Origin of the sequence: Pseudomonas sp. NFACC37-1 (assembly GCF_900101575.1) — a bacterium.
In the GTDB taxonomy this organism is placed as follows: Bacteria; Pseudomonadota; Gammaproteobacteria; order Pseudomonadales; family Pseudomonadaceae; genus Aquipseudomonas; species Aquipseudomonas fluorescens_AA.
In genome coordinates this window covers 1-42,783 of sequence record NZ_FMUZ01000043.1, presented here as the reverse complement: position 1 = coordinate 42,783, position 42,783 = coordinate 1, and the positions used below count along the sequence as shown (strand labels likewise).

The window sequence follows — 42,783 nt, the reverse complement described above, 5'->3', positions numbered from 1 at the left end:
CGAGCAGTTCACATGGGAAGTCGTGGCCGGGGAGGGCAGTATCAATGGGCAAACCGGGTTATTCACCGCGCCCTCGACGATTACGCTGCCTTACAGCGTGGTGAAAATCAGTGTTTCCGAAGAGTTTTTCGATCACTTTGGCTACAGCATCATTCACTTGTCCGAGCATGCCCGACAGTCGCAATGGCACGCCCTGGATACCTTCGATTTCGAAGTCAGCACCTATCCTCCAACGGTGTATGCCAATGGCTTGCAACAGGCCAAGGTGATGGTGCGGGTTCAGCCTGCTGGCGATGGAGAGTTGTCGGAGAGTGAAATCGAGAGCATCAAGCTGGTTTCGGCAGAACAGAAAATCCCGTTGCCGGAAGTCGGTGAAGACGGAGTGCCCGAAGGTAATAAATGGTATTACACCGAGTCCGAGAATATCTATGAGCGGTACCCTCATCCCACACTGATTCAGGATGATCCTCCAAAAAGACCGAAGGGTATGGTGGTCAAGGAATTCTTTGTCCAATGCCACAAGGTTGAAGACCTGCGTATTGCCGCGATGTTGCGCAGCGACAACTATGAAACGTTCTATTCCAACCCGGGATCGGAAGGCGATGCGGACCATAGGGTCATCAATCTGCACGCTGTTGAACCGCCGATAGGCGGCACCATCGGAGGGGTGGTCTTAACATTTGGTGAGCCCGGGGGGGATTGGCCGATGCGTGTCGTTGGTGATAAGGACGATGAAAAAGATCTGACCACCCTGGACTACTACTATTTGAAACTACTGATTAACCAAAGACAGGTGCCTATAAAGAACATTCAGTTTGTCGGTAACTCGAGCATGGTGAGATGGGAAACTGACACCACGCTTGAGGATATCCATAGCATTACCGGATATGCCATCGCCGATGACCTGAACGATCAAGGAAAGATAATTCTGCATACCGATGAAATTCTCAAGAGACGCTTGGTCGGTCAACTCAATGCACCAGAGGAAACGGTCAGAGGTAATTTACTGCCAGGTGAAGTGTTGTTCAGTCTGCAGCGGCGTGAATATTGGCGGTATGACGGCTATGCCAAGTCCGATTTTGATAAAGCACTGGATGTTATCGTATTTGACAAATATGGCAACAGACACAGTGTGAAAATCGACTTCGATGGAACTAATCGAAACAAGCTCGCAATAGTTGGGCAACCCTAGATGGGTTACGGTGCGACCTATTAAAGGTCGCCCCGTTTAAATATTCCGCAGCTTCCGGAGAAGCACCATGTCAACCTCAACAACTATCCACTCCAACGCCTTCAACTTCCTGAGCTTCATCCTGAACCAAGTAGACCCGCGAACCGGGCAATACACGTGCGCTATCTCTCTGCCCGAACTCAAGGCCAATGATCTCAACGGCCCGGTCGTACCGCTGCAATTGAACTTCAATCCGCTCAACGCCACCGACAGTGGTTTTGGCAAGGGCTGGAACCTGCAACTTTCGCAATACGATCCGAACCGGCGGATCCTCTCGTTGTACACCGGGGAAACCTTCAAGGCCTACCCCGGGCCCGATGGCATGGAGATCCCGGAGAAGAAGCTCGACTCCTTTCATTTCCACGACCTGGGCAACCAACGCTACCGGGTCGAGCATAAATCCGGGTTGGTGGAGATCCTCCAGGTGGGGCAGGGGCAGTTCGCCATGCCGGTGGAAATGCGCTCGCCCCAAGGCCATGGCGTGACCCTGGAATACACCGCCTTCGGTACCGACCCGTTGCTGAGCAAGGTCCGCAACGCCGACCTCACCGAGTTGATGAGCCTGGAGCGCAGTGGCAACACCCTGAAGGTCAAGCTGCACCCCGGCAGCAAGTACGAGGCGTTGTTCGTACTGAATATCCTGGGTGGCGAGACAAAAAGCATCGTCCTGCCTACCGAGGACCAGGCGTCCTGGCGTTTCGAGTACATCCCGCTGAGCGGTCTGACCTTGCTCAAGGAGGTCCATACCCCCACCGGCGGCCATGAAACGGTCAGCTATTCCGGCTCGCCGCATGCGTTTCCCGGCCTGGGTGACCGGACATTGCCCCGGGTGCATTCGCACACCCGTGATCCGGGATTCGACCAGCCGCCCATCGAAACCCATTACGAGTACGACCGCACCGGCAATAACTTTCTCGGTTACGGCAGCGGCGTGATCTGGAGCGATGATGGCCTGGACAACCTTTATCACGACAACGTGATCAGAAACTACCAGTACGAAACCCGGGAAATTCTTTGGGACGCGGTCGCCGAGAAACCGATACGGACCACCCGCCGGGTATTCAACCGGTTTCATCTGTTGGTGCTCGAAGAAGTCCTGCAAAAGGCCGGTAGCGCCAACGGGGATGACACCTTGCTGGTGACCGAGAACGAATACCACGTCAATCCGCTGGACGACTTCAAGGATCAACCGAACTTTTTCCAACTGCCCAAGCGCGTCACCCAGACCTGGCGCCATGCCGCTGCCACCGTGCCGCGGCGCGAAGAGGTGGTCACCACCACCTATGACGATTTCGGCAACCTGCTGGAGCAGGTCAATGCCAATGGCGTGACTGAAACCAGCAGTTGGTACCTCGCCGGCGGCGAGGATGGCTGTCCGGCCGATCCGCAGGGTTTCGTGCGCAATATCAAAAGCAAGACCATTACCCCGGCGCCCTCGGGTTACGGTGCCGCACCGACTTTGCAGACCCGTTATCGCTACGCCGAATACCCCGGCCTCACGGGCACGCCGCCCTGGTTGGCCTTGAGCGAGGAAAACCTGTTCGAGGGTGATCAGGTTCGGCAACAGAGCGCCTTCACCTACATCAATGCGCCGGACGATGCCTTCGAACACGGGCGCAAGTTGCAGGATAAGGTGACCCTCAACGGCCTGGCGACTACCACCGACTACGTCTACAGCAAGACCCGCAACGCCCGCGCCGATGAAACCGTACTGCACACCGTCAACACCGTGCGGGGTTTTGACGGCGAGGAAAAGACGATTCGCCTGGAGCATTCACTGCTCAATGGCGAGCCGCTGCTCAGCCGCGATGACAACGACGTGGCGATTGCCACCGAATATGACCTGCTCGGTCGGGCGACCAAAGAAACCGTGGCCCCGGACACCCCCTACGAGGCCAGTCGTACCTACAGCTACACCCTGGTCAACGCGGTGGGCCAGCAGGCCCAGCAAAGCGCCATCGACGTCAAGGGGGTCGAGACCATCAGTTGGCTCGACGGGCACAACCGGGTGCTCAAGGAAACCCGTCGCGATGCCGATGGGCTGGGCGGCAATCCGCTGGCGTTCCGCGAGATATACCGGGCGAGCTACAACCAGCTCGAACAAATGACCAGCGAAACCGTGATCGACTGGGAGCGCGGCAAGGACGTCCCGCTCACCAGCCTCTTCAACTATGACGATTGGGGCGAACAGCGCAGTGTGATCCGCCCCGATGGGGTCGAGGAACACGAGGTCACCGACCCCATTCACCGCACCACCACGCAATGGCTCGAGGGCCAGGGCAAGACCGTCACCACCAACAACCTGTTCGACAAGCCCGACAGCGTCAAGCGCATCGACTGCAATGAGCAGCAGATCAGCGAGCATGTGTACCATTACGACGGGCTGGGGCGCACCGCCGAGGAATACGACGCGGCCGGCAACTGGACCCGTTATGAATATGATGCGTTCGACCGGATGACCAAGACGCTGTTGCCGGACAGCACCGAGGTCGAGCGCAAGTATGCGCTCCACAGCAGCGAAGACCTGCCGGTGGAGATCAATGTCAATGGAACGGTGCTCGGTGAGCAGGTCTTCGATGGCCTGGACCGGATGATCAAGTCGATTACCGGCGGGCGCGTAAGCGTCTATACCTTCGATCCGGGGCAACGCCAGCCGAAAAGCGTCAAGCGCCCCAGCGGTTTGGAAACTGCCTATGTCTACCGGCCGGAACTCGGCGAAGACCCGGAGCAGCGGATCGCCGTGGAAAGCACCGCGAACTACAGCTATGACGCGCAAAATGCCCGGCTGCTGAGCACTGAGGAGCAGGATCCGCAAGGCAACACCCATCGGTTGGTCCGCTCATACTTCAGCACCGGCGAAATAAAAAGCGAAAGCCGCGAACAGACCGGCCAGCCAACGCGGGTCATGCACTACGAGTACAGCCGCCAGGCGCGCCTGGTCAGCTACACCGATGTGCTCGAACAGACCCAGTCCTATGAGTACGACGACCATGCCCGGCTGATCGCCACCGAGCTGGGCACCACCCGTTCGACCTTTACCTACGACGATTGGGGGCAGCTCCAGGACATCGAGACCGTCGATGGCGGGCAGACATTGAACACTCATCTGGAGTACGACGATTTTGGTCGGGAGGTGCTGCGCCGTTTCGACTTGGGCGGTGGCGTGGTCCAGACCCTGACCCAGGTGTACGACGAGGTCGACCGGCTGACGCAGCGAACCCTGGTGCAGGGCAGCGAGACCTTGCGCGATGAAACCTACAGCTACGATATGCGTGGACGATTGGTGGAGTACGCCTGCACCGGTAGCCAGGCGCCGGAAGATCCTTACGGCAAGATCATCCGCAGCCAGATGTTCGGCTTTGACGCCCAGGACAACCTGGACTTTGTCGAAACCACGTTCGACGGCGGGAGCAACGCCAGTTACTACGAGTACGGCAATCCGGATGATCCCTGCCAACTGACGGCGATTACCAATACCTTCCAACCGGATTACCCAGCGCGACTGGAGTTCACTTATGACGCCGATGGCAACCTGCTGCAGGATGAAGCTGGGCGCATCCTTGAATACGACAGCCTGGGGCGGCTGATCAGTGTCAGCGCGTTGTCTGGCGAGCCGGCCAGTAGCTATCGCTACGATTCGCTGGATACCTTGAGCGAAAACAGCTCAGCAGGCGCCAATGAGTCACGGTTTTATCGGGACGGGGAACTGGCCAATCAGTTGGTTGGGGTCGAGGGCAGTACGTTTGTACGTGCCGCTGGCATGGTGCTCGCCGAGCAGGCTGAAAGCGGGGGAAAGCCGTTACTGTTGGTCGTGGATGACAAGAACAGCGTACTGCGCGAAGTGAGTGGAGCAGCGGTCAACGATATTGCCTACAGCGCATATGGCCAGGAAAGCGCCGGGCACGCGATGGACACTTCGCTGGGGTTCAATGGCGAGCGGCGCGAGAAACATACTGGGCGTTATTTGCTGGGGAACGGCTATCGGGCTTATAGCCCGGTATTGAGGCGCTTCAATAGTCCGGATAACTTGAGCCCGTTTGAGGAGGGAGGGGTTAATGCGTATGCCTATTGTGAGGGGGATCCGGTTAATAATACTGATCCGAATGGGCACTTCGCGGGATTTGGTGCTCTGTTAGTCATCGCAGGAGGAGGTGCGATGATTTCTTCCTTTTTCGTGAAAGATAAAACCGCTAAAACTGTTTTGCTTGTGGGAGGGGCCGTTCTACTGGCTTTCGGGGCGGTAGGTGTGGGTGTGGGTTTTATTCAAAAAAATAGGGGTGGAACTTCGGGAAGGGAAATTACACGAAAGACGACTAAAAATGATTATCGGCGTGGAGCTATAGAAAGAGACGAAAAGAGCATCGCTCTTGGGAAAGAGTATAGACGGGTTGAAGCTGCCGAAGCTGCCAAGGCTGCCGAAGCTGCCACAGCTGCCAAAGTTGACAGAGCGATGGAAACAGTCTTCAGCACCCCTGCGGCCAGAATTAAAAACCCAGACAGAGCGCTCTCATTTTCTGAATACGGGGCTCAGACCGGTGCAGCGGCACCACGAGGGAGCAGTGCTTCTAACATTTCCACTCGATCAAGTACCGGAGGCGAAATGGGTGACATTCGGCGAGCAGGCAGCGCACCACAACTGAGTGGGGACAATGCGTCGTTGCCGGGTCTATTCGCTCATGTGAAGTTTCGGTTAACACGCAATATGCGCAGGGTGAGATTCGACGCTTGAAGTCACACCAATGAAACCGGAGAACTACGGTACTCCGGTTTCATTGGCGTCTTATTTCCAGCTCGCATACCCAGCTTGAAACGTCATTCCCAATCCTCTGCGAAATATCATCCCTCTCCCGCACCGCTGAAATTTCCCACAACAAATGCCTCCCTCTCCGACATCGACCTGTAAGAGAAATCCTTAAAGTCCGCCCCGCAATTCATCGTGGCTTCAAGCGATACCCGCAAGTCCCGAGTTTGCCCGTTAACGCCTGCTCAAGCCGAATCCAAGGCACAGGGCCGGTCTACGAAATACTTGCGCGCACCGCCGTCCGCACGGGGTTGTGGCGCGAGAAAACTCTACTTTTTCCCTACAGGTTCGATCCTCCATGAAGCAATCCTTTTTGGCACTCCCCCTTGGCCTGATGCTCGGCATGGCCGCCAGTTCGGCCTTTGCCACCACCGGCACCATCAATTTCGAGGGGATGATCACCGACATCACCTGCCCGATCGAGATCATCAACCCGGAAACCGGTGCGCCGGGCAACCTGGTACGTCTGGGCCGGGTTGCCAGCAGCCAGTTCGCGGCCATCGGCGATGAAGCCGGGCACCGTGATTTCGCCATGCGCGTCACCCCAGGCGCCGGTTGCACGGCGCCGACCAACGCCACCGTCAAGTTCACCGGCGTGCACGGTGCCACTGGCGCCGGCAACACCTTGCACGCCCTGCGTTCGGGCACCGGTTATGCCCGTGGTATCGGCCTTGCGATCATGGACAACAAGGGTGCGCTGATCAGCTATGGCGCCGACTCCACCGACTACCCGCTGGATGACACTTCCCCTACCGATATGCGCTTCACCGCGGCTTACAAATCCACCGCAGCGTCGGTGAGCACTGGTGCCGCCCAGGTTGAAGTTGCCTTTATCGTCAACATCACCTGATCTGCATCCCCCGGCGCCAGCCGGGGGACCTCGGTAAGCGCCTGGGTACTCTTGGAGTGCCCAGGCCCAAGGTATCCGTTTTATGTACAGCCTGAGCATCCCCACAGTTTTTTCCAAAGCGATCCGAGCCTGCCTGCTGGTTCTCGCACTGATCGTCCAGATTCCCGCCAGCCAGGCGGCCTTGAGCATCAACGGCACACGCCTGGTGTTCACCAGTGAACAGCGCAGTGCCGCATTGATCGTCAGCAACCCCAGCCAGCAGACCTATGCCGTGCAGACCTGGGTCAATACCGAGAGTGACGACACCACCACCGCCGTGCCGCTTATCGCTTCGCCGCCGTTGTTCCGCCTGGATCCGGGTAAGGAACAGCAGGTGCAGATCAACCGCCTGCCCAACGATCTGCCCGAGGATCGCGAGTCGCTGTTCTTCTTCAATGTCCAGGAAATTCCCCAGGCTGAGAACACGCAATCCAATGTGTTGAATATCGCCCTACGTACGCGAATCAAGGTGTTCCATCGCCCCGCCGGGCTTACGCAGAACCCGACGCTGCGCCTCAAGGACTTGCAATGGTCGATCAGGCAGGTCGAGGGTAAAACGCATTTGTGGGTGGACAATCCGAGCCCGTTCCATGTGTCTTTCCTGCGCATCGAAGTCAAGGGCAATGGCCAGCAAAAGGCCTTCAGCAGCCCGGCCATGGCCTATCCGTTCTCCAGCCAGTCCTACCCGTTGGAAGGGATCAAGCCGGCCGCCGGACTGCAGGTGAGTTTCTCGACCGTGGACGACTATGGCGCGCATGTCAGCTCGGCGCCCATGGCGATCCAACTGCTTCCCTGACACGCCCCCGCACGACTATCGCTGGAAGACCACCATGACCCATGTACTTGCCCGCCGCCGGCCCTTGCGCCAGCGGCTCGCCCCTCTGTTTGTCCTTGGCGGAGCCGTTGGCGGGTTCGACGCCAAGCCCGCATCGGCGACCCAGGCGCTTGAATTCCAGTCCGGCTTCATGCATCAGGGCGGCACCGCCGGCACTCTGGCCCTTGAAGCCTTGACCCAGGGCCAGGCGCTCGTTCCGGGGCGCTATCGGGTGGCTGTCCAGATCAACCGCCATTACATCGGTGAGCGGGAACTGGATTTCAGTCTCGATCCCGACCAGCAAAGCCTCTCGCCTTGTCTGGATGCGGGGCTGCTGGAGCAGCTGGGTGTCAGGCTCGAGAGCCTGGTCTTGCCCCAGGACGCCAAATGTCTGGATCTACGGGCATTGATTGCCGATGCCCGCGTCGAGTTCGACGCCGGCAAGTTGTTGCTGTCGCTCTCGGTGCCGCAGATCGCCATGCGCCGTGACAGGATCGGACAGGTCGATCCCGAGCAGTGGGATGCCGGTATCAACGCGGCGTTCGTCAACTACCAGGTATCCGCCCAGCAAGGCACCAGTCGCTATCGCGGTTCTACCAGCAGCGATGACCTGTACCTCAACAGCGGCCTCAACCTGGGCGCCTGGCGATTGCGCAGCAATCATGCACTGCACCAGAACACCGACGGCCAGCGCGAATGGACCCAGGCTTATACCTATGCTCAGCGCGACCTGCCCGGTACCCGCGCCAACTTGACCCTGGGCAAGACCTTCACTGGCGGCGAGATTTTTCGCAGTGTGCCGATTACCGGGATGGTCGTTGCCTCCGACATGGGCATGCTGCCCGACCTGCAGCAGGGCTACGCGCCGATCATTCGCGGCGTGGCCCAGGCGCGCTCCAAGCTGGAAATCAAGCAGAACGGCTACCCGATCTACTCCACCTATGTCAGCGCCGGCCCCTATGAGATCGACGATCTGAGCACCGCTGGCGGCAGCGGCGAGCTGGAAGTGGTGTTGACCGCCGACGACGGGCAGGCCCAGCGTTTTATCCAACCCTATGCCACCTTGGGTAACTTGCTGCGCGAAGGGGTCTGGCGCTACAGCGCGACCCTGGGGCGTTACTCGGCCGCCAGCGGCCAGGACGATCCCTTGCTCTGGCAGGGCACCCTGGCCCTGGGCAGTGCCTGGAACACCACCTGGTATGGCGGGGTGATGGGCAGTGATTTCTACCGGGCCGGCAACCTGGGCCTGGCCCGGGACTGGGGCGGCCTTGGCGCCCTGGCCTTCGACCTCACCCATTCCAGCGCCGAGTCGGGACGTGGTGAGGGTGTGCAGGGCATGAGCTACGCGCTGAAATACAGCAAGGCCTTCCAGACCAGCACCAGCCTGCGTTTCGCCGGTTATCGCTACTCCACCGAAGGTTATCGGGATTTCGACGAAAGCGTGCGTGAGCGCAACCGCGACGGCAAGTTCGCCGGTAGCCGGCGTAGCCGCCTGGAAGCCGCGGTATTCCAGGACCTGGGGCGAACCAGCTCGGTCAACCTGACCCTCTCGCAAGATGATTACTGGGGCAATAACCCGCAACAGCGCCAGTTCCAGTTCAACCTCAGTACCCAGCACCGCAAGGTCAGCTACAACCTGTTCGCCTCGCAGTCCCTGAGCGATGAACACAACGGCAGTCGTCGACAGGCCGGTTTGAGTATTTCCTTTCCCTTGGACTTCGGTCATTCGAACACCGCGACCCTGGGCTTCCAGGACAATGCCGGTCGCTACAGCCAGACCGCGCGCCTGACCGGCAGCGCCGATCAGAACCGGCTCAGCTATAGCACTGCGCTGAGCAACAGCGACGACAACCAGCGCTCGGCGACCTTGGCCCTCGGTTATCAAGCGCCCTTCGGCAGCGTGGGCGGTGGCTACACCCAGGGCAATGGCTATCGCAGCCTCTCACTGAATGCCAGTGGTGCGCTCCTGCTGCATGGCGATGGCCTTGAATGGGGTCCCTACCTGGGCGAAACCATGGGCTTGGTGGTGGTGCCCGACACCCCGGGCGTCGGCGTACTGAATGCCACCGGCGTGCGCACCAACGCCCAGGGCTACGCCCTGGCCCCGCATCTGCGTCCTTACCGGCAGAACCAGGTGGTGCTGCAAACCGATCAGTTGGATCCGGAGGTAGAGATCGACAACGGCGTGACCCATGTGGTGCCCCGACGCGGCGCCGTGGTCAAGGCCGCCTTTACCGCGCGCAAGGTCAACCGCCTGGTCTTGACGGGCCGCACCCCGGGGGGGCAGCCCTTGCCGTTTGGCGCCCAGGTCAGCGATGCCCGCGGCGAGCGGCTCGGCGTGGTTGGGCAGGCCGGGCAAGTCCTGCTGACCACCACGGCCGAACCACAGACGCTGGATGTGCGCTGGGGCAAGGAGGCCGGACAGCATTGCCAGCTGCAGATCGCGCCGCAAAGCATGGAACAGGCGCAAGGCTATCGGCTTCAGACACTCACCTGCACCGAGCCTTTGGCGCATTAATTTCCTTGCCGGGCGCCGCAACGCTGCGCGCGCCCTGATTCTTCAGGATTCGACAGATGAAATCAGCATCACGAGGATTGGCCGGGGTCGTTGCCTTGATCGCCGCCTGCCAGATCGAGGTGGCTGCGGCTGCCAGTTTTTGCCGTTGGGTTACTTCGGCCAGCAGCATGACTTTCCGCCTCGACGCAGGCAACGTCTATGTGCCGAGGGATGCGGCGGCGGGGCATGTGATCGGCGAGTTCGACCGCAGCTTTTCCATGCCCAGTACCGAAGGCCAGATCATTCACTGCGAAAATGACCTGGGTTCGACGCTAACCTTCAACGCCGTCGCCAGCGCACCGCTATTTCCCGGCACCCTGCCACCGGTCAACGGTGAAGACGTCAACGGTAAGGTGTTCATGACCGGGATCGACGGCATCGGGGCGCGTATCAAGTTGCAGCATCCGTTCGATGGTGTCGCCGCCGATGCCTTCGTTCCGATTACCGAGCCGACCGTTCCCTTCAATGCCTTGCTCAGCGCCGCGGTGCCCAATACCGCACCGCTGCGTATCGACCAGCTTCGCGGCAAGCTCACGCTGATCAAGACCGGGCCCATTGCCCCTGGCCCGCATACCTTCGACAAGGCCTTGTTCGGCACGCGCTTTTCCAATATTGGCAACGGCTTCGACTTCCAGTTGAGCGGCACGGTGCTCCAGGCTCAGTGCGGCGTCTCCAGCGTCAGCGCCAACCCGGTGCCGTTGGGCGACTGGCGCACCTCGGACTTCGGCGCGCCCGACACGGCCACCCCGGCGGTGCCGTTCAATATCACCCTGGGCAACTGCGACGCCGATCCCGGCGACATCAATGTCGCCTGGGCCAATGTTCGCCTGGAAACCACCAACGGCTCGGTGCCGATCCCCGGCGTGGAAGGCGGGTTTACCTTGGGCACCGGTTCGACGGCCAGTGGCGTCGGCATCCAGGTTCTCAAGGCCGACGGGGTGACCCCGGTGGCCCTGCAGCAGGAGGTTCCGCTGGCGGCGATTTCACCGGGGACTACCGTTCTCGACTTGAGTGCGCGTCTCTATCAGACGGACCCACGGGTTGTTGCTGGGGTGGTGAAGGGGGCGTTGAATTTTACGATCAGTTTTCATTGAGGATGAAGCTTCCTGATGCAAGTGGGCTCCCGCAGGCTTGCGCCGTTCACCGAAGTTGGTTCGAAAGGCGCGGGCTTGCTGACGATAGGGCCTATGACCGCACTTGACGTTGTAGATGTTCATGTACGCATGTTGCCATTCTGACGTCGCAGTATCGGTCTACCTGTATGTCGTCTTATGCGTGCATTTTCCAGAGTAGTTATTCGAGCATGTTCGGCTTCAAGAGCTCGGATCTCTTGCTCTTGTTGTAACGCGCGTATGCGCTCCCTCTCCCGTGTTGCGCCAGGCCAATAGTCTTTGCGTTCCTTGGGAGCTGTGCCTGTGAGTTTATTTTGAGTCTTGCGCGGAAGGGCAGTAGGCGGGCTATGCGCGGTGATAGGAGCACTAACTTCAGGGTGGCTCTTAAAGAGTGAGCCATACGGCGATGCTTTTTCAGGATGAACGAAGCTCATCGTGTCACTATTAAAGGCTATTTTTTTCCTCGAATCTGTCAAGTGTGTGCTCGAGCGCCCACCAAACGACACGTATCCCGCACCAAGTCCTGATGCCGCGCTAATAACCAGAAGCGCCGTGCCGACAGCTGGATCCTTTTTCATCACCGCTAGAGCAGCAATGCCACTGATAATAGACGTTGCGGTCAATGCGCCCGTAGGTGTTGCCAAGCGGCCCAAGAGTGCCCCACCCAAGCTGAAGATCGCCAGATGCCCGGTTGGGTCCCGGTAATTAATCGGATCCCCCACGCAATAGGCATACGGATTCAAGCCACCCCGATCAAACGGGCTTGATCTGTCTGGGCTATGAAATCGTCTCAGCACCGGATTATAGGCTCTATAGCCGTTGCCTAGGATGTACCAGCCAGGTTCATACTCTCGAAGTTCTCCGTTGAAACCCAGATGAGTCGAGGGCGGTTCATTCATTGGCCGGTAACCGTAGGCGCAGTAGGCCACTTGCTTGATATCGATCGAGCTGACTTGAGCCAGAATCGATTGGTTCTGATCGGTCGCGAAAAGGATTGCTTGCGGTTTGTTTTCAATGGGCATGGACTGGCTTCCCCGGGGCGCGGCGTGACCGTGTCCAGTATCGGATCTGTGCTGCAAGAACGGTACTAGCAGAACAGATAGGGTGACTGACTTGTGGTTTTAGCTTTTTTTGGTTGCCAGACCTGTTACTTCTTACAGTAGGCAGATCGGCCGGGAAAACCGACACTGACGGTCAGGTTGTTTACCCTACAGGTATCAAGGTCATGTCCAGCCCACGGCTTATTCCGCTGGTCAGATACCACTACGACTCGCTGGATCGTTTGCTCGACTGCGCGCCCGTCGATCAGCCGGTCCAGCAGCGGTTCTATCAAAGAAATCGTTTGGCGAGTGAGATTCACGGGCAGGTCCGCCACTCGTATTTCCAGCAGCCCGATAGCGTGCTTGCGCAACGGCGGCATCACGGTGAAATCGACGAGACAACGTTACTCGCCAGCGATCTTCAGCGCTCAGTGTTGCATGCATTGAACCGCAGTCAGCACCAGGCCATGACCTATGCACCTTATGGGTACCGGCCGACATCGAGCGGGCAGCTCAGTTTGTTGGGGTTTGATGGCGAACGTGCCGATCCGATAACCGGCCACTATTTATTGGGCAACGGTTACAGGGCGTTCAATCCATGGCTAATGCGTTTTAACAGCCCGGATTCGATGAGTCCGTTTGCAAGCGGCGGGTTAAACGCTTATGCGTACTGTGGGGGGGATCCAGTCGGCCGAGTCGACCCCTCGGGGCATGTGTTCAAGATCGCGGCTTCATTGTTGGGGCTCGTGACGGTCGGCCTGTCCGTGGGCGCTGTTTTTACTGATGGGATGACACGTATGACATTGGTCATAGCTGCGTCATTGAACGGTGCTATGGGCGTAGGGTCGCTGTTTGCCGCAGTTCGGCCTCCTCGATATGTTGTTGGGCGCGGCAGGTCCACCGTGATAGGACAGAGGCCGGGTACTCCGATACCGCGTACTGCTTCGGTGGCGTCTCTCCCCCGTTATGATCAGATAGTTAACAACCAGCCCCGGGCCTCGGATGTCGTCAGCCTGAATGACGATGTTCCACTACCCAGTTATGCGGAGGCTATAGCGAAAGAGACGAGTAGAGGAGCACCACCAGAATATGCAGATATTGAAATGTCGGTTCTCCCCGGACGTCTCCCTGGCTCTGCGGCTTCGAACGACGTGCCACCGCCTCCGGAGAATGCGCGAAGGATCCGAAACAATTGATGGGTAACGCTTAAGCAGGGTTCGAGACTGCTACGAACACTGGACAGCTGGCTCGACTGCGCACCCGCCAGAGCGCTTCGATGAGTTTGAACACCCATGTTCGTGCGCCCTGCAGGCGAGCCGATCTTGTCAAATCAGGAAGTCTTTTCAGAATTTGCGTGGACGTAGGGTTTATCAATCAAACCCAGCTCCAACGCCTTGAAGGCCGCAGTCCAACGTGAGCTCACACCGAATTTCCGACGAATGTTGGAAAAGTGATAATTCACACCGGCTTCGCTGCAGTTGACGATCTGGCTGATCTCCCAGGAAGACTTGCCGGCGGCGCTCCACTGCAGGACCTCTGTTTCCTTGCGCGTGAGTTTTACTGCTGCCTGTTGTTGCGAAGGCTCAGGCTGGAAACCGCCTTGGGCAGATGAAGGATGGGGCGCGATGGGGTCGGAGCGATACATGACAAAACTCCCGTATACGATGAATGACGGCGTGGGGAGCGCCAAACCCTGTTTCATACGAACCGGGTGTCGCGAGCGCGTTCAAGTCCCTTGGCCAAAGCTGTCGGTACAGGCTCGTTATAGCGCGGTTTGGAGGCGTTGAAACCTGTAAGAAATAACAGGAGCGAGTGAATGGTTTCTTTGAATCGGCGCGCACTGCGGCGAAAATCTCGATTTAAAAATTGCATTCGCTCTATCCCGGGTATATACACGCACCATGCTTCCTTCCCAATGTCTGTGCATCAACCTGCGTCGTGCCGCCCGTGGCGTCAGCAGGTATTACGACGGCGCCCTCGATGGCTTCGGAATCAACGTTGCCCAGTATTCTTTGCTGAGCAACCTGGCGCGCCTGGACCAGCCGAGCATTTCTTCCCTGGCCGAGGCCATGGGCCTGGACCGCAGCACCCTGGGGCGTAATCTGCGGGTGCTGGAAGGCGAGGGTCTGGTGAGGCTGGCCGAAGGTGAAGACCTGCGTAACCGCATCGTCGAGCTGACCGAAACCGGGCGCGCCCGGTTGGCAGCGGCGTTGCCGGCCTGGGAAGCGGCGCAACAACGATTGATCGATAAGCTGGGCGCCGAGAAGCGCACGGCATTGCTGGCCTTGCTGGACGAACTGGCGTAGAGCCGGTTCGTTCGACTACAAGCGGGTATATACCCGCGAGCGGAGAATAAGAATGACATCGATGTGGCGTACCTGTGGTTGGGTCCTGGTGGGCAGCGCGCTGATCCTGGCGTTGTCCCTGGGCGTGCGACATGGCTTCGGCCTGTTCCTCGCGCCCATGAGTGCCGAGTTCGGCTGGGGCCGTGAGGTATTCGCCTTCGCCATTGCCTTGCAGAACCTGATCTGGGGCCTGGCGCAGCCTTTCACCGGCGCGCTGGCCGACCGCTTCGGTGCGGCGAAAGTGGTGCTGATCGGTGGCGTGCTCTACGCACTCGGCCTGGTGTTCATGGGCATGGCGGATTCGCCTTGGTCGCTGTCGTTGAGTGCGGGCCTGTTGATTGGCATCGGTCTGTCGGGCACGTCGTTCTCGGTGATCCTCGGCGTGGTCGGACGGGCCGTGCCGCCGGAAAAACGCAGCATGGGCATGGGCATCGCCAGTGCCGCCGGTTCCTTCGGCCAGTTCGCCATGCTGCCCGGTACGCTGGGGCTGATCGGCTGGCTCGGTTGGTCCGCGGCGTTGTTGGCGCTGGGGCTGCTGGTGGCGTTGATCGTGCCGCTGGTGAGCATGCTCAAGGATGCACCGTTGCCGGTGGCCGGCCACGAGCAGACCCTGGCCGAGGCCTTGCGCGAGGCGTGCAGCCATTCCGGGTTCTGGCTGCTGGCGGTTGGCTTTTTTGTCTGCGGTTTCCAGGTGGTGTTCATTGGCGTGCATTTGCCGGCGTACCTGGTGGACCAACACCTGCCCGCCAGCGTCGGCACCACCGTGCTGGCCCTGGTCGGGTTGTTCAATATCTTCGGCACCTACACCGCTGGTTGGCTGGGCGGACGCATGTCCAAGCCCCGCCTGTTGACCGGGTTGTACCTGCTGCGGGCCGTGGTGATCGGCTTGTTCCTGTGGCTGCCGGTGACCACCACTACGGCCTATCTGTTCGGCATGGCAATGGGCTTGCTGTGGCTGTCGACCGTGCCGTTGACCAACGGCACGGTAGCGACCCTGTTTGGTGTACGAAATCTGTCGATGCTGGGTGGGATCGTGTTCCTGTTCCACCAGTTGGGCTCGTTCCTCGGTGGTTGGTTGGGCGGGGTGGTGTATGACCGCACCGGCAGCTATGACTTGATCTGGCAGGTATCGATCCTGCTCAGCCTGCTGGCGGCGGCGTTGAACTGGCCGGTGCGTGAACGACCGGTGGCGCGCCTGCAAGTCCAGGTCGGTGCGACATGAGTCGCGTCGGCCCGTGGTTGATCGCTGTCGGCGCCGGCCTGCTGCTGGCGTTCGCCTGGTGGGGCTGGCAGCAGGGCGGGTTGGCCTTGATGCAGTTGGGCATGGGTGCGTGTTGAACAATGGACGGCGGTGGGCGTGGCAGAGTAACGTCGTGGTCTGACATGCTTTAAGGAAATACCGCCATGTTGATGCGTTGGTTTGCTGTTCCCGCCCTGTTGCTGGCTGTGACCGGGCAAGTCTGGGCCGCCGATTGCCCGCCGTTGCTGGAGGGGGCTTTGCCCAAGCTGCGGGCCAAGGAAACCATCGATTTGTGCCAGCGCTTTGCCGGCAAGCCTCTGGTGGTGGTGAACACCGCCAGCTTCTGTGGGTTCGCCCCGCAATTCAAGGGCCTCGAGGCGCTCAACCAGCGCTACAAGGACCAAGGCTTGCAAGTGCTGGGCGTACCCTCCAATGACTTCAAGCAGGAATCCAAGGACGGGGCCGAAACCGCCAAGGTCTGCTACGTCAATTACGGTGTGACCTTCACCATGACCGAACCGCAGCCGGTGCGGGGTGCGGATGCGATACCGCTGTTCAAGCACCTGGCTGAACAATCCGGCGCGCCGAAATGGAATTTCTACAAGTACGTGGTGGACCGACAGGGCAAGGTCGTTGGCAGTTTTTCCAGCCGGATCAAGCCTGACGATCCCGACTTCATCAAGGCGGTAGAGGCGGCCATCGCCTCCAAGCCCTGACGCCTGCCACGAAAAAGCCCCGCCTCTTTGCAGAGTGCGGGGCTTTTTTTCGCTTCAGCTGGCGAGGGGTTCAGGTTCGCCGTGAAACATCAGAAGCGGTAGGTTGCACCGACACCGAAGCCGTTGGCGCTGTTTTCGTATTTGGCGTCGTAGGACTGGCCGAGGGCATTGCTGCCGCTGACGTTGACTTTTTCTTCCTTGAGGTAGGAATAAGCCACGTCGATGGTCAGGTCGTCGGTCGGGCTCCAGCCGGCACCCAGGCTGAAGATGGTCCGGTCGCCTGTAGGAATACGCGGCGAGCGGTCAGCGTTGTTGGTCGGGGCCTGGTCGAAGGTCAGGCCGGTACGCAGTACCCACTGCTTGTTCAATTGGTAGGAGGTACCGATGGCGTAGGCCCAGGTGTCGTGCCAGTTCTGTTCTTCAGTAATGGAACTGAAGAAGCCAGGCGCGAAAGCACCGCCCGTTGCAGGCGTCACACCGTCATTGTTCACGGTGATTTCTTTCAGGCGGCTCCAACGCGTCCAGGTGCTGCCCGCGTAGACGGTCCAGGCATCATTGATTTGCTGGGTGACCGAAAAGTCCACCGATTCAGGCGTGGTGATATCCAGCGAAGCATCGTAGCGCGCGCCATTTAGCAGGCTGGGAGGTGTGCCAGCCCCAGGACTGATTTCGGTGTGGCCTTCGAGCTTGTACTTGACCTTGGAGTGATAGGTCAGGCCGACACGGGTGGTGTCGGTCGCCTGGACCAGCAGGCCGATGTTGTAGCCGTAGCCTATGTCGTCGCCCTTGATCTTCACGCTGCCGTCATTCGGCGACAGGGGAGAGGTCAGATCCGATTCCAGGGCGCCGGAAAGACGGTTGATGGTCGGGCCGAAACCGATCGATACCTTGTCGTTGAAGGCATAGCTGACGGTTGGCTGGAAAGTGACGACCTTCACTTCGCTCTTGCTGCCGAAGTTACGGCCCTGGAAGCCATTTTCGTAATCGGTGATCAAGCCAAACGGCGCGTAGACACCCAGGCCGAAAGCCCACTGATCATCGATAGGCTTGACGTAGTAGCCCATCGGAACGCCGGTGAGCGGAACCATGTCGCCCTTGTTGGTGCCGGACTGGGTACCGCTGGCATCGTCGATATCGGTGGAAGCGTCGATGGCGGCGAAGCCACCAGTGACTTGCTGGCGCTTGAGGCGCGACATGCCGGCAGGGTTGCCAAACACGGTGCTGGCGTCATCGGCAGAAGAGGAACGACCTGCGAAACCAGTGCCCATGCCACTGATGCTTTGTTCGTTCAAGGCAAAGCCACTGGCGAAAAGTTGCGTGGATGCCAAGGTAACGGCAAGGCCAAGGGTGGTTTTGAGCATCATTTTTTTCATTGTTAGAACTCCTGGTGATCACCGGGGCGAAAATTACCAACATTTTCCCTCAAGCGCTATAGCCTGTATGGCTTGATTTAGAGCGGTTTTGTAGGACAATCCGACCAGATTCGCGAACATTGTAGGAAGTTTCCAAATTTCCCATTCAGCAAGCGACCTGATTCAGCGGCGAAACACAGCGTTGCCAGGCGCAGGTGAAATCTCGCAGGCGCCCTTGGGGATGAAAGGTCTGGCGCCAGATGCGGGCCATGCCCAGCAGGTCGTCGGCGTCGGGAAGCGGGGTATTCTGTTCCTCCACCAGCAGCCAGGCGATGGCCGTGGCGTAGCGCAAATTGACGGTCAATTCCAGGTGCGGGCCGCTGAGAAAGGCATGCTGGCTGGCCAGGCCGCGCACCAGGCTGGCCCGTTCCGGATCTCGTGCCAGGTAATGGTCCCAAAGTGCCTGGTGGCGGGGCTCGGTAATGCGATACAGGCCATGTCCGCGTCGATCATGCAGGGCTGAACCCAGGGCGGACTGGCTGGCGGCAATGCCCAGCAACAAGGATTCCGCGGTTGCGCTATGACACTCAAGGTAGAGGAGCGTCGGGCGGATCACATATCGACACAGTTCGCTGGCAGCGATACCCATAAAACCCTCGAAGTGTGAAAAGGGCGGAGCCTGAAGAGTGTGGGCTTGGCAGCGGTGGATCGGTCCAGGCCCCGCCGGAAGCGGATCATGCCGCTTGACTTGAAGTGTAGTGTCATATTCCCGCTGTAAAGGACTGTTTTTAAAACATCTTCAGCGAACGGTTATAACTGTTATATCCCTTGGTGCTTACGCCGTTTCGCTTCATCGAGAAATTTCGGGCAACAAAAAGCCCCGCTTTCTGGGCGGGGCCTTTGGGGTTTCAGCCTTTCTGGCGTCTCAGGCAACCAGTGCCTGGCGAGTACGCTCGATCACGGCCTGCAGCGGTTCGGCGCTGGAGTACTGGTCGGGGTACAGGCGTTCGCTGTGACGGGCGATGCCGTGTTCGTTGACCAGCGTGAAGCTGAAGCAGCCTTTGCGAGCGGCCATGATCAGGCAGTTCATTGGTGCAAAAGCGTTGGTGAGGGTGCGGATAGCATCCTGTGCGTGGATTTGAGTAGACATGTTATGGGTGTTCCTGCAAATGACACGGTTAAGAACCGTGCAACGTTAAAACGTTCCAGTAACGTCGACCACCATTGGTCGAACGAAGAACCCGACTGGAACAAAGCAGCCAGTTTGAGCGCTGTATAAGTGCGCGCTTGGGCTGGCAGGTAGGTACTTAGGAGGGCAGGCAACACATCGAGGGCAAAGGTTCTGGGCCCGGGGTGAAGATCCTGATCAATTTTGCAGGTTGGTTCGGTCAGAGTAAGGAGCCTGGCAACACCCTTTGCATTCGATCAAAGGCTGTGTTTGTGCAAGATTTACCTGGAAACCATCGAGGGGGCCGGTCTCCTTTTTTCGGTGAGGCGTCCTTGGGAGGATGGCTGACCGTGGAGATGTGTTCGACCCGGAATTGACTTTCAGCTTGGTACTAACGCTGCGGATACTAACGGATCGAACCCGTGAAGGGAAGGGTGTTGGTTAAAAAATATTCAAGTAGGCACTCAATCGCTGTGGAGGGCATGCCGTAGCACAGGAGCCGATGCTTGCAAGTGCGTCCACGCCACCGCTGCTGCATGCACGGCCAGAGGTTATCCCCAGCTTTTACCGCTCGTTGTGCCAAAAAATCGCAGCGTTATAACCCGTTCAGCTGTTACTTGTGCACACTCGCGGCTGCACTTGTCACCGAACTGTCATGTCGAAACAATCCGGGGTAGGTGCCTGTATCCAAAATTTAAGTCAATGAAAAACATCGCTTTTTTTTACTGGTGAAAAAATCGTCAGTTTGAGCGCAGGCCCCGTTCCACAGGGCTTTGCGCGAGTTCAGGGGGGGTTGTCCACTGAGTTATCCACAGCTTCTGTGGATTGTCCCAAGCGCTTGCTCTAGCACGGGCGTGCCGGTTTTTTTCGGCTTTACCCGTACGAAAAAAGGAGTAGAGTGGCGCGCCTTCCGATCTGTCCCACAGTGTTTTATGAAGTTTCGCTCAGTATCAAATCCTGTTACCTCCACACCCTCTGGTGTTACCCCACCCAAACGTATGTCGATGCGGGTGGCTGAGTGGCTGCTCGACAGCCCGCGGCTGGGAGACAGCCCCAGCGTCAAGCACCTGGCGGGTCGTTTGCTCAAGCAACCGGCCCGTGAAGGCGTGGTGGCCGCGCAGAGTCGCCTCGGGCAGTTGATGTGCCGCGAATGCGGCAACGCCCGGGATCGACGCATCGGCCACGACCTGCTGCGCCAGGCCGCCCGGGCCGGCGATGATCGTGCCCGCCGGGCCCTCGGTGAAATCGAAGACTGAAAACGAAGACCGCGCTGGGCAACCCCAAGCCGCTTGGTTAACCTTCGGGCTTTATTAAATCGGCAGGAATTGTCATGGCTATGGATTTGACCAGCCTGTTGTTTGGCCTGGCAGGCACTGCGGTGCCGTTGCTGGCTCTGGCCTGGCACCTGCAACGCCAAGCCGCTGCCGCGCAGACTGAACTGGCCCTGCTGGAGGAGCGCCTGGCCACGGCCCACATGGCCCACGATGGCCTCAACGCCCAGCTCGACGCCTGCCGTGACGAAATCAGTGATCTGAGCCAGGCCAACGCCGCCAAGCAGGCCGAGCTTGCCGCGGCCTGCCGTGAGGTCGAATTGCTGCAGATCGAGCGTGACAATGCCCGGGATGCGTCCCACGCCTGGAACCTCGAACGTGCCAACAAGGAAGCCGAGCTGCGCCGTCTCGATGCCCAGGCGGCGTCGTTGCAGGCCGAACTGCGTGAGCAGCAGGAAAGCCATCAGCAACGCCTGGAAGACCTGCAAGGCTCGCGAGACGAGCTGCGGGCGCAGTTCGCCGAGCTTGCCGGGAAGATCTTCGACGAACGTGAACAGCGTTTCGCCGAAACCAGCCAGCAACGCCTGGGCCAGTTGCTCGACCCGCTGAAGGAGCGCATCCAGTCCTTCGAAAAACGCGTTGAAGAAAGTTATCAGGCCGAGGCCCGGGAACGTTTCTCCCTGGGCAAGGAACTGGAGCGTTTGCAACAACTGAACCTGCGCCTGAGCGACGAAGCCACCAACCTCACCCGGGCGCTCAAGGGTCAGAAGACCCAGGGTAACTGGGGCGAACTGATCCTGGAGCGGGTGCTTGAACATGCCGGCCTGGAGAAGGGCCGCGAGTATCAGACCCAGGTCAGCCTCAAGGGCCCGGACGGCGAGCGTTTCCAGCCGGACGTGTTGATTTATCTGCCGGGCGACAAACAAGTGGTGGTCGATTCCAAGGTCAGCCTCACGGCCTATCAGCAGTACGTGGCCGCTGAAGATGACGCCGTCGGCCAACTCGCCCTCAAGCAACATGTGGTGTCGTTGCGTGCCCACGTCAAAGGCTTGGCCGGCAAGGACTACAAGCGCCTGGACGGTTTGCACAGCCTGGATTTCGTGTTGCTGTTCGTACCAATCGAAGCGGCGTTTTCCGCCGCCCTGCAAGCCGAGCCGAACCTGTTCCAGGAAGCCTTCGACCGCAACATCGTGATCGTCAGCCCGACCACGCTGCTGGCGACGCTACGGGTGATAGACAGTTTGTGGAAACAGGAACGCCAGAGCCAGAACGCCCGGGAAATCGCCGAGCGGGCCGGGTGGCTGTATGACAAGTTCGTCCTGTTCATCCAGGACCTGGACGAGATCGGCAGTCGCTTGCAGCAGTTGGACAAAGCCTACAGTGCCGCGCGCAACAAACTGACAGAAGGGCGCGGCAACCTGATCAGCCGTAGCGAACAGCTCAAGCTGCTCGGCGCCCGGGCGAGCAAGAGCTTGCCTGCCGATTTGCTCGAGCGGGCGATGACCGATGCGGATGGGCTGCCTGAGTTGCCGGAAGAAACCGCAAAAACCCAGGATTGATGAAACCCTTGGGCTTGATGCAAAACCTGTGGCGAGGGGATTTATCCCCGCTCGGCTGCGCAGCAGTCGTAACCGGCTTGCATGGTTCATCAGTTGCCCGCGGTGCCCGGGACTGGGGTTGCTACGCAACCCAGCGGGGATAAATCCCCTCGCCACATGCTCAGTGCCCGGCTGGAGAACGCCTGCGCCTACAACGGCAAATGCCGACTCAACAACGCCCGCAACGCCGCCGGCTTCACCGGCTTGGCCAGGTAATCCAGGCCCGCCGCATGCACCAGGGCCACCGTCTCGGGGCGGCCATCGGCGCTGATCACCACCCCTGGCACCGGTTCCCCCATGCGCGTGCGCAACCAGGCCATCAGTTCGGTGCCGGTCTCGCCGTCGTCCAGATGAAAATCCACCAGCGCCAGTTGCGGTCGACCGCCCTGGGCCAGCCAACGCTCGCATTCCTCGCGGTTGCGCGCGGTCCACACCTGGCAACCCCAGCGCGTCAGCAGGCTGTTCATGCCGATCAGGATGCTGTCTTCGTTATCGACGCACAGCACTTGCGCGCCGCTTGGCAGATGACCGTTGGGTTCGGCCACGGGCCCCGGCATGACGGCCTGTGTCGGTGCCACGGGCACGCTGACGCTGAACACGCTGCCGCGCCCCGGCCAGGAGCGTACGCGCAAGGTATGGCCCAGCACGCGGCATAGGCCGTCGGCGATGGCCAGGCCCAGGCCCAAGCCTTTTTCGGCGCGGGTCTGGTGGCTGTCCAGGCGCTTGAACTCTTCGAAAATGACTTGCAGCTTGTCCTCGGCGATGCCCGGTCCGCGGTCCCAGACTTCCAGGCACAACTCGCCGTTGCGCCGGCGTACGCCCAGCAGCACCGGGCCCTTGGCGTAGCGGAAAGCGTTGGTCAGGAAGTTCTGCAAAATGCGCCGCAGCAGCTTGATGTCGCTGTCCACTCGCAACTTCGAGCCGCGAACCCGGAACTTCAAGCCTTGTTCCTGGGCCAGGGCCGTGAACTCCGCGCCGAGGGTATCGAGCAGCTCGTTGAGGGCGAAGGGCTTGCGGTCGGGGTTGATCTTGCCGTTTTCCAGGCGGGAAATATCCAGCAAGTCGGTGATCAGGTCTTCAGCCGAGCGCAGTGAACTGTCCAGGTGTTGCACCAGCTGCCGGGCTTCGCTCGGCAAACCGTCGTGCTGGTGGGACAGTGCGGCGGAGAACAGGCGCGCGGCATTGAGCGGTTGCATCAGGTCGTGGCTGACCGCCGCCAGGAACCGGGTCTTGGATTGATAGGCCGCTTCGGCGGTGCTCTTGGCTTCGGTCAGGGCCAGATTCAGTTGGGACAATTCCCGGGTGCGGTCGGCTACCCGTTGCTCCAGTCCTTCGTTGGCTTCGGTCAGCGCCTGTGCGGCCTCACGGAAGGCGGTGATATCGGTGAAGCTCATGACGAAACCACCACCGGGCATCGGGTTGCCGATCAGCTCGATGACCCGGCCGTTGGGGAACAGCCGTTCAGAGGTATGGGCTCGGCCCTGGCGCATCCAGTGCAGGCGCCTGGCGACATGGACTTCCGCCTCGCCCGGCCCGCAGAGGCCACGTTCGGCGTTGTAGCGGATGATGTCGGCAATGGGCCGGCCGACACTGATCAAGCCGTCCGGGTACTTGAACAGCTCCAGGTAGCGGCGGTTCCACGCCACCAGCCGGAGGGACTGGTCGACCACGCTGATGCCCTGGCTGATGTTCTCGATGGCGCCTTGCAACAGGGCGCGGTTGAACTGCAGCACTTCCGACGCTTCGTCCGCGATCCGGACCACGTCTTCGAGCTGCATCTCCCGGCCTTCGATGGCGGCTTTCACGACCGCACGTGTCGAAGAGGCGCCGAGTACACCGGCCAGCAGGCGTTCGGTGTGGGCGATCCATTCGCCGTCGGCATTCTGGTTCGGGTTGAAGCCTTTGCCCTGGCGGTAGGCGAAGCGAATGAAACTTTGCCGCGCCCGCTCTTCGCCGACGAAACGTGCGGCCAGTTGCAAGAGGTCTTCGATGTGCACCGCAAGCATCGAGCGGGGGTTGGGGCGGGCACTGATTTCCTGGCCGATGAAGCGCCCGGCCTGCCAGTGTTCCGAGACGCGTGTGCGCGACAGCACCGACACCCAGGCGAACAGTGTGAAGTTGCCGGCCAGGGACAGGACCACCCCTTGGGTCAGCGGCGTAATCGGCAGGTTCAAGGGATTGCCGTGCAGCCAGGCCAGCCCCGGAAAGCTGCTGAGCGACCAGCCCAGGCTGTGGGCGGCAATCGGCAACACCAGGGTGTAGAACCACAGGAAGATCCCCGTGGCGAGGCCGGCGAACACGCCGCGGCGGTTGGCCTGTTTCCAGTACAGGGCGCCGAGCATGGCCGGGGCCAGTTGGGTCACGGCGGCGAAGGCGATCTGGCCGATGGTCGCCAGGCTCGCCGTCGAGCCCAGCAACCGATAGCTGACATAGGCCAGCAACAGGATGACCACGATGCTGACCCGGCGCACCGACAGCATCCACTGGCGGAACACCTCGAAGGGGCGTTCGGCGTTGTTGCGGCGCAACAGCCAGGGCAACAACATGTCGTTGGAGACCATGGTCGACAGCGCCACGCTGGCCACGATCACCATGCCGGTGGCCGCCGAGGCGCCGCCGATGAACGCCAGTACCGCCAGGGCCGGATGGGCCTGGGCCAGCGGCAGGCTAATGACGAACGAGTCCGGCAGCACGGAACTGGGCAGCATCATTTGCCCGGCGAGGGCGATGGGCACCACGAACAGCGCGGCCAGGGCCAGGTAGGCGGGAAATACCCATTTGGCCAGGCGCAGGTCCTGGGGCTCGATGTTTTCCACCACGGTCACGTGGAACTGCCGCGGCAAGCAGATGATCGCCATCATCGCCACCCCGGTCTGCACCACCATGGACGGCCAATTGATGGTTTCTTTCCAGTATTGCTCCAGGCGTGGGGCGAGCATCGCCTGGTTGAACAGGTCGTCGAAACCGTCGTACAGGCCGTACGTCACGAACGCGCCGACCGCCAGGAAGGCGAACAGCTTGACCAGGGATTCGAAGGCAATCGCCAGCACCATGCCACGGTGGTGTTCGGTGGCGTCCAGGTTGCGGGTACCGAACACGATAGTGAACAGCGCCAGGATCAGCGAGACGATCAGCGCGGTGTCCTGGGCGCGGGTGCCCATGGCGTCGGCACCAGCGCCGATCAGCAGGTTCACCCCGAGCACGATGCCCTTGAGCTGCAAGGCAATGTACGGCAGCACGCCCACCAGGCAGATCAGTGCGACCACCACCGCCAGGGATTGGGACTTGCCGTAGCGGGCGGCGATGAAGTCGGCGATGGAGGTGATGTTCTCCTGTTTGCTGATCATCACCATTTTCTGCAGGACCCACGGCGCCAGCACCAGCAGCAGGATCGGCCCGAGGTAGATCGGCAGGAATGACCAGAGCTGCTCGGCGGCCTGGCCCACGGCGCCGAAGAACGTCCAACTGGTGCAATACACCGCCAGCGACAGGCTATAGACCCAGGCCCGCACCCGTGGCGGCAGCGGCGTGCTGCGCCGGTCGCCGTAGAAGGCGATGGCGAACATGATGGCCATATAGGCCAGGGCGACAACGGCGATCAGCCCGCTGGACAACGACATGGAAACTCCCGGACAAAGACACCGGGACTTGAGCCCGGCAGGACAGTCTCGCATGCCCGCTCGGGTTCGTCAGTGTCGACCAAGGTCGAGGCGTGGTGGGGTGTCGCAGGTGGGGGAAATGCTCAGATTACTTGGTGTTCTTTCGGGCCTCTTCGCGAGCAAGCCCGCTCCCACATTGGATCTCCAGTGGGAACAAGATTTGTGTTCACCACAGATCCAATGTGGGAGCGGGCTTGCTCGCGAATGCGGTGTTACTGACCCAACGCAATATCCACCAACCGATACAACTCCCCCACTTCCAACGGCGCGCTGGCAAAGAGAATGCGGAACACCGTCGGCGCCACCACCACATTGATCAGCCGCTCGACGCCCGGGTTGGGTTCATCGGGATAGCGGTCCAGGATGATCTGCAACTGACGGCTGATGATCCCTACGCAATACCCTGGGGTGGCGCAGGCCTGGATGTCGCGCATCATGTTACGACCGGGCTCGGAACTCATTTCGTCCAGGTACTGCTCGGCCCAGGCGCGCAGGTCGCCGCGCAAGCTGCCGGTGTCGGCCGGTTCGCCGTCGGGGCGCATGCGGGCGATGGCGACGTCGGCCAGCAGCGCCGGCAGATCGCCCCAGCGCCGGTAGATAGTGGACGGCGTGACCCCGGCGCGCGCAGCGATTTGCGGCACGGTCAGTGTCGCGCGGTCCTGCTCTTGCAGCAGGGCGCGGACCGCCGAATGAATCGATTCCTGGACCCGGGCGCTTCGGCCGCCGGGGCGTAAACCTTCTTTAATAGCCATGCGTCAGACCTTAACACAAAGAATTTGCTTTAAGCGCACACCGGTAGCACACTCCGCAAAAGCAAAAAATTAGCTTTTGCGAATGTTCTTGTGGAGCGTGCCCATGTCCCGTCCAGCTTCGACCCGCGCCAGCCTGATCTTCCTGGCGCTTACCTTGCTCGGTTTTCTCGCTGCGTCCAGCGCGCCGACGCCGTTGTATCACCTCTATCAGGAACAATTACAGTTTTCCCCGGCCGTTCTGACGCTGATTTTCGGCGTGTACGCCTTCAGTCTGCTGGCGGCCTTGCTGACCGTGGGGTCGCTGTCGGATTACCTGGGCCGCAAGCCGGTGATTTTCGTGGCGCTGTTGCTCAACATATTGGCGATGCTGCTGTTTATCAGCGCCGATAGCGTCGCCTGGTTGATCGGTGCCCGGTTGATCCAGGGGTTCGCTACCGGCATGGCCACCAGTGTATTGGGTGCTGCTTTGCTGGACTTCGACCGTCGCCAAGGCCCGTTGATCACCAGCGTTGCGCCGCTGTTGGGCATGGCCTGCGGGGCGTTGGGCTGTGGCCTGCTGGCCGAGTTCGCGCCGTTGCCGTTGCAACTGACCTACTGGCTGCTGCTGGGGTTGTTCCTGGCCCAGGCCGTTTACCTCTGGCGCCTGAAAGAAAGCGTCAGCCCGCAAGCGGGTGTCTGGCAATCCTTGCGTCCGACCTTGCACGTGCCACTCCAGGCGCGGCGAGCCTTGTGGCGGGTCCTGCCACTGGATCTGGCGGCCTGGGCCGTGGGTGGTTTCTACCTGTCACTGGCACCGTCGCTGGTGCGGGCGGCCACCGGATCGACCTCCAATCTGATCGGTGGCGCGCTGGTGGCGGTGTTGACCCTCAGTGGCGCATCAGCCATCTACCTGTTGCGCAACCAGGAGGCCGACACAATATTGCGCCCGTCCGCGAGCCTGTTGGTGATCGGCCTGGCATTGGTGCTGGTGGCGGTGCATGGCGCCAGCTTGCCGTTGTTCTTCGTCGGCACGCTGGTCACCGGTGGCGGTTTCGGTGCCGGGTTCCTGGGGGCGCTGCGCAGCCTCATGCCGCTGGCGTTGCCCCACGAACGGGCCGGCTTGATGTCGGCGTTCTATGTCCTCAGTTACCTGGCCTTCAGCCTGCCGTCGCTGCTGGCGGGGAACCTGACGCGGGTGTTCGGCTTGATCCCGACCACCGATGGGTATGGCGCCGTGTTGATTGTGTTGTGTGTCGCAGCACTGTTGGGGTTACGGCAGTCGATAAAACCGCTCAGCGATGGCGTTCGGCCTTGAAACCAGGCATGCAGGTGCCGTGGGCAGTGGGTTAGTCTTGGCACCTCAGTTTTCTTCCGGACGGATCTCTTGAAAATCATCCGCAGCAAATCCTTCACCGGTGACCGTGCCTGGGCGGCGCTGGATATCGCCAACATGAACGGCATCACCACGCGCCTGCACTGGACCGATCAGCCGTACAAATGGCACATCAACGACGGCCAGGAAGTCTTCGTGGTGCTCGATGGGCAAGTGCAGATGTGCTATCGGGAAGAGGGCGTCGAAAAAGCGACCTTGCTGGACGCCGGAGACATTTTCTACGCCTCGGTGGGCACCGAGCATGTGGCCAAGCCCTTGGGCGAAGCGAGGATTCTGGTGATCGAGACTGAGGGCAGTGTCTAACTGTTATCTGTAAAGTAGATAACAGATAGAGAAATTACCCGTTATATAGATATTCGATCCGGCTCTAGCATGGCTCCACCTCATCCGAGGACAGGAGTTCATCATGACATGTGCTGCAAAAAGCCGCTTTCGGCCCTTGAGCCATTTGCCCAGGCCGATGGAGGCCATTCGTCAATTCACGCCAAACTGGTTTGCCGTGATCATGGGTACCGGTGTGCTGGCGCTGGCCTTGGCGCAATGGCCGGCAGCTATGCCAGGCCTGCACGCTCTGGGCGAAGGGCTGTGGGTGTTCAACACGCTGTTGTTCGTGGTGTTCGCCTTGATGTATACGGCCCGTTGGGTGTTGTTCTTCGACGAAGCACGACGGATTTTCGGCCATTCAACGGTCTCGATGTTTTTCGGCACCATTCCCATGGGGCTGGCGACCCTCATCAACGGCCTTTTGCTGTTTGGTCTGCCGCGCTGGGGCGAGGGCGTGGTAACGGTGGCCGAGGTGTTATGGTGGATCGACGTGGCCATGTCCCTGGCCTGTGGCGTGCTGATTCCCTTCCTGATGTTCACCCGCCAGGAGCACCGGATCGACCAGATGACCGCGGTATGGTTGCTGCCGGTGGTGGCCGCCGAAGTGGCCGCCGCCAGCGGTGGGCTGTTGGCGCCGCATCTGGCGGACGTTCATTCGCAACTGATCATGCTGGTCACCAGCTACGTGCTCTGGGCATTTTCCCTACCCGTCGCGTTCAGCATCCTGACAATCCTGCTGTTGCGCATGGCCCTGCACAAACTGCCTCACGAAAGCATGGCGGCCTCGAGCTGGCTAGCCCTCGGCCCGATTGGCACCGGTGCCCTGGGCATGTTGTTGCTGGGCAATGATGCTCCCCTGATTTTTGCCGCCAATGGCCTGCCTGGCGTGGGCGACATCGCCGCCGGATTGGGGCTGGTGGCCGGTATCACGTTATGGGGTTTTGGGTTCTGGTGGATGTTGATGGCGTTGCTGATCACCGCCCGCTATCTACGCGGCGGCATCCCCTTCAACCTTGGCTGGTGGGGCTTTACCTTCCCATTGGGCGTGTTTGCGCTGACCACGCTGAAACTGGCGGACCTGCTGAAACTGGAATTCTTCAGCGTCTTCGGCAGTGTGCTGGTGGCGATGCTGGTGGTGATGTGGCTGATCGTGGCGCGGCGAACGCTGGCAGGGGCCTGGCACGGTGAGTTGTTTGTGTCGCCCTGCATTGCAGGGCTGGCGAAATAATCGTTAAAGACAGGTAATGTGTGGCCTGGATCGAAAAACGTTCATTCCAATAAGCGTCCACGCCACTCAGGAACATGGAAGATGAGTCACCCTTCGCAGTTCACCTTGCTTCGCACGCGGCGTTTCCTGCCGTTCTTCATCACGCAGTCCCTTGGCGCGTTCAACGACAACATTTTCAAGCAGTCGCTGATTCTCGCCATTCTCTACAAACTGACCATCGACGGTGACCGCTCGATCTGGGTCAACCTCTGCGCGCTGCTGTTTATCCTGCCGTTCTTTCTGTTCTCGGCGCTGGCGGGGCAGTTTGGGGAAAAGTTCGCCAAGGACGCGCTGATTCGTCTGATCAAGCTCGGCGAAATCGTCATCATGGCGGTCGGCGCCGTGGGCTTCATGTTCGATCATTTGTGGTTGATGCTGCTGGCGCTGTTCGCCATGGGCACGCATTCGGCGCTGTTCGGTCCGGTGAAGTATTCGATCCTGCCCCAGGCCTTGCATGAGGAAGAGTTGGTCGGTGGCAACGGCCTGGTGGAGATGGGGACTTTCCTGGCGATCCTGGCCGGTACTATCGGCGCGGGCATCATGATGTCCTCGGCGCATTACGCCCCCGTCGTCTCGACCGCGATCATCGGCGTGGCCGTGCTCGGTTACCTCGCCAGCCGCGGCATTCCACGCGCGGCGGCGGCCTCGCCGCAAATGCGCCTGAACTGGAACATCTTCAGCCAATCCTGGGCCACCCTGAAGCTGGGCTTGGGGCAAACCCCGGCGGTGTCCCGTTCGATTGTCGGCAACTCCTGGTTCTGGTTCGTCGGGGCGATTTACCTGACGCAGATCCCGGCCTATGCCAAGGAGTGGATGCACGGCGACGAAACCGTGGTGACCTTGATCCTGACCGTATTCTCGGTGGGGATCGCGGTGGGTTCGATGCTCTGCGAAAAACTGTCCGGACGCAAAGTCGAGATCGGCCTGGTGCCGTTCGGCTCGTTCGGGCTCACCGTGTTCGGTCTGCTGCTGTGGTGGCATTCCGGTGGAATTCCCGACAGTGTCGAGGGGCACGGTTGGCTTGAAGTGCTCGGTTTCGGCCACGCCTGGCTGGTGTTGATCGACATCCTTGGCCTGGGTGTATTCGGTGGCTTCTACATCGTGCCGCTGTACGCGCTGATCCAGTCGCGCACGGTGGAGAACGAACGGGCACGGGTGATCGCCGCCAACAACATTCTCAACGCGTTGTTCATGGTGGTTTCGGCCATTGTCTCCATCGTCTTGCTGAGCTTGGCCAAGCTGTCGATCCCGCAGTTGTTCCTGGTGGTGTCGCTGCTCAACATCGGCGTCAACGCCTATATCTTCAAGATCGTCCCCGAGTTCAGCATGCGTTTCATGATCTGGCTGCTGAGCCATTCCATGTACCGCGTGGAGCATCGCAACCTGGAGGCGATACCGGATGAAGGGGCTGCGCTGTTGGTCTGCAACCACGTGTCTTTCGTCGATGCCTTGCTGATTGGCGGCGCGGTGCGTCGGCCGATTCGCTTCGTGATGTACTACAAGATCTACAACCTGCCGGTGCTGAATTTCATCTTCCGCACTGCTGGGACCATCCCGATTGCCGGGCGCCAGGAAGACATTCAGATCTACGAAAAAGCCTTCAAGCGAATTGCCCAATACCTGAAGGACGGCGAGCTGGTGTGCATTTTTCCTGAAGGAAAATTGACCGCTGACGGTGAGATCAATGAGTTCAAGAGCGGATTGACGCGCATCCTCCAGGAAACCCCGGTGCCGGTGATTCCCCTGGCGCTCCAGGGTTTGTGGGGCAGTTTCTTCAGCCGCGACCCGGCCAAGGGGCTGTTTCGCCGGTTCTGGTCACGGGTGACGCTGGTGGCGGGTTCGGCGGTGGAGGTCGAGGCGGCAACGCCTTCGAGTTTGCAGGCGTTGGTGGGGGAGTTGCGCGGCACTGTCCGTTAGGACGAAAAACTATGGGAGCGAGCTTGCTCGCGATTGCAATCTGTCTGCTGGCATTGAGGTCACAGGCAGACCGCTATCGCGAGCAAGCTCGCTCCCACAGGTCAATCAGGCGCTGACCTTGAGCCCGATCAACCCCGCAACGATCAACGCCACGCTGGCCAGGCGAACCAGCGCCATCGACTCACCAAACAAAATGATCCCGGCGATCACCGTGCCCACGGCACCGACCCCGGTCCAGATCGCATAGGCGGTACCCAGCGGCAGTTCCTTCATGGCAAGGCCGAGCAGGCCGAGGCTGATCGCCATGGCGGCGATGGTCAGTGCAGTGGGGAGAGGGCGGCTGAAGCCGTCGGTGTACTTCAGGCCGACAGCCCAGCCGACTTCGAACAGGCCGGCAAAAAACAGAATGATCCAGGACATCAAACACCTCATCGATGGATGGGGTCGTCCCCGGATTTAAGACTCGATCGAGCGGCGGGGTCGTCCCCGCCTGGATGGATAGAGTGCCAATGATTGACCACTCGATCAAGTTTGCCTTAGTCAGCGGTTTGCCGGGCGGCCAGAGTTTCGCGGTCTTGCTTTTCGCTCATGCGCCGGAAGTACGTCGAGAGCAAAGCCCCGGAAATGTTGTGCCAGACACTGAACAGCGCGCTGGGGACCGCCGCCAGCGGCGAGAAATGCGCGCTGGCCAGGGCCGCGCCCAAGCCGGAGTTCTGCATGCCCACTTCCAGGGACAGAGTTTTGCGCTGGGCCAATGGCAGGCCGAACAAGCGCCCGGTGAAGTACCCCAGCAAGTAACCGAAGCTGTTGTGCAGCATCACAATGGCCATGATCAGCAGGCCGGATTCTGCGATCTTCGCCTGACTGGTCGCCACCACCGCCGCGACGATGATCACGATGCTCACCACGGATATCAGCGGCAGGACTTCTACGGCATGACGAACCCGGACACCCAACAGGCGTTGGGCAACGATGCCCAGTGCGATCGGTAACAGGACGATTTGCAGGATCGACCAGAACAGCGCCGAGAACGACACCGGCAACCAGGCCGAGGCCAGCAGCCAGATCAGCGCCGGGGTCAGCAGCGGGGCGAGCAGGGTCGTGATGGCGGAAATCGCCACGGCCAGGGCCAGGTCACCGCGAGCCAGCCAGGTCATGACATTGGATGATGTGCCGCTCGGGCAGCAACCCACCAGGATGACGCCGACGGCGATCTCCGGCGGCAGGCTGAACACTTGGCAAAGCAGCCACGCCGTGCCGGGCATGATCACGAATTGGGCAATCACCCCCAGGGCCACCCGCCCCGGATGACGGGCAACCTCAGCGAAATCCTCCATCTTGAGGGCCAGGCCCATGCCGAACATCACCAGTCCCAGCAAAGGCACGATGGCGACTTTCAGGCCGACGAACCACTGCGGCTGCAGGAATGCCACCACCGCGAAAATCAGTACCCAGTAAGCGAAGGTATTGCCGACAAAGCGGCTCAATGCAGCCAGTGCGCGCATGACCTGATCCTTATTATTAAGAACATCCAATACTCATGTGGGAGCGAGCTTGCTCGCGATAGCGGAGTGTCAGTCAACATCTCGGTGGCTGTCATGCCGCTATCGCGAGCAAGCTCGCTCCCACAAGGTAGCTATCCGCCGGGTTTAGATCCCCTGCGGAATCTCTTCCCCACCCAACGCTTCAACCAGCGCCGGCAGGAACTCGCCGAACGTCAACATCATCAGCGTGAAGCTGGCGTCCAGTTGGCCGAGGGCTTCGTCGCCACCGTCCTGTTCCGCCTGGTCCTGCAGCAGGTCTTCGAATTTCAGGCGCTTGACCACCATCTTGTCGTCGAGCACGAAGGACAGCTTGTCCTGCCAGGCCAGCGACAATTGTGTCACCACCTTGCCGGTGTTCAGGTGCAGCTGGATTTCGTCGCTGGTCAGGTCCTGGCGCTTGCAGCGCACGATGCCGCCGTCTTCGTGGGTGTCGCGCAGTTCGCATTCGTCCAGCACGAAGAAGTCGTCCGCGGCTTTCTGGGTCTTGACCCAGTCGGTCATGGTGGCGGTCGGGGCCATCTTGACCGTCAGCGGGCGCACCGGCAGCGAGCCGATGACTTCGCGCAGGGTGGACAGCAGGTCTTCGGCACGTTTCGGGCTGGCCGAGTTCACCAGGATCAGGCCCTGTTTCGGCGCGATGGCGGCGAAGGTGGACGAGCGACGGATGAAGGCGCGGGGCAGGAACGCCTGGATGATTTCATCCTTGAGCTGGTCCCGTTCCTTTTTATAGACCTTGCGCATTTGCTCGGCTTCGATCTCTTCGACCTTTTCCTTCAGGGCATCGCGCACGACGCTGCCCGGCAGGATGCGTTCTTCCTTGCGCGCGGCGATCAGCAGGAAGTCCTGGCTGACGTGTACCAATGGTGCGTCTTCGCCTTTGCCAAACGGCGCAACGAAACCGTAAGTGGTCAACTCCTGGCTTGCACATGGACGCGCCAGTTTGCTGGCCAGTGCAGTTTCCAACGCCTCGGCATCAAAAGGCAGATCTTGGGTCAGGCGATAGATAAGCAGGTTTTTGAACCACATGGGGTGAGTCTCTCCTTTATACAAAGGGGGGCATTATTCTCTTCGCGGCGCCATAGGCCAACCCTTCGCTAAGCCTTTGGAAGGCCTGAAAAAATTAATTTAAAAAGTGCTTGCCAGCTTAAAGAGTGCTCCGTAGAATGCGCGCCACACCGAAAGCGAAGGGTGATTAGCTCAGCTGGGAGAGCGTCTGCCTTACAAGCAGAATGTCGGCGGTTCGATCCCGTCATCACCCACCATTCGTTCAACGTGTTACGCGCAGCGGTAGTTCAGTCGGTTAGAATACCGGCCTGTCACGCCGGGGGTCGCGGGTTCGAGTCCCGTCCGCTGCGCCATATTCGGTTACCTGGAACGCTGAACGCCAGGTCACCACGGAAAGCCCGCTAACGCGGGCTTTTTGCTATTTGTAGTTCCTGCGGTGTGCGTTGCTTCTTTTTTTCTGAAATTTGCTAATTAGATCAGCACGTTACGAAAAACTGTGAGAGAATGCGCCCCGCATCGAAAGTGAAGGGTGATTAGCTCAGCTGGGAGAGCGTCTGCCTTACAAGCAGAATGTCGGCGGTTCGATCCCGTCATCACCCACCAAACTTTCAATGTTACGCGCAGCGGTAGTTCAGTCGGTTAGAATACCGGCCTGTCACGCCGGGGGTCGCGGGTTCGAGTCCCGTCCGCTGCGCCATCTTCGGTTTCCTGGCCCGCTGAACGCCAGGTCACCACAAAAAGCCCGCTCAATGAGCGGGCTTTTTGTTGCCTGTCATTTGGCCGTTGCTACTGCTCGGCATTGCGGCTGTGGCGGTAGTCGCTGACCGCCTCGTACACCGCTTTACGCAAACGGTTGATGCCGCCGATAGGGCGATGGGCCTCGATGCCGAACCACGGATTGAACGACTGGTTGTCACAGGCCAGGTTCAACTTGGGCGTGTCGAAATCCTGGGCCGGCACCTTGATGTGCGCCACGGTCTCGAACGGTGCATCACTTTCTTGCCATTCAATACTGGTGTCTTCGATCGGCATGTACTTGCTCGGATCCTGACGCTGGATCTGCAAGACAAAACACGCCGGCACCCGGTCTGTGGATAACTGTTGGTTCAGGGCGCTGCGCAAGAAGTTCGGCAGGTCCTGGTTTTGCGGTGGCAAGTTGTAGCTTGGGCAGCTGTCCGGGTCCGGCGCGACGCGAAACTTGGCATTGGCTTCGCCGAATTTGTAAGGCGATACCGAGAAATAAGTGGTCTGGGTCGGACTGGCCGGAGCCGGCGAGAGGGTCGCCAGGGCGATGAACAGATGACGGATCTGCCAGGTGCGCGGGTCCAGGCTCGGAAAGAACGCCATCGCCTTCTTCCCGTCAGCCTGGGCGGCCACATTCTGACGGTACTCGGCGACATCACTGACAAAGAAGTTCGGATGATTGAACATCACGAAATCCTGCTCGCCCTGTGATTGCCGATCAGCAAGCAGTTGCTTGCCCGGTACGTTCAGCAGCTTGATCGCCATCCCCCGTGCATCGCGCAGGCTGTCGAATTGCGGATAAGCGTTGCCGTTGGACAGACGGATCGTGGCCTGCCAAGTCTTGCCCGGTTCGGCAAACACGCCCTGGCGCAACGGCGCCGACAGGTCGCTCGGCACCTGGACCTCGGCCATGACGCAACCGTGGGCCTTGGCATGGGCGTCGCGCAGGTAACGCGTGCCTTCGCGGTGCTGATCGACGATGCGGATCGCGGTCTGGATGATGTCCTGGGTCATGGCGGCTTCGCCGGGTGCGATCTGTTCCTTGTCCGGGACCGGTCCCTTGTGCTGCCAGGCAAACCAGGCCGTGGACAGGGCCCAGCCGAGCAACCCGATACCCAGCAGCCACAGGAGCGTCTTGCCCAAAAAGGCGCCGAGGCGCAGCCAGAGGGTGATCAACATGCCAACATCCTTTTACCGGTGAGGTTCATCATTACAGTTGCGACTCCAGTGGCCCGCCCAGCACTTTCAAATACTCCAGCAAGGCCCAGCGTTCCTGCGGTTGCAGCAAGCGGCCAATGACGCCGTTACCGCGTTCGCCCGCGCGGAACTCATGGCCGCTGTTGTGATTGCCGGTAATCCGGGTGTCGAAGATAAAGCCGTTGGTGAACGCTTCGGTGCGATAGCCCAAGTGGCGTGGGTCGTATTCGAAGTTGCCCTTATAGAACGTGGTCGCCCGCTCGTCCTGGGGGGACAGCAGTTGATAGATCGTCGGCACCGAGCCGTTGTGCAGGAACGGTGGCGTGGCCCAGACACCCGCCAGCGGCCGGGCCTTGTAGGCGCGCAGTTCACGCACGCCAATGGGCAGGCCGAAACCGTCCAGGGCCGGGCGTTCGACGGGGGTGACACCGGCGTCGCGGTAAGCGCGGTTTTCGACAAAGGCGGTGACGTAGGCCAGGCCTTTGGCGACCGAAAGCTGGCTCAGGTCCAGCGGCTCCGTCGGGGTCGGGTGCAGTTGCACGTCCAGCTTCGCCAGCTCGGCCGGATCCCACTGCAGGCTGGTCAGGTCGAAGCGATGGTCGGCGATGTTATTGGCGGTGCCGGGGTCGGTGCCGATCACCTGCACAGGCAGCATGTGCAATTGCTGCACCGGCCTGTCAGGCCCCTGGACCACTTTGGGCACATGGCAGCCGGCGCAGTTTTCGGTGAACAGGGCCCGGCCCTTGGCGGCCAAGGGTTTATCGATCGCGCCCAGCAACGCTTCCGGCCACACGGGCGGCTTGAGCAGTTGCAGGGTTTCTTCGATCTTGTTCAAGTCGCGCACGCGCACGCTGGAAGGGTATCGCGCATCGCCCTGCAGCGGTTTGCCCTGGGCGTCGAAGAAATTCAGCGTGGCACCGACCCCCAGCGCTTCACCGACGTTGCGGGCCATCGGCTGCTGGGCCGAGCCGTTCCATTGCACCCAGTCGAACGTCCATATTTCCCACAGTTGCGGGTAATCCACTGGAGCGTTGGCCACCCGGTAGTTTTCCGCCGAAATGGCGTCGCCGAAGCTGGCATTGGCGATGCGACCGAAGGCGTCGGTACGCCCGGGGCCTTCTTCGGTGGGGTAGAGGCCGCGATGGGTATCGTTCCAGGCCACTCGCAGGAATGTGTCCAGGGAAGCTTTGAACGTTTTGCGCAGCTCTTCGTGGCGGGCGTCGTAGTCCTTGCCCAGTACTTGGCGGGCGAAGCGTTCGAATTTCCACGGGTTGTAGTAGGTAGACGCCAGACTGGCGACCAATGCCTGTCCGAAACTGCCACCACGCAGTGTAGGAACACTAGAAGGCAGCACGTGCTGGGCCGAGCCACCATCGATCCGTATCGCCTGGCCCTTGAAGTGCAATTCACCGGTATGACACGCCGCGCAGGTGATATCCAGGAACTGGTCGGTGCTGCCCGGGTTCTGGTGCCGGGCGAACCCTACCGGCAAGTTGCCGGGGTTGTCAGGCGAGGCTTTCTGCGCCGGATCGATCAGGAAGCCGAAGCGCGCCAGGTACTCCGGCGAAGCGAAGCGTTGTTGCGAAAAAGGCAATTCGAGGGCGGTGAACCAGTCGTAGCGCAGGCCTTTGACCTGGGTGCCCTGGGGTGTGAAGTAATACGTCTGGCGCTCGGCGGCACTCCATTGATCCAGGTAGTGCACCTGTTCGACGGGGGTATAGAACGGCAAGCGAGGATTGGCGACGTAATAAAGCACCACGGCCACGACGAGGATCAGCAGCGCGAGGAGCAGCAACAGAATGCGAGAGAGAAGGCGCACGGTAACGTCCTTGTTTTTTTTTGATAAGCCCTTATGCCTCAGTGCTGCGCGGCGGGCAAGTGGCCATTACCCTTGGCCTGTGGGGAGCGGCAATGTGTCCCTGTACGCAACGGATGACAGATGCTTCATTTGCCCAAGGTTAAAAAGCGTTTGCGGTCCTGAACTTATCATCACTTTGCGGCTCACATGCCGGTAGCCATTGGTCGTGGCCGCCTGATAAGCTCGCGGCTTTATTCGATTGCCCTTTAGGCGCATGAACAAGGAAATAGCATGAAACAGCATCGGTTGGCGGCGGCGGTGGCCCTGGTTGGCCTGGTACTCGCGGGTTGCGACTCGCAGACCAGCGTAGAGCTGAAAACCCCGGCGCAGAAAGCTTCCTACGGTATTGGCCTGAACATGGGCAAGAGCCTGGCTCAGGAAGGCATGGATGACCTGGACTCCAAAGCGGTCGCCCAGGGCATCGAAGATGCCGTCGGCAAGAAAGAACAGAAGCTGAAAGACGAAGAACTGGTCGAAGCCTTTGCCGCGCTGCAAAAGCGTGCCGAAGAGCGCATGGCCAAGATGAGCGAAGAGTCGGCAGCCGCTGGCAAGAAATTCCTCGAGGAAAACGGCAAGAAAGCCGGTGTGACCACCACCGCTTCCGGCCTGCAGTACGAAGTGGTCAAGAAAGCCGATGGTCCACAGCCTAAGCCGACCGACGTCGTGACCGTTCACTACACCGGCAAACTGACCAATGGCACCGTGTTCGACAGCTCCGTCGAGCGTGGCAGCCCGATTGACCTGCCGGTCAGCGGCGTGATCCCGGGTTGGGTCGAAGGCCTGCAACTGATGCACGTCGGCGAGAAGTACAAGCTGTACATCCCGAGCGACCTGGCCTACGGCGCCCAGAGCCCGAGCCCGGCCATCCCGGCCAACTCGGTCCTGGTGTTCGACCTGGAACTGCTGGCGATCAAGGATCCGGCAAAAGAAGACGCAGCCAAGTAATCGGTCTGCTATAACGACAACGCCTCGCTCATGCGGGGCGTTGTCGCATCTGGGCTACGGCAAATGGCAAAAAAACCGAACGCATGGGGCAAGCTACAGTCATAGGCAATACAGGCGCTGTGCTAGACGCAGTCAGCCGGTCAAGTCAATGAAATATTGGGTTTTTTTATGTGAGTAAAAAACGCCCGATCTAAGCCGGGCCCTTATTAAACGGGGGCTTCAGCGGTGAAATGCAGCTCTGTTCACAAGGTTATCCACAATTTGTGTGGATAACATTTCAGTGGGAGAAAAAATGAAGGCCCCGTGGAATTTTGCGCGATTTCTGCCCTTGGCAGGCCGCTTGCTGGCCCGCGGTCGATTACCGACGTTGCTCTTTGCCGTCGCCAGCAAAGGTGCCCGGGAGGGCGGACGGCTGGGCAAGCTCAAGGAAGACCTGCGCCTGTTGCAGGCCTTGTGCCTGGCTTACTGGCGGGGTGAGTACCGTGCGGTCAGCGCCAAGTCGATGCTGTCGGTGGTGGCGGGGCTCATGTATTTCCTCAGTCCCCTGGACGCGATTCCAGATATCTTGCCGATGTTTGGCATGTTCGACGATATCGCGGTGCTGGCCTGGGTCATGAAAACCCTCGACGTCGAACTCGAGGCATTCCGCGCCTGGCGTTATCGGCAGTCGCCCGAGAAACTGGCTCAAGTCGAAAGGCTTCCCGATACCCCGGAACAACTCCAGCTCCAAGGCCAGAAAAAGCCCTGATCCCCTGAGAATTCATCACCCCGCGACCTTAGCCAGCATTTAGGATTACACTTCCAAGGAAAAAGGCTGACTCGCTAAGTGTTGTTGTCCTACGGGGTAAACATGGATATTCAAGTAATCACACGTGACGGAGAGCCCGAGTACGCGGTTTTGCCGTGGGATCAGTACCAAGCGTTGTTGAAGGCAGCAGGCATCGATCAAGCTCCGCCGCGGGAAGCGACAGTCCGTCACGCGGCGGCACCCGGCCAGGTTCTCCCTGGCTTGGACCAATTACGCAGTTTGCGCGAAGGGAAGGGCATCGCCATCGACGCGTTGGCCCGCACGGTAGGTATCAGCCCGTCTTATCTGGCCTTGATCGAGAGCGGCGAGCGACAGCCCGATGCCGCGATTCGGCGCAGTCTGGCCTGGGAATTGACGGTGCCGGGTTGGAGGGAAGAATCGTGAGCGTACGCATCAGTCGGCAGCATTGGGATGGGTTGTTGGGTGAATTGGACCAGGCGCGTCGCCAACGCCATTTATTGACTTACCGCGCCTTGCTGGAGCGCTTGCAGCTCCCCAGCCCGGCCATGCAGACCTTGACTGCGGCCCTTGAACACCTGGCGGCGCTGGACGCCCGGGCAGAACAGCCGCTGCGCAGTTCTTTGGTGATCAGCCAGGGCGCGAGCCGGTTGCCGCGCACGGGGTTCTTCGAATGCGTTGAGCGCCTGGGCCGCTTTTCCGGGCCTTCCGATGGAGTGGCCGCCGCCTCCTGGCACGCTTCGGAAGTGGTCCGGGTGTTTGAATACGAATACCCCGAGTCGGCGGAGGCCTGAGTGCTCTGGCGACTCAAGGCGCGGATCGGTTATTGGCTGGCGCGCCGGTTGTTTCACTGGTCCTGGTTCGTCCGCCAGGCGCGTGGCTGGGCCTGGCTCGAGGGCCAATTCTCGCGTATGGCGAACCTGGGCGATGTCGGTGCGCAAAGTTTCTATGGGCACATCCTCACGTTTCGCGGCCAAGGGCTGGGCGCCCGTGAAGAAGGGGTTCGCCTGCTGCGGCTGGCGGCACTGGCGGGTGATGGCAAGGCGGCCTACCAAGTCGGCGTGATCAGCCTGGCCGGTACAACCAGCAAGGCGCCGGACCCGGTCGAAGCGGCACGTTGGTGGACCCTGGCGGCGGAAGCCGGGCATCCGTTGGCCGAGATCAAGCTCAAGGCACTCGACGCTCGCGACCGCTAGCGTTATCCACAGGCTATTCGTGACGAAGTCGGGCGGATTTAGCGAATCGCCCTACATCCTTTGTCCCGTTCCCCTGACTTAATTCCCCCGTCATCCCCGGCACAGTCTCGCGCTCCCTGAGTGCTGCGAGACGCTGCCCATGTTCGACCGTTTTTTCCTGCCGGCCCTTGAGCGAGCCCTGTCCTGATGGAGCGGGTGAACCGTATCGAGCAGGAACTCGACAGCTTCCAGGACACCCTGGCGGTCTACCGCGAGCAACTTGAGCGCTGGTACAGCCGCACGGCGGACCGGGCCAGCCGCGCGGCCGATTTGCCCTCGCTGATGGGCATGGAGCGGCTGATCCGCTTCGGCGACAGCACCACCGTCGTCAGCAGCGGTGACGATGATTTCCTCTCCACGGTCGTCCAGTGCCCCCTGGGTGGGATGACGATCGAGAGCAAGTTCGAGTCGGTGTACGACATCCCGCTGGGCGACATCGTAGTGGATGTGGTGGAGGTGGACAGCGGCAAGGTCACGCCGGTGACCCTGGACGCCCAGGGGCTCGGGACTTTCGAGGGGGAGGCGGGCAAGTCCTATCGGGTCCATGTCCAGGGCGAGGTGTCTCCCGGGCAGATCGAGAAGCTGTTTTCTTCCTACGATGGCTTGACTGGGGATCTGACGGACTGGCTACGGGGTGAGTGGCAAGGCTTCAAGCCGCGATGGGCCCAGCAGTCCTTGGCGACCTCGGCGGCTGCGGTGGGAAACGGGTTGCTCGCCGGCAGTTGGGCGGCGATCGAGGGGGTGTGGGACAGCATCAGCCTGCTGTCGGACATCCTCAAGGATCCTGGCCGGTTTGTTCAGCGATTGGGTGACAGCGCTGATCAATTGAAGACACTGGCACGAGACACGCCGCTGCTAATGGCCAAGCTGCAACTGCTGGCCAGCGACGAAGCGGCGCTGTACCTGTTGGTGCGCACCGCCAGCCTCTGGCTGGAGATGCTACCGCCCAGCGAAGTCGCCGGCGAAACGGCCGAAGCACTCTCGACCGTGGTGGTGCAGTGCGTGATCGACTTGCTGATCGGCGTGGTCTTGACCTTTGCCGGGGCGGGGGCCGGGATCGCCTACCTGTCGATGCGGTTGGCCAGGCACGGCGCAACCCTGCTGAATGCCATGCAGCGTTTCGTCAAGGCGATCTTCGCGGTGGTCAACGGCTTTATGACCTACGTGGATCGCTACAAAACCGTGGCGGTGCGCGGCGTCGCAGCGGGAATAAAAAAAGGCCGGCTGCAACTGCGCTGGGATGCGCAACGCAACACCACGCTGAAAAAACACGAACCCCACGACGACGCCCCGGCCCAATCGAAAAACCCCAACGGCGACAGCGCCGACACCGCGGCCCAGACCCAGACCAGCGGCTGCCCGGTGTCGATGGTCACCGGCGAAGAACTGCTGACCCTGGACGACGGCACCCTCGACGGGCGCTTGCCGTTCGTCTTCACCCGTTTGTACCGCACCAGCGCCGTCGCCCTGGACGTTGGCCTCGGGCGCGGCTGGAGCCATGCCCTGGCCCATCGCCTGGAGCTCAAAGGCGAGCAGGTCACCTGGGTCGACCAGGAAAACCGCCGCACGATCTTTCCGTTGCCCACCACCCAGCGTCCGGCGATCCACAACAGCCTGGCCCGGGCGGCCATCTACCTGGGGGCTGCGCCGGACGAACTGATCATCGTCCAGCCTGGGGAAAACGCCCCGTTCCTGCACTTTCGCGACGGCCACCTGATCGCCCTCAGCGACCGCTACGACAACCGCCTGACCGTCCAGCGCAACATCCACGGCGACATCAGCCGCCTGGACAACGGCGCCGGGCGTTCCCTGCGCCTGCGTTATGAACAGCGCCACCTGGTCGCCGTCGACTACCAGAGCTTCCACCCGGCCCTCACCCTCGACGAGGCCTGGCGGACCGAACAGACGCTGGTGTCCTACCGCTACGACGGACGTTTCCGACTGATCGAAGCGACCAATGCCGCCGGTGAAAGCGAACGCTACGACTACGACGACCAGCACGTCATCCTCCAGCGGCAACTGGCCGGCGGGGCGAGCTTTTACTGGGAGTGGCAAGGCGTCGGG

At 60.4% G+C, this 42,783-nt stretch carries 35 protein-coding genes and 4 tRNA genes; 26 read left to right on the top strand and 13 right to left on the bottom strand.

All coding sequences use genetic code 11. The features are described from left to right. From BLP82_RS31280 to BLP82_RS27195, 5 genes are all read left to right on the top strand, one after another. Positions 1 to 1,192 (top strand): hypothetical protein (locus BLP82_RS31280; RefSeq protein WP_092175723.1); only part of this gene is annotated, 1,192 nt, incomplete at its 5' end. A gap of 67 nt (positions 1,193 to 1,259) precedes the next feature. Next, positions 1,260 to 5,960 carry an RHS repeat domain-containing protein gene (locus BLP82_RS27210; RefSeq protein WP_092175719.1) on the top strand — a complete coding sequence of 1,567 codons (4,701 nt, stop codon included), beginning with the start codon at positions 1,260 to 1,262 and terminating at the stop codon, positions 5,958 to 5,960. A gap of 370 nt (positions 5,961 to 6,330) precedes the next feature. Continuing rightward, positions 6,331 to 6,882 (top strand): fimbrial protein, encoded by a 552-nt coding sequence (locus BLP82_RS27205; protein ID WP_092175715.1) that lies wholly within the window; start codon positions 6,331 to 6,333, stop codon positions 6,880 to 6,882. Positions 6,883 to 6,964: 82 nt separating this feature from the next. Beyond that, entirely contained in the window at positions 6,965 to 7,717 is a 753-nt protein-coding gene (locus BLP82_RS27200; protein ID WP_092175710.1) for a fimbrial biogenesis chaperone, read from the top strand. A 34-nt stretch (positions 7,718 to 7,751) separates the two neighbouring features. Next, positions 7,752 to 10,253 (top strand): fimbria/pilus outer membrane usher protein, encoded by a 2,502-nt coding sequence (locus BLP82_RS27195; protein WP_092175707.1) that lies wholly within the window; start codon positions 7,752 to 7,754, stop codon positions 10,251 to 10,253. On the opposite strand, the gene BLP82_RS31275 is transcribed toward BLP82_RS27195, so the two are convergent. Continuing rightward, entirely contained in the window at positions 10,225 to 10,422 is a 198-nt protein-coding gene (locus BLP82_RS31275) for a hypothetical protein (RefSeq protein WP_170842388.1), read from the bottom strand. The genes BLP82_RS27195 and BLP82_RS31275 overlap by 29 nt on opposite strands. Between BLP82_RS31275 and BLP82_RS27190 the strand changes: the two genes are divergently transcribed. Next, positions 10,421 to 11,386, top strand: coding sequence for a fimbrial protein (locus tag BLP82_RS27190; protein ID WP_170842387.1), 966 nt, complete (start codon positions 10,421 to 10,423; stop codon positions 11,384 to 11,386). The two genes, BLP82_RS31275 and BLP82_RS27190, sit on opposite strands and share 2 nt — an antisense overlap. 119 nt (positions 11,387 to 11,505) lie before the next feature. Here the strand turns inward: BLP82_RS27190 and BLP82_RS27185 are convergent, their stop codons facing one another. Next, positions 11,506 to 12,426, bottom strand: coding sequence for an RHS repeat-associated core domain-containing protein (locus BLP82_RS27185; RefSeq protein ID WP_092175700.1), 921 nt, complete (start codon positions 12,424 to 12,426; stop codon positions 11,506 to 11,508). A gap of 203 nt (positions 12,427 to 12,629) precedes the next feature. Here BLP82_RS27185 and BLP82_RS27180 point away from each other — a divergent pair, with 203 nt between their 5' ends. After that, positions 12,630 to 13,640, top strand: coding sequence for an RHS repeat-associated core domain-containing protein (locus BLP82_RS27180; protein WP_092175697.1), 1,011 nt, complete (start codon positions 12,630 to 12,632; stop codon positions 13,638 to 13,640). A 134-nt stretch (positions 13,641 to 13,774) separates the two neighbouring features. On the opposite strand, the gene BLP82_RS27175 is transcribed toward BLP82_RS27180, so the two are convergent. Then, on the bottom strand, positions 13,775 to 14,089 hold the full coding sequence (locus BLP82_RS27175) for a helix-turn-helix transcriptional regulator (RefSeq protein WP_092175694.1): 315 nt from the start codon (positions 14,087 to 14,089) through the stop codon (positions 13,775 to 13,777). Positions 14,090 to 14,345: 256 nt separating this feature from the next. On the opposite strand from BLP82_RS27175, the gene BLP82_RS27170 reads away from it, so the two are divergent. From BLP82_RS27170 to BLP82_RS27160, 3 genes are all read left to right on the top strand, one after another. Continuing rightward, positions 14,346 to 14,750 (top strand): MarR family winged helix-turn-helix transcriptional regulator, encoded by a 405-nt coding sequence (locus tag BLP82_RS27170; RefSeq protein WP_092175691.1) that lies wholly within the window; start codon positions 14,346 to 14,348, stop codon positions 14,748 to 14,750. Between the two features lie 52 nt (positions 14,751 to 14,802). Beyond that, positions 14,803 to 16,011, top strand: coding sequence for an MFS transporter (locus BLP82_RS27165; protein ID WP_092175687.1), 1,209 nt, complete (start codon positions 14,803 to 14,805; stop codon positions 16,009 to 16,011). 182 nt (positions 16,012 to 16,193) lie between these two features. Beyond that, positions 16,194 to 16,745, top strand: coding sequence for a glutathione peroxidase (locus BLP82_RS27160; RefSeq protein WP_092175683.1), 552 nt, complete (start codon positions 16,194 to 16,196; stop codon positions 16,743 to 16,745). A gap of 89 nt (positions 16,746 to 16,834) precedes the next feature. Here the strand turns inward: BLP82_RS27160 and BLP82_RS27155 are convergent, their stop codons facing one another. From BLP82_RS27155 to BLP82_RS27145, 3 genes are all read right to left on the bottom strand, one after another. After that, positions 16,835 to 18,118 (bottom strand): OmpP1/FadL family transporter, encoded by a 1,284-nt coding sequence (locus BLP82_RS27155; RefSeq protein WP_092175679.1) that lies wholly within the window; start codon positions 18,116 to 18,118, stop codon positions 16,835 to 16,837. A 145-nt stretch (positions 18,119 to 18,263) separates the two neighbouring features. Continuing rightward, the gene (locus BLP82_RS27150; protein WP_072406577.1) at positions 18,264 to 18,746 is read right to left on the bottom strand and encodes a hypothetical protein; all 483 of its coding nucleotides are present in this window, start codon (positions 18,744 to 18,746) and stop codon (positions 18,264 to 18,266) included. Positions 18,747 to 19,022: 276 nt separating this feature from the next. Beyond that, the gene (locus BLP82_RS27145; protein ID WP_003204606.1) at positions 19,023 to 19,247 is read right to left on the bottom strand and encodes a hypothetical protein; all 225 of its coding nucleotides are present in this window, start codon (positions 19,245 to 19,247) and stop codon (positions 19,023 to 19,025) included. Between the two features lie 950 nt (positions 19,248 to 20,197). Between BLP82_RS27145 and BLP82_RS27135 the strand changes: the two genes are divergently transcribed. Both BLP82_RS27135 and rmuC read left to right on the top strand, forming a co-directional pair. Then, the gene (locus tag BLP82_RS27135) at positions 20,198 to 20,521 is read left to right on the top strand and encodes an SEL1-like repeat protein (protein ID WP_072406575.1); all 324 of its coding nucleotides are present in this window, start codon (positions 20,198 to 20,200) and stop codon (positions 20,519 to 20,521) included. A gap of 188 nt (positions 20,522 to 20,709) precedes the next feature. Beyond that, positions 20,710 to 22,095, top strand: coding sequence for a DNA recombination protein RmuC (gene rmuC, locus BLP82_RS27130; RefSeq protein ID WP_170842389.1), 1,386 nt, complete (start codon positions 20,710 to 20,712; stop codon positions 22,093 to 22,095). Between the two features lie 188 nt (positions 22,096 to 22,283). Here the strand turns inward: rmuC and BLP82_RS27125 are convergent, their stop codons facing one another. Together BLP82_RS27125 and BLP82_RS27115 are read right to left on the bottom strand one after the other, a co-directional pair. Continuing rightward, on the bottom strand, positions 22,284 to 25,754 hold the full coding sequence (locus BLP82_RS27125) for a hybrid sensor histidine kinase/response regulator (protein WP_092175671.1): 3,471 nt from the start codon (positions 25,752 to 25,754) through the stop codon (positions 22,284 to 22,286). A 251-nt stretch (positions 25,755 to 26,005) separates the two neighbouring features. Then, entirely contained in the window at positions 26,006 to 26,545 is a 540-nt protein-coding gene (locus BLP82_RS27115; protein WP_092175663.1) for a TetR/AcrR family transcriptional regulator, read from the bottom strand. A gap of 103 nt (positions 26,546 to 26,648) precedes the next feature. Here BLP82_RS27115 and BLP82_RS27110 point away from each other — a divergent pair, with 103 nt between their 5' ends. The 4 genes from BLP82_RS27110 to BLP82_RS27095 all read left to right on the top strand — a co-directional run bounded on the left by BLP82_RS27110 (position 26,649) and on the right by BLP82_RS27095 (position 31,425). Further along, on the top strand, positions 26,649 to 27,839 hold the full coding sequence (locus BLP82_RS27110; RefSeq protein ID WP_092175659.1) for an MFS transporter: 1,191 nt from the start codon (positions 26,649 to 26,651) through the stop codon (positions 27,837 to 27,839). Positions 27,840 to 27,908: 69 nt separating this feature from the next. Beyond that, a complete protein-coding gene (locus BLP82_RS27105; RefSeq protein ID WP_053124235.1) occupies positions 27,909 to 28,220 on the top strand; it encodes a cupin domain-containing protein in 312 nt (103 codons plus the stop codon). Positions 28,221 to 28,323: 103 nt separating this feature from the next. Beyond that, complete coding sequence (locus BLP82_RS27100; RefSeq protein WP_092175654.1) at positions 28,324 to 29,469, top strand: TDT family transporter; 1,146 nt, start codon at positions 28,324 to 28,326, stop codon at positions 29,467 to 29,469. 81 nt (positions 29,470 to 29,550) lie between these two features. Further along, positions 29,551 to 31,425, top strand: a complete 1,875-nt coding sequence (locus BLP82_RS27095) for an MFS transporter (protein ID WP_092175650.1) — start codon at positions 29,551 to 29,553, stop codon at positions 31,423 to 31,425. A 105-nt stretch (positions 31,426 to 31,530) separates the two neighbouring features. Here the strand turns inward: BLP82_RS27095 and sugE are convergent, their stop codons facing one another. From sugE to rdgC, 3 genes are all read right to left on the bottom strand, one after another. Next, positions 31,531 to 31,845 (bottom strand): quaternary ammonium compound efflux SMR transporter SugE, encoded by a 315-nt coding sequence (gene sugE / locus BLP82_RS27090; RefSeq protein ID WP_003204587.1) that lies wholly within the window; start codon positions 31,843 to 31,845, stop codon positions 31,531 to 31,533. 116 nt (positions 31,846 to 31,961) lie between these two features. After that, positions 31,962 to 32,930: a bile acid:sodium symporter family protein gene (locus tag BLP82_RS27085; protein WP_092175646.1), complete on the bottom strand. Its 969-nt coding sequence runs from the start codon at positions 32,928 to 32,930 to the stop codon at positions 31,962 to 31,964. Positions 32,931 to 33,074: 144 nt separating this feature from the next. Beyond that, positions 33,075 to 33,995 carry a recombination-associated protein RdgC gene (gene rdgC, locus BLP82_RS27080; protein ID WP_014339706.1) on the bottom strand — a complete coding sequence of 307 codons (921 nt, stop codon included), beginning with the start codon at positions 33,993 to 33,995 and terminating at the stop codon, positions 33,075 to 33,077. A 160-nt stretch (positions 33,996 to 34,155) separates the two neighbouring features. Between rdgC and BLP82_RS27075 the strand changes: the two genes are divergently transcribed. The 4 genes from BLP82_RS27075 to BLP82_RS27060 all read left to right on the top strand — a co-directional run bounded on the left by BLP82_RS27075 (position 34,156) and on the right by BLP82_RS27060 (position 34,671). Further along, a tRNA-Val gene (locus tag BLP82_RS27075) sits at positions 34,156 to 34,231 on the top strand. Between the two features lie 19 nt (positions 34,232 to 34,250). After that, positions 34,251 to 34,327 (top strand) — tRNA-Asp (locus tag BLP82_RS27070). Positions 34,328 to 34,501: 174 nt separating this feature from the next. After that, a tRNA-Val gene (locus BLP82_RS27065) sits at positions 34,502 to 34,577 on the top strand. 17 nt (positions 34,578 to 34,594) lie between these two features. Then, positions 34,595 to 34,671, top strand: a tRNA-Asp gene (locus tag BLP82_RS27060). A gap of 89 nt (positions 34,672 to 34,760) precedes the next feature. On the opposite strand, the gene BLP82_RS27055 is transcribed toward BLP82_RS27060, so the two are convergent. Both BLP82_RS27055 and BLP82_RS27050 read right to left on the bottom strand, forming a co-directional pair. After that, positions 34,761 to 35,897 carry a catalase family protein gene (locus BLP82_RS27055; RefSeq protein WP_092175642.1) on the bottom strand — a complete coding sequence of 379 codons (1,137 nt, stop codon included), beginning with the start codon at positions 35,895 to 35,897 and terminating at the stop codon, positions 34,761 to 34,763. A gap of 31 nt (positions 35,898 to 35,928) precedes the next feature. Beyond that, entirely contained in the window at positions 35,929 to 37,734 is a 1,806-nt protein-coding gene (locus tag BLP82_RS27050) for a di-heme-cytochrome C peroxidase (protein WP_092175639.1), read from the bottom strand. 270 nt (positions 37,735 to 38,004) lie between these two features. On the opposite strand from BLP82_RS27050, the gene BLP82_RS27045 reads away from it, so the two are divergent. The 6 genes from BLP82_RS27045 to BLP82_RS27020 form a co-directional block, all read left to right on the top strand. Next, a complete protein-coding gene (locus BLP82_RS27045) occupies positions 38,005 to 38,718 on the top strand; it encodes a BamJ family beta-barrel-assembly machinery protein (RefSeq protein ID WP_003204577.1) in 714 nt (237 codons plus the stop codon). Between the two features lie 292 nt (positions 38,719 to 39,010). After that, the gene (locus BLP82_RS27040) at positions 39,011 to 39,466 is read left to right on the top strand and encodes a YkvA family protein (RefSeq protein WP_072406553.1); all 456 of its coding nucleotides are present in this window, start codon (positions 39,011 to 39,013) and stop codon (positions 39,464 to 39,466) included. A gap of 102 nt (positions 39,467 to 39,568) precedes the next feature. After that, a complete protein-coding gene (locus tag BLP82_RS27035) occupies positions 39,569 to 39,910 on the top strand; it encodes a helix-turn-helix domain-containing protein (RefSeq protein ID WP_092175728.1) in 342 nt (113 codons plus the stop codon). Further along, positions 39,907 to 40,278 carry a hypothetical protein gene (locus BLP82_RS27030; RefSeq protein WP_003179080.1) on the top strand — a complete coding sequence of 124 codons (372 nt, stop codon included), beginning with the start codon at positions 39,907 to 39,909 and terminating at the stop codon, positions 40,276 to 40,278. The genes BLP82_RS27035 and BLP82_RS27030 overlap by 4 nt, the downstream gene beginning before the upstream one ends. After that, positions 40,279 to 40,680: an SEL1-like repeat protein gene (locus BLP82_RS27025; protein ID WP_092175636.1), complete on the top strand. Its 402-nt coding sequence runs from the start codon at positions 40,279 to 40,281 to the stop codon at positions 40,678 to 40,680. A 186-nt stretch (positions 40,681 to 40,866) separates the two neighbouring features. Continuing rightward, a partial coding sequence (locus BLP82_RS27020; protein ID WP_256576681.1) for a YD repeat-containing protein occupies positions 40,867 to 42,783 on the top strand: 1,917 nt, incomplete at its 3' end.

Bases quoted from the DNA above. Each gene is read 5' to 3' on its own strand.
- BLP82_RS27210 (WP_092175719.1), top strand. From the start codon at position 1,260: ATGTCAACCTCAACAACTATCCACTCCAACGCCTTCAACTTCCTGAGC.
- BLP82_RS27205 (WP_092175715.1), top strand. From the start codon at position 6,331: ATGAAGCAATCCTTTTTGGCACTCCCCCTTGGCCTGATGCTCGGCATG.
- BLP82_RS27200 (WP_092175710.1), top strand. From the start codon at position 6,965: ATGTACAGCCTGAGCATCCCCACAGTTTTTTCCAAAGCGATCCGAGCC.
- BLP82_RS27195 (WP_092175707.1), top strand. From the start codon at position 7,752: ATGACCCATGTACTTGCCCGCCGCCGGCCCTTGCGCCAGCGGCTCGCC.
- BLP82_RS27190 (WP_170842387.1), top strand. From the start codon at position 10,421: ATGACTTTCCGCCTCGACGCAGGCAACGTCTATGTGCCGAGGGATGCG.
- BLP82_RS31275 (WP_170842388.1), bottom strand. From the start codon at position 10,422: ATGCTGCTGGCCGAAGTAACCCAACGGCAAAAACTGGCAGCCGCAGCC.
- BLP82_RS27185 (WP_092175700.1), bottom strand. From the start codon at position 12,426: ATGCCCATTGAAAACAAACCGCAAGCAATCCTTTTCGCGACCGATCAG.
- BLP82_RS27180 (WP_092175697.1), top strand. From the start codon at position 12,630: ATGTCCAGCCCACGGCTTATTCCGCTGGTCAGATACCACTACGACTCG.
- BLP82_RS27175 (WP_092175694.1), bottom strand. From the start codon at position 14,089: ATGTATCGCTCCGACCCCATCGCGCCCCATCCTTCATCTGCCCAAGGC.
- BLP82_RS27170 (WP_092175691.1), top strand. From the start codon at position 14,346: ATGCTTCCTTCCCAATGTCTGTGCATCAACCTGCGTCGTGCCGCCCGT.
- BLP82_RS27165 (WP_092175687.1), top strand. From the start codon at position 14,803: ATGACATCGATGTGGCGTACCTGTGGTTGGGTCCTGGTGGGCAGCGCG.
- BLP82_RS27160 (WP_092175683.1), top strand. From the start codon at position 16,194: ATGTTGATGCGTTGGTTTGCTGTTCCCGCCCTGTTGCTGGCTGTGACC.
- BLP82_RS27155 (WP_092175679.1), bottom strand. From the start codon at position 18,118: ATGAAAAAAATGATGCTCAAAACCACCCTTGGCCTTGCCGTTACCTTG.
- BLP82_RS27150 (WP_072406577.1), bottom strand. From the start codon at position 18,746: ATGGGTATCGCTGCCAGCGAACTGTGTCGATATGTGATCCGCCCGACG.
- BLP82_RS27145 (WP_003204606.1), bottom strand. From the start codon at position 19,247: ATGTCTACTCAAATCCACGCACAGGATGCTATCCGCACCCTCACCAAC.
- BLP82_RS27135 (WP_072406575.1), top strand. From the start codon at position 20,198: ATGAAGTTTCGCTCAGTATCAAATCCTGTTACCTCCACACCCTCTGGT.
- BLP82_RS27125 (WP_092175671.1), bottom strand. From the start codon at position 25,754: ATGTCGTTGTCCAGCGGGCTGATCGCCGTTGTCGCCCTGGCCTATATG.
- BLP82_RS27115 (WP_092175663.1), bottom strand. From the start codon at position 26,545: ATGGCTATTAAAGAAGGTTTACGCCCCGGCGGCCGAAGCGCCCGGGTC.
- BLP82_RS27110 (WP_092175659.1), top strand. From the start codon at position 26,649: ATGTCCCGTCCAGCTTCGACCCGCGCCAGCCTGATCTTCCTGGCGCTT.
- BLP82_RS27100 (WP_092175654.1), top strand. From the start codon at position 28,324: ATGACATGTGCTGCAAAAAGCCGCTTTCGGCCCTTGAGCCATTTGCCC.
- BLP82_RS27095 (WP_092175650.1), top strand. From the start codon at position 29,551: ATGAGTCACCCTTCGCAGTTCACCTTGCTTCGCACGCGGCGTTTCCTG.
- sugE (WP_003204587.1), bottom strand. From the start codon at position 31,845: ATGTCCTGGATCATTCTGTTTTTTGCCGGCCTGTTCGAAGTCGGCTGG.
- BLP82_RS27085 (WP_092175646.1), bottom strand. From the start codon at position 32,930: ATGCGCGCACTGGCTGCATTGAGCCGCTTTGTCGGCAATACCTTCGCT.
- rdgC (WP_014339706.1), bottom strand. From the start codon at position 33,995: ATGTGGTTCAAAAACCTGCTTATCTATCGCCTGACCCAAGATCTGCCT.
- BLP82_RS27055 (WP_092175642.1), bottom strand. From the start codon at position 35,897: ATGTTGATCACCCTCTGGCTGCGCCTCGGCGCCTTTTTGGGCAAGACG.
- BLP82_RS27045 (WP_003204577.1), top strand. From the start codon at position 38,005: ATGAAACAGCATCGGTTGGCGGCGGCGGTGGCCCTGGTTGGCCTGGTA.
- BLP82_RS27040 (WP_072406553.1), top strand. From the start codon at position 39,011: ATGAAGGCCCCGTGGAATTTTGCGCGATTTCTGCCCTTGGCAGGCCGC.
- BLP82_RS27035 (WP_092175728.1), top strand. From the start codon at position 39,569: ATGGATATTCAAGTAATCACACGTGACGGAGAGCCCGAGTACGCGGTT.